The organism is Enterobacter sp. BNK-13 (assembly GCF_048685015.1).
Lineage (GTDB): Bacteria > Pseudomonadota > Gammaproteobacteria > Enterobacterales > Enterobacteriaceae > Enterobacter > Enterobacter quasiroggenkampii.
Genome location: NZ_JBLQTP010000001.1, coordinates 2,497,781 through 2,554,845, shown reverse-complemented (window position 1 = coordinate 2,554,845; position 57,065 = coordinate 2,497,781). Strand labels below are relative to the sequence as shown.

56 protein-coding genes (1 of these 56 cut by a window edge) are annotated in these 57,065 nt (G+C 56.2%); 41 read left to right on the top strand and 15 right to left on the bottom strand.

What is annotated here, in order from left to right:
* Positions 1 to 108 precede the first annotated feature (108 nt).
* Positions 109 to 450: a hypothetical protein gene (locus ACMGGQ_RS12355; protein WP_045908177.1), complete on the top strand. Its 342-nt coding sequence runs from the start codon at positions 109 to 111 to the stop codon at positions 448 to 450.
* Positions 451 to 486: 36 nt separating this feature from the next.
* Here ACMGGQ_RS12355 and ftnA read toward each other — a convergent pair whose 3' ends face one another.
* Both ftnA and yecR read right to left on the bottom strand, forming a co-directional pair.
* Positions 487 to 984, bottom strand: a complete 498-nt coding sequence (ftnA, locus tag ACMGGQ_RS12350) for a non-heme ferritin (protein WP_014884366.1) — start codon at positions 982 to 984, stop codon at positions 487 to 489.
* Positions 985 to 1,186: 202 nt separating this feature from the next.
* Positions 1,187 to 1,525 carry a YecR family lipoprotein gene (gene yecR, locus ACMGGQ_RS12345; protein ID WP_045908178.1) on the bottom strand — a complete coding sequence of 113 codons (339 nt, stop codon included), beginning with the start codon at positions 1,523 to 1,525 and terminating at the stop codon, positions 1,187 to 1,189.
* A gap of 234 nt (positions 1,526 to 1,759) precedes the next feature.
* Here yecR and azuC point away from each other — a divergent pair, with 234 nt between their 5' ends.
* On the top strand, positions 1,760 to 1,843 hold the full coding sequence (gene azuC, locus ACMGGQ_RS12340) for a stress response protein AzuC (protein WP_014884364.1): 84 nt from the start codon (positions 1,760 to 1,762) through the stop codon (positions 1,841 to 1,843).
* A 109-nt stretch (positions 1,844 to 1,952) separates the two neighbouring features.
* Entirely contained in the window at positions 1,953 to 2,204 is a 252-nt protein-coding gene (locus ACMGGQ_RS12335; RefSeq protein ID WP_008500405.1) for a DUF2766 family protein, read from the top strand.
* Between the two features lie 42 nt (positions 2,205 to 2,246).
* Here the strand turns inward: ACMGGQ_RS12335 and ACMGGQ_RS12330 are convergent, their stop codons facing one another.
* Entirely contained in the window at positions 2,247 to 3,590 is a 1,344-nt protein-coding gene (locus tag ACMGGQ_RS12330) for an anaerobic C4-dicarboxylate transporter (protein ID WP_420290088.1), read from the bottom strand.
* 156 nt (positions 3,591 to 3,746) lie between these two features.
* Positions 3,747 to 4,250 carry a non-heme ferritin-like protein gene (locus tag ACMGGQ_RS12325; protein ID WP_045908180.1) on the bottom strand — a complete coding sequence of 168 codons (504 nt, stop codon included), beginning with the start codon at positions 4,248 to 4,250 and terminating at the stop codon, positions 3,747 to 3,749.
* Between the two features lie 788 nt (positions 4,251 to 5,038).
* Here ACMGGQ_RS12325 and araF point away from each other — a divergent pair.
* From araF to otsA, 5 genes are all read left to right on the top strand, one after another.
* Positions 5,039 to 6,028 carry an arabinose ABC transporter substrate-binding protein AraF gene (gene araF / locus ACMGGQ_RS12320; RefSeq protein ID WP_008500409.1) on the top strand — a complete coding sequence of 330 codons (990 nt, stop codon included), beginning with the start codon at positions 5,039 to 5,041 and terminating at the stop codon, positions 6,026 to 6,028.
* A gap of 71 nt (positions 6,029 to 6,099) precedes the next feature.
* Positions 6,100 to 7,614, top strand: a complete 1,515-nt coding sequence (araG, locus tag ACMGGQ_RS12315) for an L-arabinose ABC transporter ATP-binding protein AraG (RefSeq protein ID WP_045908182.1) — start codon at positions 6,100 to 6,102, stop codon at positions 7,612 to 7,614.
* 11 nt (positions 7,615 to 7,625) lie between these two features.
* Positions 7,626 to 8,615 carry an L-arabinose ABC transporter permease AraH gene (gene araH, locus ACMGGQ_RS12310; RefSeq protein ID WP_175430159.1) on the top strand — a complete coding sequence of 330 codons (990 nt, stop codon included), beginning with the start codon at positions 7,626 to 7,628 and terminating at the stop codon, positions 8,613 to 8,615.
* Between the two features lie 176 nt (positions 8,616 to 8,791).
* On the top strand, positions 8,792 to 9,595 hold the full coding sequence (gene otsB, locus ACMGGQ_RS12305) for a trehalose-phosphatase (RefSeq protein ID WP_045908184.1): 804 nt from the start codon (positions 8,792 to 8,794) through the stop codon (positions 9,593 to 9,595).
* Entirely contained in the window at positions 9,570 to 10,994 is a 1,425-nt protein-coding gene (otsA, locus tag ACMGGQ_RS12300; RefSeq protein WP_021240457.1) for an alpha,alpha-trehalose-phosphate synthase, read from the top strand. Before otsB ends, otsA begins: the two co-directional genes overlap by 26 nt.
* Before the next feature lie 15 nt (positions 10,995 to 11,009).
* On the opposite strand, the gene uspC is transcribed toward otsA, so the two are convergent.
* Complete coding sequence (gene uspC / locus ACMGGQ_RS12295) at positions 11,010 to 11,438, bottom strand: universal stress protein UspC (protein ID WP_045908186.1); 429 nt, start codon at positions 11,436 to 11,438, stop codon at positions 11,010 to 11,012.
* 795 nt (positions 11,439 to 12,233) lie between these two features.
* On the opposite strand from uspC, the gene flhD reads away from it, so the two are divergent.
* From flhD to cheW, 6 genes are all read left to right on the top strand, one after another.
* Entirely contained in the window at positions 12,234 to 12,584 is a 351-nt protein-coding gene (gene flhD, locus ACMGGQ_RS12290; RefSeq protein WP_008500415.1) for a flagellar transcriptional regulator FlhD, read from the top strand.
* Between the two features lie 2 nt (positions 12,585 to 12,586).
* On the top strand, positions 12,587 to 13,165 hold the full coding sequence (flhC, locus tag ACMGGQ_RS12285) for a flagellar transcriptional regulator FlhC (protein ID WP_008500416.1): 579 nt from the start codon (positions 12,587 to 12,589) through the stop codon (positions 13,163 to 13,165).
* Positions 13,166 to 13,288: 123 nt separating this feature from the next.
* Positions 13,289 to 14,176, top strand: a complete 888-nt coding sequence (gene motA, locus ACMGGQ_RS12280; protein ID WP_008500417.1) for a flagellar motor stator protein MotA — start codon at positions 13,289 to 13,291, stop codon at positions 14,174 to 14,176.
* On the top strand, positions 14,173 to 15,102 hold the full coding sequence (motB, locus tag ACMGGQ_RS12275) for a flagellar motor protein MotB (protein ID WP_032658606.1): 930 nt from the start codon (positions 14,173 to 14,175) through the stop codon (positions 15,100 to 15,102). Before motA ends, motB begins: the two co-directional genes overlap by 4 nt.
* 4 nt (positions 15,103 to 15,106) lie before the next feature.
* Positions 15,107 to 17,143, top strand: a complete 2,037-nt coding sequence (gene cheA, locus ACMGGQ_RS12270) for a chemotaxis protein CheA (RefSeq protein ID WP_420290087.1) — start codon at positions 15,107 to 15,109, stop codon at positions 17,141 to 17,143.
* Positions 17,144 to 17,162: 19 nt separating this feature from the next.
* Positions 17,163 to 17,666 carry a chemotaxis protein CheW gene (cheW, locus tag ACMGGQ_RS12265; RefSeq protein WP_008500420.1) on the top strand — a complete coding sequence of 168 codons (504 nt, stop codon included), beginning with the start codon at positions 17,163 to 17,165 and terminating at the stop codon, positions 17,664 to 17,666.
* A gap of 96 nt (positions 17,667 to 17,762) precedes the next feature.
* Here the strand turns inward: cheW and ACMGGQ_RS12260 are convergent, their stop codons facing one another.
* Positions 17,763 to 19,028: a dicarboxylate/amino acid:cation symporter gene (locus ACMGGQ_RS12260; RefSeq protein WP_111964836.1), complete on the bottom strand. Its 1,266-nt coding sequence runs from the start codon at positions 19,026 to 19,028 to the stop codon at positions 17,763 to 17,765.
* Positions 19,029 to 19,458: 430 nt separating this feature from the next.
* Here ACMGGQ_RS12260 and ACMGGQ_RS12255 point away from each other — a divergent pair, with 430 nt between their 5' ends.
* The 16 genes from ACMGGQ_RS12255 to ACMGGQ_RS12180 all read left to right on the top strand — a co-directional run bounded on the left by ACMGGQ_RS12255 (position 19,459) and on the right by ACMGGQ_RS12180 (position 37,828).
* The gene (locus tag ACMGGQ_RS12255; RefSeq protein WP_008500422.1) at positions 19,459 to 20,031 is read left to right on the top strand and encodes a spore coat U domain-containing protein; all 573 of its coding nucleotides are present in this window, start codon (positions 19,459 to 19,461) and stop codon (positions 20,029 to 20,031) included.
* A 12-nt stretch (positions 20,032 to 20,043) separates the two neighbouring features.
* Positions 20,044 to 20,592 carry a spore coat U domain-containing protein gene (locus ACMGGQ_RS12250; protein ID WP_045908190.1) on the top strand — a complete coding sequence of 183 codons (549 nt, stop codon included), beginning with the start codon at positions 20,044 to 20,046 and terminating at the stop codon, positions 20,590 to 20,592.
* Positions 20,593 to 20,608: 16 nt separating this feature from the next.
* Positions 20,609 to 21,367, top strand: a complete 759-nt coding sequence (locus ACMGGQ_RS12245) for a molecular chaperone (protein ID WP_420290086.1) — start codon at positions 20,609 to 20,611, stop codon at positions 21,365 to 21,367.
* Positions 21,343 to 23,727, top strand: coding sequence for a fimbria/pilus outer membrane usher protein (locus ACMGGQ_RS12240; RefSeq protein WP_420290085.1), 2,385 nt, complete (start codon positions 21,343 to 21,345; stop codon positions 23,725 to 23,727). Before ACMGGQ_RS12245 ends, ACMGGQ_RS12240 begins: the two co-directional genes overlap by 25 nt.
* On the top strand, positions 23,724 to 24,686 hold the full coding sequence (locus tag ACMGGQ_RS12235) for a spore coat U domain-containing protein (protein ID WP_420290084.1): 963 nt from the start codon (positions 23,724 to 23,726) through the stop codon (positions 24,684 to 24,686). Before ACMGGQ_RS12240 ends, ACMGGQ_RS12235 begins: the two co-directional genes overlap by 4 nt.
* An 84-nt stretch (positions 24,687 to 24,770) precedes the next feature.
* Positions 24,771 to 26,438, top strand: coding sequence for a methyl-accepting chemotaxis protein II (gene tar / locus ACMGGQ_RS12230; RefSeq protein WP_420290083.1), 1,668 nt, complete (start codon positions 24,771 to 24,773; stop codon positions 26,436 to 26,438).
* Between the two features lie 44 nt (positions 26,439 to 26,482).
* Positions 26,483 to 28,084, top strand: a complete 1,602-nt coding sequence (tap, locus tag ACMGGQ_RS12225) for a methyl-accepting chemotaxis protein IV (protein ID WP_262781471.1) — start codon at positions 26,483 to 26,485, stop codon at positions 28,082 to 28,084.
* A 19-nt stretch (positions 28,085 to 28,103) separates the two neighbouring features.
* A complete protein-coding gene (cheR, locus tag ACMGGQ_RS12220) occupies positions 28,104 to 28,970 on the top strand; it encodes a protein-glutamate O-methyltransferase CheR (RefSeq protein ID WP_008500429.1) in 867 nt (288 codons plus the stop codon).
* Positions 28,967 to 30,016 (top strand): protein-glutamate methylesterase/protein-glutamine glutaminase, encoded by a 1,050-nt coding sequence (locus ACMGGQ_RS12215; RefSeq protein ID WP_008500430.1) that lies wholly within the window; start codon positions 28,967 to 28,969, stop codon positions 30,014 to 30,016. The genes cheR and ACMGGQ_RS12215 overlap by 4 nt, the downstream gene beginning before the upstream one ends.
* Before the next feature lie 17 nt (positions 30,017 to 30,033).
* Positions 30,034 to 30,423 (top strand): chemotaxis response regulator CheY, encoded by a 390-nt coding sequence (cheY, locus tag ACMGGQ_RS12210; protein ID WP_008500431.1) that lies wholly within the window; start codon positions 30,034 to 30,036, stop codon positions 30,421 to 30,423.
* 10 nt (positions 30,424 to 30,433) lie between these two features.
* The gene (cheZ, locus tag ACMGGQ_RS12205; protein WP_008500432.1) at positions 30,434 to 31,078 is read left to right on the top strand and encodes a protein phosphatase CheZ; all 645 of its coding nucleotides are present in this window, start codon (positions 30,434 to 30,436) and stop codon (positions 31,076 to 31,078) included.
* A 148-nt stretch (positions 31,079 to 31,226) separates the two neighbouring features.
* Positions 31,227 to 32,375 (top strand): flagellar biosynthesis protein FlhB, encoded by a 1,149-nt coding sequence (flhB, locus tag ACMGGQ_RS12200; RefSeq protein WP_021240449.1) that lies wholly within the window; start codon positions 31,227 to 31,229, stop codon positions 32,373 to 32,375.
* On the top strand, positions 32,368 to 34,446 hold the full coding sequence (gene flhA, locus ACMGGQ_RS12195) for a flagellar biosynthesis protein FlhA (protein ID WP_045908197.1): 2,079 nt from the start codon (positions 32,368 to 32,370) through the stop codon (positions 34,444 to 34,446). Before flhB ends, flhA begins: the two co-directional genes overlap by 8 nt.
* Positions 34,446 to 34,838, top strand: coding sequence for a flagellar protein FlhE (gene flhE, locus ACMGGQ_RS12190; protein ID WP_048029418.1), 393 nt, complete (start codon positions 34,446 to 34,448; stop codon positions 34,836 to 34,838). The genes flhA and flhE overlap by 1 nt, the downstream gene beginning before the upstream one ends.
* Before the next feature lie 262 nt (positions 34,839 to 35,100).
* Entirely contained in the window at positions 35,101 to 36,684 is a 1,584-nt protein-coding gene (locus tag ACMGGQ_RS12185) for an MFS transporter (RefSeq protein WP_045908199.1), read from the top strand.
* A 4-nt stretch (positions 36,685 to 36,688) separates the two neighbouring features.
* A complete protein-coding gene (locus ACMGGQ_RS12180; protein ID WP_420290082.1) occupies positions 36,689 to 37,828 on the top strand; it encodes a glycoside hydrolase family 88/105 protein in 1,140 nt (379 codons plus the stop codon).
* Positions 37,829 to 37,903: 75 nt separating this feature from the next.
* Here the strand turns inward: ACMGGQ_RS12180 and argS are convergent, their stop codons facing one another.
* A complete protein-coding gene (argS, locus tag ACMGGQ_RS12175) occupies positions 37,904 to 39,637 on the bottom strand; it encodes an arginine--tRNA ligase (protein WP_008500436.1) in 1,734 nt (577 codons plus the stop codon).
* Positions 39,638 to 39,876: 239 nt separating this feature from the next.
* Between argS and ACMGGQ_RS12170 the strand changes: the two genes are divergently transcribed.
* Positions 39,877 to 40,446, top strand: coding sequence for a VOC family protein (locus ACMGGQ_RS12170; RefSeq protein ID WP_069718983.1), 570 nt, complete (start codon positions 39,877 to 39,879; stop codon positions 40,444 to 40,446).
* A gap of 69 nt (positions 40,447 to 40,515) precedes the next feature.
* Positions 40,516 to 41,259, top strand: a complete 744-nt coding sequence (gene cutC / locus ACMGGQ_RS12165) for a copper homeostasis protein CutC (RefSeq protein ID WP_420290081.1) — start codon at positions 40,516 to 40,518, stop codon at positions 41,257 to 41,259.
* Positions 41,260 to 41,521: 262 nt separating this feature from the next.
* Here the strand turns inward: cutC and cmoB are convergent, their stop codons facing one another.
* The 5 genes from cmoB to ACMGGQ_RS12140 are packed head-to-tail and all read right to left on the bottom strand — an operon-like array spanning position 41,522 to position 45,102.
* On the bottom strand, positions 41,522 to 42,493 hold the full coding sequence (cmoB, locus tag ACMGGQ_RS12160; protein WP_045908203.1) for a tRNA 5-methoxyuridine(34)/uridine 5-oxyacetic acid(34) synthase CmoB: 972 nt from the start codon (positions 42,491 to 42,493) through the stop codon (positions 41,522 to 41,524).
* Positions 42,490 to 43,233: a carboxy-S-adenosyl-L-methionine synthase CmoA gene (gene cmoA / locus ACMGGQ_RS12155; RefSeq protein ID WP_045908204.1), complete on the bottom strand. Its 744-nt coding sequence runs from the start codon at positions 43,231 to 43,233 to the stop codon at positions 42,490 to 42,492. Before cmoA ends, cmoB begins: the two co-directional genes overlap by 4 nt.
* Before the next feature lie 40 nt (positions 43,234 to 43,273).
* Positions 43,274 to 43,669: an MAPEG family protein gene (locus ACMGGQ_RS12150; RefSeq protein ID WP_021240443.1), complete on the bottom strand. Its 396-nt coding sequence runs from the start codon at positions 43,667 to 43,669 to the stop codon at positions 43,274 to 43,276.
* 51 nt (positions 43,670 to 43,720) lie between these two features.
* Complete coding sequence (locus tag ACMGGQ_RS12145; protein WP_262810788.1) at positions 43,721 to 44,539, bottom strand: DUF72 domain-containing protein; 819 nt, start codon at positions 44,537 to 44,539, stop codon at positions 43,721 to 43,723.
* Positions 44,536 to 45,102: a hydrolase gene (locus tag ACMGGQ_RS12140; RefSeq protein ID WP_048029423.1), complete on the bottom strand. Its 567-nt coding sequence runs from the start codon at positions 45,100 to 45,102 to the stop codon at positions 44,536 to 44,538. Before ACMGGQ_RS12140 ends, ACMGGQ_RS12145 begins: the two co-directional genes overlap by 4 nt.
* Positions 45,103 to 45,365: 263 nt before the next feature.
* On the opposite strand from ACMGGQ_RS12140, the gene aspS reads away from it, so the two are divergent.
* The 6 genes from aspS to ruvB all read left to right on the top strand — a co-directional run bounded on the left by aspS (position 45,366) and on the right by ruvB (position 50,621).
* Complete coding sequence (gene aspS, locus ACMGGQ_RS12135) at positions 45,366 to 47,138, top strand: aspartate--tRNA ligase (RefSeq protein ID WP_032675040.1); 1,773 nt, start codon at positions 45,366 to 45,368, stop codon at positions 47,136 to 47,138.
* Between the two features lies 1 nt (position 47,139).
* Entirely contained in the window at positions 47,140 to 47,583 is a 444-nt protein-coding gene (gene nudB, locus ACMGGQ_RS12130) for a dihydroneopterin triphosphate diphosphatase (protein WP_008500446.1), read from the top strand.
* Between the two features lie 27 nt (positions 47,584 to 47,610).
* Positions 47,611 to 48,351 (top strand): YebC/PmpR family DNA-binding transcriptional regulator, encoded by a 741-nt coding sequence (locus tag ACMGGQ_RS12125; RefSeq protein WP_008500447.1) that lies wholly within the window; start codon positions 47,611 to 47,613, stop codon positions 48,349 to 48,351.
* A 34-nt stretch (positions 48,352 to 48,385) separates the two neighbouring features.
* Positions 48,386 to 48,907, top strand: coding sequence for a crossover junction endodeoxyribonuclease RuvC (gene ruvC / locus ACMGGQ_RS12120; protein WP_003859749.1), 522 nt, complete (start codon positions 48,386 to 48,388; stop codon positions 48,905 to 48,907).
* An 80-nt stretch (positions 48,908 to 48,987) separates the two neighbouring features.
* Positions 48,988 to 49,602 (top strand): Holliday junction branch migration protein RuvA, encoded by a 615-nt coding sequence (gene ruvA, locus ACMGGQ_RS12115; RefSeq protein WP_023617042.1) that lies wholly within the window; start codon positions 48,988 to 48,990, stop codon positions 49,600 to 49,602.
* A gap of 8 nt (positions 49,603 to 49,610) precedes the next feature.
* Complete coding sequence (gene ruvB / locus ACMGGQ_RS12110; RefSeq protein ID WP_008500449.1) at positions 49,611 to 50,621, top strand: Holliday junction branch migration DNA helicase RuvB; 1,011 nt, start codon at positions 49,611 to 49,613, stop codon at positions 50,619 to 50,621.
* A 52-nt stretch (positions 50,622 to 50,673) separates the two neighbouring features.
* Here the strand turns inward: ruvB and znuB are convergent, their stop codons facing one another.
* Both znuB and znuC read right to left on the bottom strand, forming a co-directional pair.
* Positions 50,674 to 51,459: a zinc ABC transporter permease subunit ZnuB gene (znuB, locus tag ACMGGQ_RS12105; RefSeq protein WP_048029424.1), complete on the bottom strand. Its 786-nt coding sequence runs from the start codon at positions 51,457 to 51,459 to the stop codon at positions 50,674 to 50,676.
* Positions 51,456 to 52,211: a zinc ABC transporter ATP-binding protein ZnuC gene (znuC, locus tag ACMGGQ_RS12100; RefSeq protein ID WP_048029425.1), complete on the bottom strand. Its 756-nt coding sequence runs from the start codon at positions 52,209 to 52,211 to the stop codon at positions 51,456 to 51,458. Before znuC ends, znuB begins: the two co-directional genes overlap by 4 nt.
* A gap of 77 nt (positions 52,212 to 52,288) precedes the next feature.
* Here znuC and znuA point away from each other — a divergent pair, with 77 nt between their 5' ends.
* From znuA to lpxM, 3 genes are all read left to right on the top strand, one after another.
* A complete protein-coding gene (gene znuA, locus ACMGGQ_RS12095) occupies positions 52,289 to 53,233 on the top strand; it encodes a zinc ABC transporter substrate-binding protein ZnuA (protein WP_045908280.1) in 945 nt (314 codons plus the stop codon).
* 15 nt (positions 53,234 to 53,248) lie between these two features.
* A complete protein-coding gene (gene mepM / locus ACMGGQ_RS12090) occupies positions 53,249 to 54,568 on the top strand; it encodes a murein DD-endopeptidase MepM (RefSeq protein ID WP_048029426.1) in 1,320 nt (439 codons plus the stop codon).
* Positions 54,569 to 54,689: 121 nt separating this feature from the next.
* The gene (gene lpxM / locus ACMGGQ_RS12085; protein WP_111966403.1) at positions 54,690 to 55,661 is read left to right on the top strand and encodes a lauroyl-Kdo(2)-lipid IV(A) myristoyltransferase; all 972 of its coding nucleotides are present in this window, start codon (positions 54,690 to 54,692) and stop codon (positions 55,659 to 55,661) included.
* Between the two features lie 45 nt (positions 55,662 to 55,706).
* On the opposite strand, the gene pyk is transcribed toward lpxM, so the two are convergent.
* Positions 55,707 to 57,065: the 3' portion of a pyruvate kinase gene (pyk, locus tag ACMGGQ_RS12080; protein WP_008500455.1), read on the bottom strand. 84 nt of this gene lie beyond the right edge of the window; 1,359 of the gene's 1,443 nt are visible here — the last part of the coding sequence; its start codon lies beyond the right edge, outside the window — the gene reads right to left on this strand; the stop codon is at positions 55,707 to 55,709.

The following is a 57,065-nucleotide window of genomic DNA, read 5'->3' as shown; positions in this document are numbered from 1 at the left end:
CTCCGATCCTTTTTGGCCTATGCCTACCTCATAAGGGCAATACTGCTGCACGACATTCCGGCGTAACGTAAACAATAAATATAAATTATCAAATAAAGTGAGGGTGTTATGGCGGGGGAGAATCCTTTTACCGCGGCATGGAGCCGGGGAGGCAACCTGTTGTGCCATGGCCACTGGATAATCAGCTGGCAGAACCAGCCCCTGAATCTTCCCGAGTCCCGTCGCGAAAAGGATATGGGCACCTGGGGGATCTATTCGGTTATTGATCCTGAAGATGAGACCTTTGCACAAGGCTTACAGGAAGATGAGTGGATTATCGAGAATGTCGACTGGTTGACGGATTTGTTCTACGAGAAGGGGATTCCGCTGGAGACGTCCAGCTACCGCTATTTTTACCAGGCCGTGAATCCCCACGACTGGCGCTGCACCAGCTGTGCCGGGTGTATGTAAATTAACGCGGTACCGGAAACCGGCACCGCGCTGAAATTAATTCTGCGTATCAAGCGTGGAAAGTTCTTTATCAATAAAGTAAAGACCTTCACCGGATTTACCCACCAGCGATAATTTATCCAGCACGGATTTAAACAGCTTCTCTTCTTCATGCTGTTCGGCTACATACCACTGCAGGAAATTAAAGGTTGGATAATCCTGGCTGGTCATCGCAGCATGAACCAGTTCGTTAATTTTCTGCGTGATCAGCTGCTCGTGCTCGTAGGTGGCGCGGAACAGTTCATCAAGAGAATTATATTCAGCAAAAGGGGAAGCCACGGTTTCAATGCGCGGCAGGCTGCCGGTATCCGTCAGATAATCAAACAGACGCTGCATATGGGTCATCTCTTCCTGCGCGTGACGACGCAGAAACGCGGCCGCGCCTTCGAAACTGTGGTAGCTGCACCAGGCGCTCATCTGCTGGTAGAGCAGGGACGAAAACAGCTCAAGGTTCATTTGTGCGTTGAGCTTGTCGATCATTTCAGTTTTCAGCATGGTGACGCTCCGGGTTATTATTTCTGGTTCACAATGAGCGACACTATAATTTGTTATTTAATTATTTGCAAAACGTAAAATCTTTATTTTATTTATTAAAAATACGAATGGGAATAAAACGCATTGGCGATTTATTATTTATTAATGAGAATTGTTTTTGTTCGTAATGAAATAAACTGCCAGCACAGGCTGGCAGTCTGGATTAATACCACGGATTATTTGACTTAGGGTTAACGGCGTAACCCAGGCATTTATACTGGATAGTTACGCTCTCGTTCAGACACAACGAACCGCTAATGAGGGTGCAGGTTTTGATGGGCTGACCATAGGCCGAGGCAGTGGCATACCCCATATTTTGACAGGCTTTTACCGCCGTGCCGTTGTTCACATACTCATCGGAATACGCATTTTGCAGCGCTGCCTGGCCGTAATCGAGGCGGACGATGCCGTTTGGCGCGTCGAGGCTGCTGACTTCAGCCTGGCGGTTAATACTGCACCCCGCGAGCAGCAGGAGTGTGCCGGCTACAATGACTCTTTTCATGGTTCGCTCTGAGTGGATGGAAATACGTTATCGTACCCGCAGATGCCCGCCGCAATGGCTGGAATAGCCGGACAATCTGCCCTCACTCTTCGCAACGGGTCAGAGGTGAACGCCATCAGGCCACTGGCTGATTAAATTGTGATGTTTGTCACAAAAGTATTGATTTTTGTGATGGCGGTCATATTATAAGCAGGTTGACGATAAAGTTGTATAACAAGTTAATGGAGCATCATCGTGAAACTGCGCAAAATCCTGAAAAGTATGTGGGCCAATTACTGCCGCACCTTCAAAGACGTGCCGCCGGGCGCCATGTTCTGATAAAAAAACCTGCTTCGGCGGGTTTTTTTGTACCTGCAGGCGATGAAGGGAAGATGTCAGGGGGCGTGTTTTGGTACTATGGCGGCCTTTCAATAAGGAGAAAACCCACATGTCACAAAACCTGAGCGCCGATCAGGAACTGGTCTCTGACGTTGTCGCCTGCCAGCTGGTTATCAAACAAATCCTCGATGTCCTGGACGTGATTGCGCCGGTTGAAGTGCGCGAGAAGATGTCTACGCAGCTGAAAAACATCGACTTCGCCAGCCATCCTGCTGCCGCTGACCCGGTAACGCTGCGTGCGATCCAGAAAGCCATCGCGCTGATCGAGCTGCGATTCACGCCGCAGGGTGAATCTCACTAAAGCAGGGAAATGGGCGACGGCATGTGTCGCCCTTTAATGTTGTCAGAAGAACGTCTGAACCAGCAGGTAGCTCGCCGCACAGGCGCAGCTCACCCCAATCAGCCCTGGCAAAATGAAGCTGTGGTTGATAATAAATTTCCCGATGCGGGTCGTGCCTGACCGGTCAAAGCCGATGCAGGCCAAATCGCTGGGATAGGTCGGCAGGACAAAATAACCGTATGACGCCGGGAAAAAGGCGATCAGCATTTTCGGATCGATGCCCAGCATCAGCCCCATCGGCGCAACCGCCGTCAGCGCCGCCGCCTGGCTGTTCACCAGTTTTGACACCAGAAACAGAACAATGGCATACGTCCACGGGTGGCTTTTCACCACGCCCTCCAGCGCCAGCTTTAACTCGTCGAGATGCGCCTGGAAAAAAGTATCGCTCATCCACGCCACGCCAAAGACCGAGAAGATCGCGACCATACCGGCCTTGAACACCGCGCCGTTAGAAATCGCGGAGGCATTGACCTTACAGACCATCAGCATCACGGCACCCGCAATTAACATCATCATCTGGATGACAAGGTTCATCGACAGGGCCGTCATTTTACCTTTCAGTTCAAAGGCAGGACGCAGCTCAGGGAAGGCCCCCAGCAGAACGACCAGGGCAATACCGGCAAAGAAAATCCACGTGGACCAGTAGGCCTGTTTTGGGAAACGCTGATTCATTAACGTCTCCGTTCCGCCATAGATAAATTCACGTTGTTTAGGATCGTTCAGCTTTTCCTGGAACTCTATGTCGTCCGCCAAATCTTTCCCGCGGCGTAAACTCCACAGCGCAGCAATAGCCACGCCGAAAAGTGAAGCGGGAACCGACACGGCGAGAATTTCCAGAATTCCCCACCCGTGGCCGATCCCATGCTGGGCCGCCAGGATGGAGACCAGCGACACGACGGCAACGGAAACGGGGGAGGCCGTGATCGCCATCTGCGATGCCACCGATGCCACGGCCATGGGGCGCTCCGGGCGGATCCCTTTTTTCAACGCGATATCCGCAATGATGGGGAACATGGTGTAGACCACATGGCCGGTGCCGCACAGAAAGGTCAGCATCCAGGTGGTAAACGGAGCGAGCAGGGTGATGTGCTGCGGGTGTTTGCGCAGCAGGCGTTCCGCAAACTGCATCATGACGTTGAGGCCCCCCGCCGTTTGCAGGGTAGCGGCACAACCAATCACCGCGAGTATGGTCAGCATGACGTCAACCGGGGGTTTACCCGGCTGCAGACCAAAGACGAAACATAAAATAAAAAGACCAATACCGCTGATTAACCCAAGCCCCATCCCGCCGAAACGCGTACCCGTCAGCAGGCAGAGGAGAATGACAACAAACTCAATGGTGATCATGATGCTCCCTCGTCAATGATTATGTAATTAAATAAATCATCACACGTTGTGTGGTTAATCATTGGGAGCCAGATCTGATTTGTTAAATTTCAGCAAAAGCAGAAGGTTGGAGAGGGGAAGGGGACCTGCTCCCCGGGACGGAAGCAGGCCAAAAACTCAGTGGTGCTGCACCGCTACAATGTCGAGCAGGTGACGGTCGGTCTGCTCAGGACATAAACCTGCCTGCTGTGCATTATGGATCTCATCCGCCAGCGTCTTCAGCAGCAGGCCATCCTGCTGCTGCTCTTTGTCCATATCGCGTAAGAATCTGAGCGTCGTAATATCCTGCTGCGCTTTGGCTTCATCAGCCAGTTTGTTGAGGGTGCTGCAGCGTTGTTCATACTCTTCAAGCGTCTTCTGAAACAGTTCTTCCAGGCAGGAATAGCTTTCGTTGATCCCATCAAGGGCTTTAACGACAGGATTTGCCCCTGAGGCCTTCAGGAAGTTAAAGACCCGCATCATATGGGTGACGTTACTTTGCGCCTGAGAGCGAAAGAAGGTGGCAGACCCCGTGAGACTGTTCTCAGCGCACCAAGCACTTAAGTGCAGGTGCAGATTGGAGGCATAGAACTCAAGGTTCATCTGCGCGTTAAGTTTTTGCATCATCGTTTGGGTAGCCATACTCATATCCTTATTGACGGTGGGACGTGATGTCCGTTGCTTAACCTGAGCGTCAGGCAAATACGAAGAAAAAGAGCAGAAATACGTTTTCTGCAGTAAACGAAGTCGACCGAAATTCACTTCCTGTGTTCGATATAAATAAGCATACCCTTGTCTGTGGTCTAAGAAAACTCTTAAATAGGCTGTGTTTACCATACATTACAAACTTTAATATAGTACAGAAATACAATTAGCTCGCCATCAATTTCCCTCTCATTAATCCATTGATAATTAATGGCTTTTACCGAAGAGATATACTGTTACTCTTTTGGGGATATTAAGCCGGAATAATGCTCCGTAAAAGAATGAATTACGGATTAATTATTTCGAATATATGATGCATTAATGAAATTGCGCTAAATCAAATTCTACGAAGTAAATAACGCTCCGGACGTGCTGCGTTTTTGATGAAAAACATGCTGCAGCGTTCTGACGTCTGGGGTCCTCACGCCTGTTAAAAGGGATCAGGGATATCTTAGCTAATCTTATGGATAATCCTGCTCACCCTCGTTTCATTTGTCTGACAAATACTGCCTTTTTTATGTCATTTTTCGCTGAATTTATGTACGCAATTACTGTAATTCTGCGGTGTGATGGGGCTCTCTTATGGAGGATTAATTTCCCGCTAAAACTATCACCAGCAATAACGCTTATGACGAGGTAAGCGCTAATGCCTTGTTTTAAGTCCGATTAAATAAGAAGCACGCAAATATTCCCTACAGAAAAGAAAGCTAAAGCTGGAGTTTACCATGCACAAATTTACTAAAGCGCTGGCGGCCATCGGTCTGGCTGCTGTTATGTCACAATCCGCTATTGCTGAGAATTTAAAACTCGGTTTTTTGGTAAAACAGCCTGAAGAGCCCTGGTTCCAGACGGAGTGGAAATTCGCCGATAAGGCCGGGAAAGACTTAGGTTTTGAGGTGATTAAAATCGCCGTGCCTGACGGTGAGAAAACCCTGAACGCCATTGACAGCCTGGCAGCCAGCGGCGCGAAAGGTTTTGTGATCTGCACGCCGGATCCCAAGCTGGGCTCGGCCATCGCGGCCAAGGCCCGGGGCTATGACATGAAGGTCATCGCCGTTGACGATCAGTTCGTTAACGCCAAAGGCAAGCCGATGGACAGCGTCCCGCTGGTGATGATGGCGGCGACCAAAATCGGTGAGCGTCAGGGCCAGGAACTCTATAAAGAGATGCAAAAACGCGGCTGGGATGTCAAAGAGACCGCGGTGATGGCCATTACTGCGGATGAGCTGGACACGGCACGTCGTCGTACGACCGGGTCAATGGACGCGCTGAAAGCAGCCGGCTTCCCGGAAAAACAGATCTATAAAGTCCCAACCAAATCCAACGATATCCCGGGCGCATTCGACGCCGCGAACTCCATGCTGGTGCAGCATCCAGAAGTCAAACACTGGCTGGTGGTCGGCATGAACGACAACACCGTGCTGGGCGGGGTGCGCGCGACGGAAGGTCAGGGCTTCAAAGCACCTGACGTGATCGGGATTGGCATCAACGGCGTTGACGCCGTCAGCGAGCTGTCCAAAGCGCAGGCAACCGGCTTCTACGGCTCACTGCTGCCAAGCCCGGACGTTCACGGCTACAAATCCAGCGAGATGCTCTACAACTGGGTCACCAAAGGGGCTGAACCGCCGAAATTTACCGAAGTGACCGACGTGGTGCTGATCACCCGCGACAACTTCAAAGAGGAGCTGGCGAAAAAAGGACTGGGCGGGAAGTAATACGCGGTGATTGTGCCCCTCATCCTTCGTGAGGGGCCTGACGTACACACTACAGGAATCACGGAGACGTTATGCGACAGTCTGATCCGTATCTCTCTTTTCGCGGCATCGGGAAAACCTTCCCCGGTGTTAACGCGCTGACCGATATCAGCTTCGACTGCTATGCCGGCCAGGTTCATGCCCTGATGGGGGAAAACGGTGCGGGAAAATCCACGCTGCTGAAAATCCTCAGCGGCAACTACTCGCCCACGACCGGCACGCTGGCGATCCGCGGCGAAGAGGTCGCTTTTGCCGATACCACGGCGGCGCTCAATGCCGGGGTAGCCATTATCTATCAGGAGCTGCATCTCATCCCTGAGATGACCGTGGCGGAAAACATCTATCTAGGACAGCTCCCGCACAAAGGCGGCGTGGTGAATCGTTCGCTACTTAATTATGAAGCGGGGCTGCAGCTTAAACACCTGGGTCTGGACGTCGATCCCCAGACGCCGCTGAAATATCTCTCCATCGGCCAGTGGCAGATGGTTGAAATTGCCAAGGCGCTGGCGCGTAACGCCAGAATTATTGCCTTCGATGAACCCACCAGTTCGCTCTCAAAGCGGGAAATCGAAAATCTGTTCCGCGTGATCCGCGAATTGCGTCAGGAAGGCCGGACGATTCTGTACGTGTCGCACCGCATGGAAGAGATATTTGCCCTGAGCGATGCCATCACCGTGTTTAAAGATGGACGCTATGTGCGCACCTTTACCGACATGGCGCAGGTGAACCATGACCAATTGGTCCAGGCGATGGTCGGACGCGATCTGGGTGATATCTATCACTGGCAGCCGCGCCAGTACGGCCCTGAGCGTCTGCGCCTCGATAGCGTAAAAGCGCCGGGCGTCAGAACGCCGATTTCGTTATCCGTACGCAGCGGTGAAATTGTCGGCCTGTTTGGTCTGGTGGGCGCGGGGCGTAGCGAGTTGATGAAAGGTCTGTTCGGCGGTACCCGTATTACCGATGGGCAGGTCTCCATTGACGGCGAGCGGATCGATATTCAGAAACCAGCCCACGCGATCAGGGCGGGGATGATGCTCTGTCCGGAAGACCGGAAAGCGGAGGGCATTATTCCGGTGCACTCGGTGCGCGACAACATCAATATTTCCGCCCGGCGTAAGTTTATTCGCGCCGGTTGCCTGATAAACGATAGCTGGGAGTCGAGTAACGCCGACCACCATATTCGTTCACTGAATATCAAAACGCCGGGTCCGGAACAGCTGATCATGAATCTGTCAGGCGGAAACCAGCAGAAGGCCATTCTGGGCCGCTGGCTGTCAGAGGATATGAAGGTCATCTTACTGGATGAGCCGACGCGCGGTATCGACGTGGGGGCAAAACACGAGATTTATAACGTGATCTATGAGCTGGCAAAACGCGGCGTGGCGGTGCTTTTCGCCTCCAGCGATTTGCCTGAGGTGCTTGGCGTGGCCGACCGCATTGTGGTGATGCGTGAAGGCGAAATTGCCGGCGAATTACTTCATGAACAGGCGAATGAACAACAGGCGTTGAACCTCGCCATGCCTAAAGTTAGCCAGGCCGTCGCCTGAGTAAGGAGTTAATGATGTCCTCTGTTACTACATCCGGAGTGCCGAAGTCGAAGTCGGCGTTGAGCGTTGGGCGTATCTGGGATCAGTACGGCATGCTGGTGGTCTTTGCCGCACTGTTCGTCGCCTGCGCGATCTTTGTTCCCAATTTTGCCACCTTCATTAATATGAAGGGGCTGGGTCTCGCCATCTCCATGTCCGGGATGGTGGCCTGCGGGATGCTGTTCTGCCTGGCCTCCGGCGATTTTGACCTGTCGGTGGCGTCGGTGATTGCCTGCGCAGGCGTCACGACGGCCGTGGTGATCAACATGACGGAGAGCCTGTGGATTGGCGTCCTTGCCGGTCTGTTACTCGGCGTCATCAGCGGTCTGGTGAACGGTTTTGTCATCGCGCGCCTGAAGATTAACGCCCTGATCACGACGCTTGCGACAATGCAAATTGTCCGCGGGCTGGCCTATATCATCTCCGACGGTAAAGCGGTAGGGATTGAAGACGAACGCTTCTTCACGCTGGGGTACGCCAACTGGCTGGGTCTGCCTGCGCCTATCTGGTTGACGGTGGCCTGCCTGATCCTGTTCGGCTTCCTGCTTAACCGGACCACCTTTGGCCGTAATACGCTGGCGATTGGCGGTAATGAAGAGGCCGCCCGTCTGGCCGGGGTGCCGGTGGTGCGCACCAAGATTATTATCTTTGTGCTTTCAGGACTGGTTTCTGCCGCGGCGGGGATTATTCTGGCATCGCGTATGACCAGCGGCCAGCCAATGACCTCTATCGGTTATGAGCTGATCGTCATTTCGGCCTGCGTGCTAGGGGGCGTTTCCCTCAAGGGCGGCATCGGAAAAATCTCATATGTGGTGGCCGGTATCCTGATTTTAGGGACGGTAGAGAACGCCATGAACCTGCTGAATATTTCGCCGTTCTCGCAGTACGTGGTACGTGGTCTGATCCTGCTGGCAGCGGTGATTTTCGACCGTTACAAGCAAAAAGCGAAGCGTACCGTGTAACCGTTTTGCACCTCTTTTATTGCTCAACTTATAACCATAGTTGACCTCTTAACCGCCCCGCCAGTAAAACTGGCGGGGCGGTTGTCAAATGGCGAGCGACGTCACACTGTCTATACTTACATGGCTATGAAAGAGGTAAAGGTGTTTGCCTCTCGTCAACCGTAAGGAGGAAAAGGGTGGCTGACTTGTTAACCGCACCGCCTGTACTGCCCGGACACTATGCTTTCTTTTTTGATCTCGACGGCACGCTCGCCGGGATAAAACCGCACCCCGATCAGGTGTCTATTCCGGAGGCGGTGTTACAGGATTTGCATCAGCTCTCGCTCATGAATGAGGGAGCACTGGCATTGATATCAGGGCGCTCAATGGCCGAGCTGGATCTGCTCGCCAGTCCATACCACTTTCCGCTGGCCGGTGTACACGGAGCGGAGCGCCGCGACATCCATGATCAAACGCATATCGTTTCACTCCCCGACGCACTCACGCAAACGCTCCAGAAGCAGCTCTCTGCTGCACTGGCAGACCTGCCTGGCACCGAGCTGGAAGCCAAAGGCATGGCCTTTGCCCTGCATTATCGCCAGGCGCCGCAGCATGAAGCTGCCGTGCTTGCGCTTGCTCAGACGGTTGCGGATGAACATCCACAGCTGGCGCTGCAGCCGGGCAAATGCGTGGTGGAGTTAAAGCCTAAGGGGATTAATAAAGGCGCAGCCATCGCCGCATTTATGGCGGAGGCACCTTTTAAGGGCCGGACGCCTGTTTTCTTTGGGGATGACCTGACCGACGAGGCCGGGTTCCGTGTGGTTAATCAGGCCGGAGGGATCGCCGTTAAGGTAGGGCCTGGTGACACTGTCGCCGAATGGCGGCTGGCGGATGTCGCCAGCGTCTGGCAGTGGGTATCTGATATCGCTAACCAGCAACAACAACAAATAGCGCAAAACAAAGGGGGAAACCATTATGGGTCGCTTAGTCGTCGTCTCTAACCGAATCGCACCGCCTGATGATAAAAAAGCCAGTGCGGGTGGCCTGGCGGTAGGGGTGTTAGGTGCCTTGAAAGCCGCTGGCGGGCTGTGGTTTGGCTGGAGCGGAGAAATCAGTGAAGAAGAGAAACCGCTCAAAAAAGTGACGCGCGGGAACATCACGTGGGCGTCGTTTGCACTGAAAGAGAAAGACTACGACGAGTATTACTCGCAGTTCTCGAATGCCGTCCTGTGGCCGGCGTTTCACTATCGTCTTGACCTGGTCAAATTCCAGCGTGAATCCTTCGAAGGCTACGCGCGCGTGAATGCGCTGCTGGCGGATAAACTGCTGCCTTTAATAGAAGAAGACGATATTTTATGGATCCACGATTATCACCTGCTGCCGTTCGCCAGAGAGCTGCGAAAGAGGGGAGTGAATAACCGGATTGGCTTCTTCCTGCACATTCCGTTCCCGACGCCGGAAATTTTTACCGCGCTGCCGCCGCATGAAGAGCTGCTGGAGGCGCTGTGTGACTACGATTTGCTGGGCTTCCAGACGGAAAATGACCGACTGGCATTCCTTGACTCCGTGTCAGGGAAAGCGCGTCTGGTGACCAAAGGCGGGAAAACCCATACGGCGTGGGGAAAAACGTTCCACACCGAAGTGTATCCAATAGGGATTGAACCTGACGAAATCGCGGAGCAGGCCTCTGGCCCGCTGCCGCCAAAGCTGGCGCAGCTTAAGAATGAACTCAAGCACGTGAAAAATATCTTCTCAGTCGAGCGTCTTGATTATTCCAAAGGGCTGCCGGAGCGCTTCCTGGCATATGAAACGCTGCTGGATAAATATCCGGAGCATCACGGTAAAATCCGTTATACCCAGATTGCGCCGACGTCGCGCGGTGAGGTCCAGGCCTATCAGGACATTCGCCATCAGCTGGAGACAGAAGCAGGGCGGATTAATGGCCGCTACGGGCAACTGGGCTGGACGCCGCTGTTTTATCTGAACCAGCACTTTGACCGTAAGATCCTGATGAAGGTCTTCCGCTACGCGGACGTCGGCCTGGTGACGCCGCTGCGCGATGGGATGAACCTGGTTGCGAAAGAATACGTGGCGGCGCAGGACCCCGCCGATCCGGGTGTGCTGGTGCTCTCCCAGTTTGCCGGGGCCGCAAATGAGCTCACGTCGGCGCTGATCGTGAACCCTTACGATCGCGATGACGTGGCTAACGCCCTGAACCGCGCGCTGACCATGCCGCTCACGGAGCGTATTTCCCGCCATGCTGAAATGATGGAGACGATCCGGAAAAACGATATTAACCACTGGCAGGCGCGTTTTATTCAGGATCTCCGCGATATCGCCCCACAAAGCCATGAAGGCGATTTACAAAAAAAGATCGCAACCTTCCCTAAACTTGCCTGATATTTCCCTGGGGGGTTAACGCCCCCCAAGCGGTACTAACAGCACATCAACCTGGCTTGACGCGACAATAGATTTCGCCGCGCAGGCTGCGCGCGATAAAAAGCTGTGGTTATGATTCCCGCATATCACTAAATCAATATTCTGTTTACGACACATATCGAGAATATGGGCATTAAGTTCTCCTGTCGCAATAACGGTCTCAAAGACGGGATAATCTGCCTTTTCTACCAGCTCGCGCAGGAATTGCTGCGTTTCCTCCTGAAGTACCTCACGAATATCCTCCAGCATAGGGGCAGCCAGCTGGTTATACATCTCCGGTTCGGCCGCAAGCGTGATGAGGCTGATGCGGGCATTGTGGGGTCTGGCAATGGACACCGCCCGGGCGACGAGTTGATGGCTTTCTGGGGAAACAGCAACAGAAACAAGTAGATGGGAGTAACTCATGGCGCACTCCTTGGGTGTCTGACTGACAGCGTTTGATCACCTTTACCGCGAATTTCCGGGTTCTGCAAGGGCTGATTACGACATTAGTGTGAAGCTTATCATAATTATTCATTAATTATTCTTATAAGAAGAATAACTGAAAAATGGGCCTAAATGAAAAAAATTAACAACTTAACGTAAATCACACAAATTTATGCCTTGACTGTTGAATCGTTCTTACGCGTTACAAAATCATTTCGAATGATCACGGACTGAAACATCTTTTTTAGGCTCCCTGCATAACTCTATGTTTTTTCACGGTAAGAAAAATGTTTCCCGAAGGGGTGTTTGATGTAAATGTTTCCGCGCCACGCTCCCCGATGGAAAAGCACATTGCATGCCAGTTCTGATCCCCCTTCTGCATGAGTATTCGTCAATTAAGAATACAAAACAGTGCTGATTGGTCAATAAGTGAACAAATTACAAGTCATACTGATGGATTTATGGGTCATATTCACTTAAATTGTGTGACGTGGATCACATTTTTTTTAAATTTGAGGATGGCTGGATTGTATGTGTCAAAACTGACGAGTAGAGTTTGCGTCGAATTAGGAAAAATCTTAGTTATTTGTAAGAAATGATAAAACATGTAAGAGACGCATTCGCGTTTCCTCTCTTACGCGTTTCGATGAATACAAACCTAAATTCAACTATGCATTTAGCCTTTTCTTTATTATACCGGGTGATTTCCCGGCGACATCACGGGGTGCGGTCTTTCCGCATAAAAATAATAGTTGGTTATTCGGGATGGGAACAATGCATACATCCGAGTTGCTAAAACATATCTATGACATCAATTTGTCGTATTTACTGCTCGCGCAGCGTTTGATTAGTCAGGACAAGGCGTCCGCGATGTTTCGTCTGGGTATTAACGAAGAAATGGCAACCATGCTGGGCGGCTTAACCCTCCCGCAGATGGTTAAACTGGCTGAAACGAATCAACTGGTTTGCCAGTTCCGTTTCGATGATTCACAGACAATAACGCGTCTGACGCAGGAGTCCCGTGTAGACGATCTTCAACAGATCCATACCGGTATTCTTCTTTCCACTCGCTTGCTTAACGAAATCAGCCAGCCTGATGACGTAGCCCGTAAGAAAAGGGCCTAGCAATGAGCGAGAAAAGCATTGTTCAGGAAGCGCGTGACATACAGTTAGCCATGGAGCTGATTACACTGGGTGCTCGTTTACAAATGCTGGAAAGCGAGACGCAGTTGAGCCGTGGCCGTCTGATCAAACTGTACAAAGAGTTACGTGGTAGTCCCCCGCCGAAAGGCATGCTGCCGTTTTCTACCGACTGGTTTATGACGTGGGAGCAGAATATTCACGCTTCCATGTTCTGTAATGCCTGGCAGTATCTTCTCAAAACCGGTTTGTGTAGCGGCGTTGACGCCGTGATCAAAGCCTACAAACTTTACCTTGAACAATGCCCACAGCAGGAAGAAGGCCCTCTGCTGGCGCTGACCCGCGCATGGACGCTGGTGCGTTTTGTTGAGAGCGGAATGCTTGAGCTGTCGCGCTGCAACTGCTGCAACGGCAATTTTATTACCCATGCTCATCAGCCTGCAGGCAGCTTCGCCTGTAGTTTATGTCAGCCTCCATCCCGCGCAGTAAAAAGACGTAAACTTTCCCGGGATGCTGCCGATATTATTCCACAACTGCTGGATGAACAGATCGAACAAGCTGTTTAACCCGAACGTGTGGGAAAGATTCCAGCAGCGGTAAGCGATTACCGCTGCTTTTTTTTACCCCGTAAACGGTCAACGCTGCGAGCTGGACGTCCTTGCCATAGTCACTAGCGGAAGGATGATGTCGTGCTTATCTTATTAGGTTACCTGGTAGTTCTCGGTACAGTTTTCGGCGGTTACATGATGACCGGCGGGCACCTTGGAGCACTCTATCAACCGGCTGAACTTATTATCATCGGCGGCGCAGGGGTAGGGGCTTTTATCGTTGGTAACAACGGTAAATCGATCAAGGGCACGCTGAAAGCAATTCCATTGCTGTTCCGTCGCTCGAAATACACCAAAAGCATGTATATGGATCTGCTGGCACTGCTCTATCGCCTGATGGCGAAGTCGCGTCAGCAGGGCATGTTCTCGCTTGAGCGGGATATTGAAAACCCGAAAGAGAGCGAAATTTTTGCCAGCTATCCGCGCATTCTTGCTGATGCCATGATGCTGGATTTTATCGTCGACTATCTGCGACTGATCATCAGCGGCAACATGAATACCTTCGAAATCGAAGCGCTGATGGATGAAGAAATTGAAACCCATGAAAGCGAATCTGAAGTACCGGCCAACAGCCTGGCGCTGGTCGGCGACTCGCTTCCGGCATTCGGTATCGTTGCCGCGGTCATGGGGGTGGTTCACGCGCTGGCCTCAGCAGACCGTCCGGCAGCGGAGCTCGGTGCGCTGATTGCCCATGCGATGGTGGGTACCTTCCTCGGTATTTTGCTGGCGTATGGTTTTATCTCTCCGCTGGCCAGCGTACTGCGCCAGAAGAGCGCGGAAACCACCAAAATGATGCAGTGCGTGAAGATCACGCTGCTCTCTAACCTCAACGGTTATGCGCCACCGATCGCGGTTGAGTTTGGCCGTAAAACGCTTTACTCCAGCGAGCGTCCGTCGTTTATCGAGCTTGAAGAACACGTGCGTGCGGTGAAAAACCCAAACCAACAGACGACAACTGAGGACGCATGAAAAACCAGTCCCATCCGATCGTCATCGTAAAAAAACGCAAGCACAAGGGCGGTGGGCATGGCGCGCACGGCTCGTGGAAAATCGCGTACGCCGATTTTATGACCGCAATGATGGCGTTCTTTCTGGTGATGTGGCTGATCTCCATCTCCAGCCCAAAAGAACTGATCCAGATTGCCGAGTATTTCCGCACGCCGCTGGCAACGGCGGTGGCTGGCGGACCGCGTATCTCTAACAGCGAAAGCCCGATCCCGGGCGGCGGCGATGATTACACCCAGCAGAAGGGTGAGGTGAAAAAAGAGCCGAACATCGACGAGCTGAAGAGAAAGATGGAACAGGCGCGCCTGAAGAAACTGCGTGGCGATCTCGACCAGCTGATTGAAGCGGATCCGAAGCTGCGCGCGCTGCGACCGCATCTGAAGATTGATCTGGTGCAGGAAGGGCTGCGTATCCAGATTATCGACAGCCAGAACCGCCCGATGTTTAAAACCGGGAGTGCGGAAGTTGAACCTTACATGCGCGATATTCTCCGCGCCATTGCACCGGTGCTGAACGGCATTCCTAACCGAATCAGCCTGTCAGGACACACGGACGATTTCCCGTACGCCAGCGGGGAGAAGGGATACAGCAACTGGGAACTTTCTGCCGATCGTGCCAACGCCTCGCGTCGCGAGCTGGTGGTAGGTGGGCTTGATGATGGCAAGGTACTGCGCGTAGTCGGCATGGCCGCAACCATGCGCGTTTCCGACCGCGGGCCGGATGATGCCATCAACCGTCGTATCAGTCTTTTAGTGCTGAACCAGCAGGCGGAGCAGGCCATCCTGCATGAAAACGCCGAAAGTCAGAATGAGTCACTGGACGATTTAAAACAGCCTGGGGCCGTTCCTTCGGCTGCCGTTCCAACATCGCCACCAGCCAATCCGAGGTGATAGCGTGAGCATGGATATTAGCGATTTTTACCAGACATTCTTTGATGAAGCCGACGAATTGTTGGCTGATATGGAGCAACACTTGCTCGATTTGGTGCCCGAAGCACCGGATTCCGAGCAGCTCAATGCCATCTTCCGTGCGGCGCATTCCATTAAAGGCGGAGCCGGAACGTTTGGATTTACCATCCTGCAGGAAACGACCCATTTAATGGAAAACCTGCTTGATGAAGCACGACGCGGTGAGATGCAGCTCAATACCGACATTATCAACCTGTTTTTGGAAACCAAAGATATTATGCAGGAACAGCTCGACGCCTATAAAAGTTCGGCAGAGCCTGATGCCGCCAGCTTTGAATACATCTGCAATGCGCTGCGCCAGCTCGCGCTGGAAGCAAAAGGTGAGGTTGCCGCAGCCGTGGTTCCTGCCGCAAAACTGAGCGTTGTGGATACGGTTGCCGCGCAGGCGTCTGCCCCTGCTGACGCACCGGCAGGCAAACTGCGCGTTGTGCTGTCTCGCCTGAAAGAGAATGAAGTTAACCTGCTGGAAGAAGAGCTGGGTAACCTGGCGAAATTAAGCAACGTGGTAAAAGGCAAAGACAGCCTGGCCGCGACGCTTGATGACGGTATTGGCCAGGACGATATCGTGGCGGTGCTGTGCTTTGTGATTGAAGCCGATCAAATCGCCTTCGAAACCGAAACTGTCGCGGTTGACGCCCCTGTGGCTGCGGAAGAGGTGGCTGTTGTCGCCCAGACCGCCGCACCGGCTGTGGCCCCTGCGGCCCCGGCGCTGAAGGCGGTGCCAAAAGAAGCTGCTGCACCGGGCCGTGGTGAAAAACCTGCCGCGCGCTCCAGCGAGTCGACCAGCATCCGTGTCGCCGTTGAGAAGGTTGACCAGCTGATTAACCTGGTGGGCGAACTGGTGATCACCCAGTCGATGCTGGCGCAGCGTTCAAACGAACTCGACCCGGTCACCCACGGGGATTTGATTACCAGCATGGGCCAGCTACAGCGTAACGCCCGCGACCTGCAGGAATCGGTCATGTCCATCCGTATGATGCCGATGGAATATGTCTTCAGCCGCTTCCCGCGTCTGGTCCGCGACCTTGCCAGCAAGCTGAACAAGCAGATTGAACTAACCCTGATGGGCAGCTCAACCGAACTGGATAAGAGCCTGATCGAGCGCATCATTGACCCGTTAACGCACCTGGTGCGTAACAGCCTCGACCACGGTATCGAACTGCCGGAAAACCGCATTGCCGCCGGGAAATCGCCGGTCGGCAACCTGATTCTCTCTGCGGAACACCAGGGCGGGAACATTTGTATCGAAGTGACCGATGACGGCGCCGGTCTGAACCGCGAGCGCATCCTGGCAAAAGCGATTTCGCAGGGGATGGCGGTCAATGAAAACATGACTGACGAAGAAGTGGGCATGCTGATCTTCGCGCCGGGCTTCTCTACCGCAGAGCAGGTGACCGACGTCTCCGGGCGCGGCGTGGGCATGGACGTGGTGAAACGTAACATCCAGGAGATGGGCGGCCACGTTGAAATCCAGTCTAAACAGGGTTCCGGCACCACCATTCGCATCCTGCTGCCGCTGACGCTGGCGATCCTCGACGGCATGTCCGTCAAGGTGGCGGACGAAGTCTTTATCCTGCCGCTGAACGCGGTGATGGAATCCCTGCAGCCGCGTGAGGAAGATCTGCATCCGCTGGCGGGCGGCGAGCGCGTGCTCGAGGTTCGCGGTGAGTACCTGCCGCTGGTGGAACTGTGGAAAGTGTTCGAAGTGGACGGGGCGAAGACCGAGGCCACGCAGGGTATCGTGGTGATCCTGCAAAGCGCGGGCCGCCGCTATGCGCTGCTGGTCGATCAGCTGATTGGCCAGCACCAGGTGGTGGTGAAGAACCTCGAAAGCAACTACCGCAAAGTGCCGGGTATTTCTGCCGCCACCATTTTGGGTGATGGTAGCGTGGCGCTGATCGTCGACGTGTCGGCGCTTCAGGGATTAAATCGTGAACAACGTGTGGCGTACACAGCCGCCTGATTAAGTAGAAGGTAATAACATGACCGGTATGAGTAATGTAACGAAACTGGCGGGCGAGCCATCAGGACAGGAATTTCTGGTATTCACTTTAGGCGATGAAGAGTACGGCATCGATATCCTGAAAGTGCAGGAAATCCGTGGTTACGACCAGGTTACCCGCATCGCTAACACGCCTGCGTTTATTAAAGGTGTCACCAACCTGCGTGGCGTCATTGTGCCCATCGTGGACCTGCGCGTGAAGTTCAGCCAGGGCGACGTTGACTACAACGACAACACCGTGGTGATCGTCCTGAACCTGGGGCAGCGCGTGGTGGGTATCGTGGTGGATGGCGTGTCTGACGTGCTTTCCCTGACCTCTGACCAGATTCGTCCTGCGCCGGAGTTTGCGGTCACGCTGTCGACCGAATACCTGACCGGTCTGGGCGCGCTCGGCGAGCGTATGCTGATTCTGGTGAACATTGAGAAGCTGCTGAACAGCGATGAGATGGCGCTGCTGGATATCGCCGCGAGTCACGTAGCCTAAAACAAAGCCGGGTGGCGCTGACGCTTACCCGGCCTACGTGTTCGAGCCATTTGTAGGCCGGGTAAGGCGAAGCCGCCACCCGGCTTTTTCATGCCATTACGCTTCCTGCTTTACCAGCTCAGCTTCAGCGTCCGCTTCCCGCGCACCTTCATTCTGCGACAGCATCGCGGTCGCAATACCATTCCCCAACACGTTAATCGCGGAACGGCCCATATCCAGGAAGTGGTCGATCCCCATCAGCAGCAAAATACCGGCGACCGGGATGTTGAAGCTTGGGATCGTCGCGGCCAGCACCACCAGCGAGGAGCGCGGTACGCCCGCAATCCCTTTTGAGGCCAGCATCAGGGTCAGCATCAGCACCGTCACTTCAGAGAAGCTCAGGTGAATGTTGTACGCCTGAGCGATAAACATTGAGGCGAAAGAGCAGTACACCATCGACCCCACCAGGTTGAAGGAGTAGCCAATCGGCAGCACGAAAGAGGCGATGTTGCGCGAGCAGCCAAAACGCTCCAGCTGCTCCAGCGTTTTAGGGTAGGCTGCTTCAGAACTGCTGGTGGTAAACGCCACCAGAACTGGATCTTTCAGCATGCTGACCAGGCGGAACACCTCTTTTTTCAGCACCATGTAACCCACGGCCAGCAGCACCATGCAGGTGAGAAGAATGGCAACATAGTAGCCGCCAATAAAGGAGGCATAGTTCAACAGAATGCCCAGACCCTGCGTGGCGATAACGGATGAGATTGCCGCGAAAATGGCCAGCGGCGCAACGTACATCACATAACCCGTGACCTTCAGCATGATATGGGAAACCACGTCCAGCGCAGCCACCAGTGGGGCATTGAATTTCTGCCCCAGCGACGCGCCGCCAATGCCGAAGAACATGGAGAACACCACAATCTGCAGGATCTCATTGTTCGACATCGCCCCCGCGATGCTGGTTGGAATGGTGTGTGACAGGAACGCTTTCAGCGTCATGCCCCCAACGGCCAGACCGGTATCCACCGCCTCGGTCGGGATGGTCAGGTTCAGCCCGCTTCCCGGATGCTCCAGCGTGACGATAAACAGGCCGACCAGAATAGAGAGCACGGATGAGCTGATAAACCATACCATCGCTTTGCCGCCCACGCGGCCAATGGTAGAGGTTTCGCCCAGCTTCATAATGCCGACGGTGAGCGTACTGAACACCAGTGGGGCAATGACCATTTTGATCAGTCGGAGGAAAATATCGGTCAGAAGGGTAATATTATCCGACCAGGCTTTGATGGCATCCGCAGATGCATATTCATGAATTGCTGCCCCTGAAAGAATACCCGCCAGCATGAATATCACGATGAAGAGTGTGAGTTTGTTTGCACTTGCCACGAAAAAAGACCCTCTATGCGCTTCAGATGTAGCCCGCGGCGATACATATAAATTTTTTATTACGACGCGGGAAATTATTCGGCACATAAATTGACGCAAAGCGTAGGGGGATACAACTCCTTTTTAAGTTTTATTAATTTTGTTGTTATTGCCATGACGATATATTGTGATCTGCATCACACTTTAATGGATATATTCTCAGAAAATAAATTAAAAAAGCGGAAAAAATGATTTTAACTGCATGTTATTTAAGGAAATAAGAAGTCAATAAGACAAAGTGCTTATGCGTTAAGGGGCAGGTGGTCGAAGCGATATCCGTAAACTAAATTCTCAATAACCCCCCTCAGAGGAACATTAAGCGGGGCTAACATCTTGAACGAAATAAATAAAATGTGGCAAGGGAACGGAGACGTCTTCTGGAGGGTGGTAAATGAAAAGAAAACTCCTTTTGATCTGCGCAGGCACCTTACTGACTGCGACAACGGTCCATCAGGCGCTGGCCGTGACCAGTAGCGGCACCATCGGCGCGACGCTGACACTCACGAACGGCTGTCTGATAAATGGATCGCCCACGCAAAACGGCATTAACTTCGGGACACTGGATTTCGGCACCCATCCCGCAACGTTTTCCACTCTGACCACCCAGCTCACCGGCGCCAGCGGCGGAAACACCTTCACCATTCAATGTACCACCGCCAGCTATACGGTGGCGATCACCGGCAACACCAACTCCACCGCTCCCGGTACCGTTGTTGGCACCCCAGGAACACCTGCCCGCTATCTGGTTAACACCGCCAACGCGGCACAGGGCGTGGCGTACAGCCTGTACAGTGATAGCGGGTTTAACAGCGTGATTGCCAATAACACCGCGTTGCCGATCGCCTCTACGGCAGGAGGGGTGGACAGTTACACCCTCTACGGACGTATTACCGGCGGCGGTAACAGCGTGACGGTCGTACCCGGAACCTACACAGACACGATTAACGTCAGCGTCACCTATTAGTCCTGCACCGCCATGAAGGCAACTCTCACAGGTCTGCGCATATGCGCAGAGGGACACGTGCAGCCTTTTTTCGCGCTGATCGTCGGATTGCTGATGACGCCCGCGGCGAATGCGGTGACATCACAGTCCTTTAAAGTCAGCGCGACCATCGTCCCGGGATGTGTGGTGACCACCGGCAGCGGAGGGCTTCTCGGGACGCTGGATTTTGGCACCCATAACGGCGTCGAGAGCGCACCGGTCAGCACCAGTTTTGTGCCAAACGGGGCCTTGTCTATCGCCTGCACGCCAGGCGTGGCGCTGAGCATGAGCATTAATGGCGGCCAGAATTATTCAACCGTTCGCCGCATGAAACGCTCGAACGGCGCCGACGTGGTGGGATATCGGCTTTACAGCAGCAGCTCGCTGGCCGCGAACAGCGAGATTGGCGTCAACCAGGCGATACCGGTGACCTATAGCAACAGCAATAACATCGCGCTGCCGCTTTTTGGCGTGGCGCTACTGACCGGATTTAGCCCGGCAGGAACGTATTCCGATCAGCTCACCGTGACCTTGTCATGGTAATAAAGGGAGAGTGTTGATGAAGCCAATTTTCAGACCTGTTTGTCTGGCGGGCGCGTTGGGAATGGCTGTGGCAACCGGTCAGGCGCAGGCGGCAGCCACCATTCTGCTCTGGCCGATCGACCCGTGGCTTGCGGCAGACGCCAACGCCACGGAACTGTGGATCCAGAACCAGGGAAACAGCGCCACAACGATGCAGGTGCGCATTGTGCGCTGGAAACAGGAGGACGGACACGAGCGCTACACCGCACAGCAGGATGTGGTCGCCAGCCCGCCCATCGTCACGATTGGCACAGGCAGCAAGCAGCTTATCCGCCTTATTAAGCAGGCGCCCGTTCCCGCGGGCATCGAACAAGCCTACCGCATTATCGTGGATGAAATTCCTCAGCCTGATGCCAAAGCAGAACCCACCATCGGCCTCAAATTGCAGATGCGTTACTCCATTCCGCTGTTTGTGTATGGTCAGGGGATCCCGACCATTAAAGAGGGGGCGCATCACGCCCTGGTGGAGACCCGAAACCTGAGCTGGCGGGTGACGCGAACGGATGGGCAGCCGGCACTGGAGGTCCGGAATCGGGGGGATGTCCATGTCAGGCTGAGCCAGGTGGCGCTGGAGCAGGGAGGACAGAAACGCACGGTTGCGGAGGGATTGCTGGGTTACGTACTTCCCGGTAGCACCCGCAGCTGGCCGGTACCCGCGGGCGTTCGTCAGCCGGAGCGGATGAGCGCGCAGATTAATGCCAGGGACGTACAATGGCAGTCGACGCCCGTCAACTGAAGCCGGCGATGATGATACTGCTTTGCGTCAGTTCGGCGACCTGGGCTGAGCCCGGCGATGACAGCCTGCCTCCGCCGCCCCAGGCACAGGCGATACATGATGAAGCGGTCTTCCAGCTTGCCCTCGTGCTCAACCACTACGACACCGGTCTGGTCGTGCCTGTGACGCAGCGTAAAGGCGCTTTCTTTATCTCCAGCGCCGACCTGCTGCGTGCGGGGTTGCCACCGGAACATGTTCCTGCCGGCGAGGTAAATCTCTCTTCGCTTTCACAGGTGAGGGTCGAGTACGACAGCGCAGCGCAGCGCCTGCTGCTGACCGTTCCCCGCGACTGGGTCGCGTCCCGCGTGACGCCGTTCAGCGCGCAAGCGACGCAGGCCAAACCGCACTTCGGGCGCGGCGCGCTGCTCAATTACGATCTTTACACCAACCACACGGAGCACATCGGCGGACAGGCGTCTCTCTGGCATGAGTTCCGCTACTTTAACGAGAACGGTTCGTTTTCCTCCACCGGCTATGCCCGCGAAAATTTCACCGGCAACGAGGGTCAGCAGGAGGGGTATGTCCGCTATGACACAACCCTGCTGTTCACCAATGAGGATGACGCGATGAGCTGGAGCGTCGGGGACGTGATCAGCGATGCCCTGAGCTGGAGTTCCAGCGTGCGGATGGGGGGGATCAGCGTCGGGCGGGATTTCTCCCTTCGGCCTGACCTGGTGACGTGGCCGCTGCCCGAGTTCGCCGGGGAAGCGGCGGTACCCACCTCGGTCGATCTTTTTATCAACGGGTATCGCTCCGGCTCAACCCAGCTTCAGCCGGGCCCCTTCACCCTGACCAATCTGCCCTATATCAACGGCGCCGGGGATGCGGTGCTGGTCACGACGGATGCGCTGGGGCGACAGGTCAGCACCACGCTGCCGTTTTACGTCACCAGCGACTTGCTTAAAAAAGGGCTGAGCGACGGCGCCGTGACGCTGGGCAGCCTGCGGCGTAATTACGGTATCAGGAATTTTGACTACGGCTCCGCGGCAGGCAGCGGCTCGTATCGCTACGGGGTGACGGACTGGCTGACCGTGGAAGGGCATGCGGAAGGGGCGCAGGAGCTGGCGCTGGGCGGGGCAGGGACGGTGATAAAACTCGGCCAGTTTGGCGTGGTGAATACCGCTTACTCGCAGAGCCGCATGCGCGGGGATACGGGCGGGCAAATAAACTGGGGTTACCAGTACAGCACCAGCGAGTTTAGCATCGCCACTCAGCACACGCGCCGTGACCGCGGTTTTGGCAATCTGGCCCTTTACGACCAGCCGACGGTGTATGACGAGAACAATAAACCCATCGCCAGCTTCAGCCGCAATACGGACCAGTATTCTCTGACCTTCAATCTGGGACAGTACGGCAACATCGGCGCGGCCTGGATCGGCGTGGAAAGTTTTGACAGTCAAAAAACCGAGCTGCTTAATCTCTCATGGAGCCGCAATTTGTGGGGCGCGAGCAGTATTTACCTCGCCGGAAGCCGGGACCAGCAGCGGGGAGACTGGACGGTCGCGCTGTCGCTGCAGGTGCCGCTGGGGGCACGCGACAGCGCCGCGTTCACCGTTGAAAACACCCCGGATGCCGGCAGTACCCAGCGCATCAACTATAACCACGCCATGCCGTCTGACGGCGGCTTTAGCTGGAACATGGCCTGGGCCAACCAGTCAAAATCCAGTGATTATCAACAGGGCACGCTGGGCTGGCGTAATAACAATATTGAACTGCAGGGCGGCGGCTACGGCGAAAGGGACATGATGACCTGGTGGGGCGAGGCGATGGGCGCGATTGTTCTGATGGACGGCGAGCTGTTTGCCGCGAATAAGATCAACGATGCGTTTGTCGTCATCAGTACCGACGGTCATCCGGATGTGCCCGTCAGCTATGAAAATCAGCCCGTCGGTAAAACGAATAACAACGGTTACCTGCTGGTCAGCGGGGTGTCGGCGTATTATCCGGCTAGTTACCGCATTGATACCCTGAACCTGCCGGCGGATACCCGTCTGAAAGAGACCGAGCGGCGGATCGCGATCCGGCGTCACAGCGGCTATCTGGTTGATTTCCCAATGGAGCAGGAGCGGGTGGCAAGCGTCATTCTGCACGATGTACGCGGCCAGGCGCTGCCGGTGGGAAGCCAGGTCCGACGCGCTTCGCGCAGCAATGCGGTGGTGGGGTATGACGGCATCGCCTGGCTGGAAAATCTTAGTGATGTTAACCCGTTGGAGGTGATCGCGCCTGATGGAAAACGCTGCAGGGCTACCCTGACCGTGGGAGCCAACCCGGAGCACAAGCTGCAAACCTACGGTCCGCTGGTGTGCCGGGAGGCGCCATGAAGCGCCTGCTGCTGTTTATACTGCTGCTGTTTTCCGGCGGCGGCTGGGCGGCGTGTACCGTCAGTACGGTCAACGCCTCGTTTGGCAGCGTCACGTCGTTTGCGCTCAGCGGAACCGGGGAGGTGGAAACCACCGGCACGCTGGTGGTGGCCTGCGATGCCATACTGAATCTGTTGACCAACGACTCGGTGACGCTGACCTATACCGCGGCATCGGTCTCGGGCAGCAGTCGGGCCACCATGAAACGCACGGACAACGCGGCCATCACGGACGTGATCCCCACCCGGCTGTGCGGACTCGCGGGCTGCGCGAGCAGCAGCGAGGTACAGATAAGCAAATCGTATACCTGGAGCGGGAATACGCTACTGGGGTTGCTGGGGTCAAAGCAGTACAACATCCCGCTCTATTTCCGTACCGTCGCCGGACAGAACGTTTCTGCCGGGCCGTATCAGGTGCAGTTAACCTTCAGCGTTAACTACAGCGTCTGCTCCGTGGGCGCGCTCGGTATTTGCACAATCAATCAGACGGGCACGGCGACGACCACCATTCTCCTTAACCTGACCGTGACCAACGACTGCAGCGCCATGACCACGCCGGACGTCAACTTCAACAGCGCGCCGCTGGTGCAAAGTTTCCCTACCGTCTCGCAGGCGATTGCCGTCACCTGTACCAAAGGCAGCACGTATACCATCGGCATTAACAACGGTGCTAACGCGCTGAATAACGTGCGCCGGATGGTAAGCGGCAGTAACTACCTGAGTTATGACATCTATAAAGAAGCCACGGGTAACCGCTGGGGCGGCAGCGGCAGCGAACGCTGGACCAGCGCGACGTCGTCGCAGGTCAGTACCGATGGTCTCCTGCGTACCTACAACTACACCGCGAAAGTGCTGACCAATCAGGCCACGCCACCCGCCGGAACCTACACCGATACGCTGATTGTCGACGTGGCTTTCTAACCCCGCGCTTTTCCCTTTCGCAAATGTAAAGTTCCTGTTGGCTGTGCCGATAACACCGTTAATAAATCTATGAGAAGGTGTTGTATGTTGAACCGTATCCGCGTTGTCACAATGCTCATGATGGTGCTGGTCATTTTCGCACTTCTTCAGCTCATCTCCGGCGGGCTTTTTTTCTCGTCATTAAAACAGAACCAGGACAGCTTTGCGGCCTCGAACGATCTCCGCCTGCAGCAGAGTGAGCTCACCTCAACGTGGGATCTGATGCTGCAAACGCGTATCAACCTGAGCCGCTCGTCCGCGCGCATGATGATGGATCCCAACAATCAGCAGAGCAGCGCGAAAACCGATCTGTTGAAAAATGCCCGTGCCACCCTCGCTGACGCCGCAAAACATTACGACGCCTTCAAAAAGATTACCCCGCAGCCTGCGATGGAGCAGGTGAGCCAGAACATTGACGAAAAATACAACGCCTATCATGCCGGTCTGGCAGAGCTGATTCAGTTCCTTGAGAGCGGCAACATGGACGCCTATTTCGCGCAGCCGACGCAGGGGATGCAAAACGCCCTCGGCGCGGCGCTGGGGGAGTACGCGAAGGTCAGTGGCGATCTGTATCACTCCGCGTTTGCTGAAAGCCAGAATGACTACCGCTTTGCGAAATGGCAGATGGCGGTGTTGGCGCTGGCGCTGGTCATTGTGCTGATCGCGGTCTGGTACGGCATTCGCCATATCCTGCTGAACCCTCTCGGTCGCGTCATTGCCCACATTCGTGACATTGCCGGCGGTGACCTGACCAAAACGCTGACCGTGTCCGGGCGTAATGAGATCACCGAGCTGGCAAACAGCGTTGACCATATGCAGCGTTCTCTTATCGATACCGTCGCCAACGTGCGTAGCGGCACGGATGCCATCTATACCGGCACCAGCGAAATTGCGATGGGCAATAACGACCTTTCTTCGCGCACCGAACAGCAGGCGTCCGCCCTGGAAGAGACGGCGGCCAGCATGGAGCAGCTCACCGCGACCGTGAAGCAGAACGCCGATAACGCCCGCCAGGCGTCTCTGTTGGCGGAAAGCGCCTCCGAGACGGCACAGCGTGGCGGCCGCGTGGTGGATGGTGTGGTGAAAACCATGCACGACATCGCCGAGAGCTCGAAGAAAATCGCCGACATCATCAGCGTCATCGACGGCATTGCCTTCCAGACCAACATTCTGGCGCTGAACGCCGCCGTGGAAGCGGCGCGTGCGGGCGAGCAGGGACGCGGGTTTGCCGTGGTGGCCGGGGAAGTGCGCAACCTGGCCAGCCGCAGCGCCAATGCGGCAAAAGAGATCAAGTCGCTGATAGAAGATTCCGTCTCCCGCGTGGATACCGGCTCCGTGCTGGTGGAAAGCGCCGGGGAGACCATGAATGACATCGTGAATGCTGTCACCCGCGTGACGGACATCATGGGTGAAATCGCCTCTGCGTCTGATGAGCAGAGTCGTGGTATCGACCAGGTTGCTCTGGCGGTATCGGAAATGGATCGCGTGACACAGCAAAACGCCGCGCTGGTGCAGGAGTCCGCTGCGGCGGCCGCTGCGCTGGAAGACCAGGCAAGCCGTCTGAAGATGGCCGTCTCGGCGTTTCGTCTCGCTTCACTCGCTGGAAACACGGTTACCCCGCAGGCGACGTACCGTGCGCCAGCCGCTGAACCGGCTGCAAACCGTACGCGTACCGCGACGACCGGACAAGATGAAAACTGGGAAACATTTTGACTGACAATTAAACCGCGGCTGCTTGCCGCTTGATGGGAGCGTGGATGTTAAATCGTATTCGTATCTCGACCACACTGTTTTTGATTCTGATCCTTTGCGGTGTGTTGCAGGTTGGCAGTAACGGGTTGTCTTTTTGGGCGTTTCGCGATGGCTATCAGAATTTGCAGGACGTTGAGGCGAGTAATCAGCAGCGCTCCGCACTGGCACAAACCCGTGCCGTGCTGTTGCAGGCAAGCACTGCGCTGAACAAGGCGGGAACCTTAACCGCGCTAAGTTATCCGCCGGATGACATTAAGGCGCTGATGGCCACCGCGCGCGACAGCCTGAAACAGGCTGACGCACAGTTTAAGGCCTTTACGGCACAGGCCACCGGTAGCGAGAAAGAGAAAGCGCTGAAGGCCGCCATGAAGACCCATTTTGAACAGTGGTACAGCGATCTGGACCATCAGGCGACGTGGCTTGAGAACAACCAGCTGTCGGACTTTATGACCGCGCCGGTTCAGGCCTCGCAGGCCGCGTTTGACGGCAGCTTTAACGCGTGGCAGCAGGATATTAACCAGTCTGTCCAGCGTGCCGGTGAACAGAGCCGCCAAAGCTATCACATGTCGGGCGTCATCTTTGCCGTGGTGGTGATTCTGGCAGGGTTGCTGACCGGTGCCGCGCTGCTCTGGTCGCGCAGAATGATTGTGCAGCCGCTGGCCATTATTAGCAGCCACTTCGACAGTATTGCGAAAGGCGACCTGGCGCGTCCGGTGGCGGTGTTCGGCAAGAACGAAATTTCGGCGATTTTTGCCAGCCTGAAGGCGATGCAGGGATCGCTGCGGGAAACGGTATCCGACGTGCGTCAGGGCAGTTATGCCATGCACACCGGGATCTCAGAGATTGCGGCGGGTAACAACGATCTCTCGTCCCGCACCGAGCAGCAGGCGGCCTCGCTGGCGCAGACGGCAGCCAGTATGGAGCAACTGACCGCGACGGTAAGCCAGAACGCCGATAACGCGCGTCAGGCGTCTGACCTGTCAAAACAGGCGGCGATGACGGCGAAGAAGGGTGGCGACCAGGCGTCCCACGTCGCCAGCACCATGCAGGAGATCGCCACCAGTTCACAGAAAATTGGTGACATCATCAGCGTGATTGACGGTATCGCGTTCCAGACCAACATTCTGGCGCTGAATGCCGCAGTAGAAGCCGCGCGTGCCGGGGAGCAGGGGCGCGGGTTTGCGGTGGTGGCGGGTGAAGTGCGTAACCTGGCGAGCCGCAGCGCCAACGCGGCGAAAGAAATTAAGGTGCTGATCGAAGAGTCAGTTTCACGCGTTCAGCAGGGCTCAACGCTTGTGGATACCGCGGCGAAAACCATGCACGAAATCGTCACCTCCGTGACGCGGGTGAACGACATCATGGGCGAGATTGCCTCGGCGTCGGATGAACAGCGTCGCGGCATTGAGCAGGTTGCCCAGGCGGTGAGCCAGATGGATCAGGTGACGCAACAGAACGCCTCGTTAGTTGAGGAAGCGGCAGCGGCAACCGATCAGCTGGCCAGCCAGGCGGATCGTCTGACCGGGCTGGTCGCGGTATTTAATGTGAAAGAGCACGTTGAAGCAGTAACAGAAGTCGGGCGGTCGCAGGCCGTGCCAGTTGTATCCTGAATGTAATTAAGAAGGCGCTATGACATCACCAATGCCCCCTGGGCAAACGTCATTATTGTTGCAGATGACACAGCGCCTCGCGCTGTCCGACGCGCATTTTCGTCGGATATGTCAGTTAATCTACCAGCGTGCGGGGATCGTGCTTGCGGATCATAAGCGGGACATGGTCTACAACCGTCTGGTGCGGCGCTTGCGTACGCTGGGGCTGGATGATTTTGGCCGCTATCTGAGCATGCTCGAGGCGAACCAGAACAGCGCAGAGTGGCAGGCTTTTATTAACTCGTTAACCACCAACCTGACGGCGTTTTTCCGCGAGGCTCACCACTTCCCGGTTCTGGCCGAGCATGCGCGCCGTCGCACCGGGGAGTATCGCGTCTGGAGTGCGGCCGCCTCGACGGGTGAAGAGCCTTACTCGCTGGCGATCACCCTTGCCGATACGCTGGGGATGGCGCCCGGGCGCTGGAAGGTCTACGCCAGCGATATCGATACCGAAGTGCTGGAGAAGGCGCGTAACGGCGTTTATCGCCAGGATGAACTGAAAACGCTGTCGCCGCAGCAGCTGCAGCGTTATTTCATGCGCGGGACGGGCCCGCATGAAGGCCTGGTACGCGTACGCCAGGAGCTGGCGAACTGCGTCGAATTCGCGCCCGTTAACCTGCTGGATAAGCAGTACAACGTGCCGGGGCCTTTCGACGCCATTTTTTGCCGTAACGTCATGATCTATTTTGATAAAACGACGCAACAGGACATTTTGCGTCGGTTTGTTCCGTTGCTCAAGCCTGACGGTTTACTGTTTGCCGGGCACTCGGAAAACTTCAGCAACCTCGTGCGTGAGTTTAGCCTGCGTGGGCAAACGGTATATGCGCTGAGTAAGGAAAAAGCATGAGTAAAATCAGGGTATTGTCTGTCGATGATTCAGCGCTGATGCGTCAGATCATGACTGAAATTATCAATAGCCACAGCGACATGGAGATGGTGGCAACCGCGCCTGATCCGCTGGTAGCGCGGGATTTAATTAAAAAATATAACCCCGACGTGCTAACGCTGGATGTCGAGATGCCGCGCATGGATGGCATAGATTTCCTCGAAAAATTAATGCGGCTGCGGCCCATGCCGGTGGTGATGGTCTCCTCCCTGACCGGGAAAGGATCGGAAATCACCCTGCGTGCGCTGGAGCTGGGGGCGGTGGATTTTGTCACCAAGCCGCAGCTCGGCATCCGTGAAGGGATGCTGGCGTACAGCGAGATGATCGCCGAGAAGATCCGCACCGCGTCGCGGGCGAAGCTTGCCGCCCACACGCCGATGGCCGCGCCGGCGACCCTGAAGGCCGGTCCTTTACTCAGCTCGGAAAAACTGCTGGTCATTGGGGCGTCAACCGGAGGAACAGAGGCAATTCGTCATGTACTCCAGCCATTGCCGCTCTCAAGTCCGGGTATTCTGATCACTCAGCATATGCCGCCAGGCTTTACCCGTTCGTTCGCAGAACGCCTGAACAAGCTGTGCCAGATCAGCGTGAAAGAGGCGGAAGACGGCGAGCGCGTGCTCCCGGGGCATGCCTATATCGCGCCGGGCGACAAGCATATGGAGCTGGCGCGCAGCGGCGCTAACTATCAAATCAAAATTCATGACGGACCGCCGGTCAACCGGCACCGTCCGTCGGTGGATGTGCTGTTTCATTCGGTGGCGAAACATGCGGGGCGCAACGCCGTGGGGGTGATCCTGACGGGGATGGGCAACGACGGTGCCGCCGGAATGCTTGCAATGCACCAGGCTGGCGCCTGGACGATTGCGCAGAATGAAGCAAGTTGTGTGGTGTTCGGCATGCCGCGCGAGGCCATCAATATGGGTGGCGTGAGCGAAGTGGTCGATCTTAGCCAGGTAAGCCAGCAGATGCTGGCGAAAATCAGTGCCGGACAGGCAATACGTATTTGACTCAGGAGTATTATTTTATGGCGGATAAAGAGCTTAAGTTTTTGGTTGTGGATGACTTTTCCACCATGCGTCGCATTGTGCGCAACCTGCTGAAAGAGCTGGGCTTCAACAACGTTGAAGAAGCAGAAGACGGCGTTGATGCGCTGAACAAACTGCAGGCTGGCGGGTTTGGTTTTGTGATCTCCGACTGGAACATGCCAAACATGGACGGTCTGGAACTGTTAAAAACCATTCGTGCTGATGCGGGAATGGCGTCCATGCCGGTTCTGATGGTCACGGCAGAAGCGAAGAAAGAGAACATCATTGCCGCTGCACAGGCGGGCGCAAGCGGCTATGTGGTGAAGCCATTCACCGCGGCGACCCTGGAAGAGAAGCTCGGTAAGATCTTCGAGAAACTCGGCATGTGAGGTGTTGGTTATGATGCAACCTGCTATGAAACCCGTTGAAGAACACTCGCCGAGCGACATCATCGTCCGCATCGGCAGCCTGACGCGCATGCTGCGTGACAGCCTGCGTGAGCTGGGTCTGGATCAGGCGATTGCGGAAGCGGCGGAAGCGATTCCTGATGCCCGCGATCGTCTGGACTACGTCGTGCAGATGACCGCTCAGGCCGCTGAACGTGCGCTGAACAGCGTTGAAGCGTCACAGCCGCACCAGGATGCGATGGAAAAGGGAGCGAAAGCGCTGACCAAACGCTGGGACGAGTGGTTTGAGAACCCTATCGAGCTGGCGGATGCCCGCGAGCTGGTGACCGATACCCGCCAGTTCCTGGGGGATGTGCCGGGTCACACCAGCTTCACCAATGCCCAGCTGCTGGACATCATGATGGCGCAGGATTTCCAGGACCTGACCGGTCAGGTTATCAAGCGCATGATGGATGTGATCCAGGAGATTGAGCGCCAGCTGCTGATGGTGCTGCTGGAGAACATCCCGGAACCGGCAGCCCGTCCAAAACGCGAGAACGAAAGCCTGCTCAATGGTCCACAGCTCGACGCCAGCAAGGCGGGCGTGGTGGCAAGCCAGGATCAGGTAGACGACCTGCTGGACAGCCTCGGCTTCTGATGGTCCATTGCGCCTCAGGGGATGGATGCCCCCTGAGGCGGTTTGCGACAAAATCACCGAAAAGAGCCCGAATAAACGGGCTTTTCCCGCCATTGGATTTCCGCTGCGCTGGCATGATACCCGTGACGTAATGGGCTGAGCGTGCACAGTGGCAGAAGAGAACGACGACAAAACGGAAGCCCCCACACCCCACCGACTAGAAAAGGCGCGTGAGGAAGGGCAAATCCCCCGATCCCGAGAATTGACCTCCCTGCTGATCCTTATCGTAGGCGTGTGCATTATCTGGTGGGGCGGGGAGTCGCTCGCCCGCAAGCTGGCGGGCATGCTGTCAACCGGCTTACGTTTTGACCACAGTATGGTCAACGATCCGAATCTGATCCTCAGCCAGATTATCCAGCTGATTAAAGGGGCCATGGTTGCGCTGCTGCCCCTTATCACCGGGGTTGTGCTGGTCGCGCTGGTCTCGCCGGTGATGCTCGGCGGTCTGGTCTTCAGCGCCAAATCGCTGCAGCCGAAATTTTCCAAACTGAACCCGCTGCCGGGCATTGCGAAAATGTTCTCTGCGCAGACCGGGGCCGAGCTGCTCAAAGCCATTCTCAAATCGGTGCTGATGGGCAGCTCCGCGGGGTTTTACCTCTGGTACCACTGGCCGGAAATGATGCGTCTCATCAGCGAATCGCCTCTCACCGCGATGAGCAATGCCCTGAATCTGGTCGGACTCTGCGCGCTGCTGGTGGTGCTCAGCATTATCCCGATGGTGGGTTTTGACGTGATCTTCCAGCTCTATACCCACTTCAAGAAACTGCGGATGTCACGTCAGGATATCCGTGACGAATATAAGCAGATGGAAGGTGACCCGCACGTGAAGGGGCGTATCCGCCAGATGCAACGTGCCGCCGCCCGTCGCCGCATGATGGACGATGTGCCCAAGGCCGACGTCATCGTCACCAACCCGACACACTACTCCGTTGCGCTGCGCTATGACGAAAACAAAATGAGCGCGCCGAAAGTGGTGGCAAAAGGGGCGGGGCTGATCGCTTTGCGTATCCGGGAAATTGGTACCGAACACCGCGTGCCGATCCTGGAAGCGCCTCCGCTGGCGCGTGCCCTGTACCGCCATGCGGATATTGGACAACAGATCCCGGGACAACTCTACGCCGCCGTGGCGGAAGTGCTGGCCTGGGTGTGGCAATTGAAGCGCTGGCGTCTGGCCGGCGGTCAACGGCCTGTGAAACCTGAGAACCTTCCGGTGCCTGCCGCGCTGGATTTTATGAACGAGAAGGACACTGATGGCTAATCTGGTGGCAATGTTGCGCCTGCCCGGCAACCTGAAATCGACCCAATGGCAGATCCTGGCCGGGCCGATTCTGATCCTGCTAATTCTGTCGATGATGGTACTGCCGCTCCCGGCGTTCATCCTCGACCTGCTTTTCACTTTCAATATCGCGCTGTCCATCATGGTGCTGCTGGTGGCGATGTTCACCCAGCGTACCCTGGAGTTCGCCGCGTTCCCGACCATCCTGCTGTTTACCACCTTGCTGCGACTGGCGCTGAACGTGGCGTCCACGCGTATCATCCTGATGGAAGGTCACACCGGGGCGGCAGCGGCAGGTAAAGTGGTGGAAGCGTTCGGCCACTTCCTGGTGGGCGGTAATTTCGCTATCGGTATCGTGGTGTTTGTCATCCTCGTGATCATCAACTTTATGGTCATCACCAAAGGTGCAGGGCGTATTGCGGAAGTGGGCGCGCGCTTTGTGCTGGACGGGATGCCGGGCAAGCAGATGGCGATCGACGCCGACCTGAACGCCGGTCTTATCGCCGAAGATGAAGCCAAAAAGCGCCGTGCGGAAGTGACGCAGGAGGCGGACTTCTACGGCTCCATGGACGGTGCGAGTAAGTTTGTCCGCGGTGACGCCATCGCGGGCATTCTGATCATGGTGATTAACGTGGTCGGCGGCCTGCTGGTGGGCGTGTTGCAGCATGGGATGGACATGGGCCACGCGGCGGAAAGCTATACGCTGCTGACCATCGGTGACGGTCTGGTCGCGCAGATCCCGGCGCTGGTGATTTCCACTGCGGCGGGTGTCATCGTGACCCGCGTGAGCACCGATCAGGACGTTGGCGAGCAGATGGTGGGCCAGCTGTTCAGTAACCCGCGCGTGATGCTGCTGGCCGCGGCGGTTCTCGGGTTGCTCGGTCTGGTGCCGGGTATGCCAAACCTCGTTTTCCTGCTGTTTACGGCGGCGCTGCTGGGCCTTGCCTGGTGGATGCGTGGCCGTGAAACCAAACCGGCAGCGGAACCTGTGCCGGTCAAAATGCCGGAGAATAACCAGGCCGTTGAAGCGACCTGGAACGACGTTCAGCTCGAAGATTCCCTGGGAATGGAAGTCGGGTATCGCCTGATCCCGATGGTCGATTTCCAGCAGGACGGCGAGCTGCTCGGTCGTATCCGCAGTATCCGTAAAAAATTCGCCCAGGACATGGGCTTCCTGCCGCCGGTCGTTCACATCCGCGACAATATGGACCTGCCACCCGCGCGCTACCGCATCCTGATGAAAGGCGTTGAAATCGGCAGCGGTGATGCCTATCCGGGCCGCTGGCTGGCGATTAACCCCGGCACCGCCGCAGGCACGCTGCCGGGCGAGCAAACTATCGACCCGGCCTTTGGTCTGGCCGCGATCTGGATTGAAAGCGCGCTGAAAGAGCAGGCGCAGATCCAGGGTTATACGGTTGTTGAAGCCAGTACCGTGGTGGCGACCCATCTTAATCACCTGATTGGGCAATTCTCGGCGGAGCTGTTTGGCCGTCAGGAAGCGCAGCAGCTGCTGGACCGCGTCACGCAGGAGATGCCGAAGCTGACGGAAGATCTGGTCCCGGGCGTGCTGACCTTAACCACGCTGCATAAGGTGCTGCAAAACCTGCTCGACGAGAAGGTGCCGATCCGCGATATGCGCACCATTCTGGAAACCCTTGCCGAGCACGCGCCGATACAAAGCGATCCGCACGAGCTGACGGCGGTGGTGCGCGTGGCGCTGGGACGGGCAATCACCCAGCAGTGGTTCCCGGGAACCGGGGAAGTGCAGGTGATCGGCCTCGATACGCCGCTTGAGCGTCTGCTGCTGCAAGCTCTGCAAGGCGGGGGCGGCCTGGAGCCGGGCCTGGCGGACCGTCTGCTGGCGCAAACCCAGGAGGCGCTGGCGCGTCAGGAGATGCTGGGGGCGCCGCCGGTGCTGCTGGTGAACCACGCGCTGCGTCCGCTGCTGTCGCGCTTCCTGCGTCGCAGCCTGAACCAGCTGGTCGTGCTGTCGAATCTGGAGCTGTCGGATAACCGTCATATCCGCATGACCGCGACGATTGGAGGAAAATAATGCGTAAGTGGCTTTGGATAGTGCTCTTCCCGCTGGCAGCGCAGGCTGCCGGGGGAGGTACCTGGCAGGCGAGCAGCATGGGGGTGACCCTCAGCAACCGCGGTGTTGCCATGTCGTCTAACCCGCTGTCGCCTTCGGAAGAGGTTTCCGGTCAGATGGGCCTTGTGGTCTGGAACTACCGGCTGATTGGCCCTACGCCAGCGGGCTTGCGGGTGCGCCTCTGCTCTCAGACGCGCTGTACCGAAATCGACGGCGAAAATGGAACAACGCAGGCGTTCAACGGCGTGCCAGCTATTGAGCCTTTGCGTTTCATCTGGGAAGTGCCGGGCGGAGGACGTTTGATCCCGGCGCTGAAGGTACAGAGCAATTCTGTCATCGTGAACTACCGCTAACACCCTGCCTTTTCACCAGCCATCAGGCAATTTTGATGGCTGGCTCTCAAAACTGACCTCGCCTTTTGATCAAAAAGAAACACTGTTTTATAAATCAGTGACGCGCGTAACCATACTCTTTGTATTTTTGCCATTCCCCCTCTTTGCAATGGCAGAAACAGAAAGGTATCAACAAGCCGATGCAATTACTGTAGCCGTATTAAAGCTCCCGGACGAGGCTTGCTTGCAGGGAGTCTCCCAAAACTGATTAGGGTTGACGGCAATGAAAACACGTAAAATTGGACTCGCGAATTATCTTGCGTACGGATCAGGTGATTTCCTTGGGGCGGGTACCACCGCCCTGACGGCGGCCTGGCTTTTATATTTTTATACCACCTTCTGCGGACTCTCACCGATCGAAGCAACGTTCATCTTTGCCGCGGCAAGGGTGCTGGACGCCGTAGTTAGCCCGTTAATGGGCTTTTTAACCGATAACTTTGGTACGACCTGGCTCGGTAAGCGCTTTGGCCGTCGTAAATTCTTTATCCTGCTGGGTATTCCGTGCGTGTTCAGCTACTCGCTGATGTGGGTTGGGGACATGAGCTTCTGGTATTACCTGCTGACCTATCTGGTGTTTGATATTGTCTACACCATGATTCTGGTGCCGTACGAAACGCTGGTGCCGGAAATGACTGACGACTTTAAACAGAAAACGAAGTTCTCCGGGGCGCGCATCTCTATGGCGCAGATGTCCGCCATTCTGGCCTCCTTCCTGCCGGGGATCCTGTTGACCCACTTCGGCAAAGACAACGCGGTTTCCTTCTTCTACGCAAGCCTGGTCTTCTCTGTGCTCTGCGCGCTGATGCTGACCTTCGTCTGGTGCTTCACCTGGGAGCGCCCCCGCGAAGAGTGGTCTGAAGCGGCGCTGCGTGCTGAAGAAGAGAAGAAGAAACTGACGCTGGGGCAGAGCCTCAACCGGTTGATCGTTGAGTTAAGCTCCACGCTGCGTATCAAAATTTTCCGTCAGCATCTGGGCATGTACCTCGGTGGCTATATCGCGCAGGACGTGTTTAACGCGGTATTCACCTACTACGTGGTGTTCGTGCTGATGCAGGAAGCGTCAATGGCGTCCAGTCTGCTGGGCACGATGGCTATCTTCCAGTTCATTGCGGTTATCGCCATGATCCCGCTGTGTATCCGCTTCGGGCCTGCACCGTCCTACCGCATGGTTGTGGTGCTGTTTGGCCTGGCGTCTCTCTCATACGCCGTACTCTATTATGCTGGCCTGAGCGACGTCTACGCTCTGCTGTTGCTGATCTCTGCGGTAGCAGGGCTGGGTCGTGGCGGTATCAACTACGTGCCATGGAATACCTACACCTACATCGCTGACGTGGATGAAGTGATCACCGGCCAGCGCCGCGAAGGGATTTTCGCGGGCATCATGACCCTCACCCGCAAGGCGTCGCAGGCCGGTGCGGTGATGCTGGTGGGCATCGTGATGCAGATGTCCGGCTTTGTCAGTGGTCAGAAAGTGCAGCCTGCGGAAGTAAGCCACACCATTTTGATGATCCTGAGCGTGGGCACCATCCTGGTGCTGTTCTGCGGCTTCCTTGTTTCCCTGCGCTTCAAACTCAATTTGCAAACCCACAGCACGCTGCGCGAGGAGACCGCGAAAATGCGTGAGAGTGGTCATGCGATGCCTGAGTCAGCGACGCCACACGCCCGCGCCACCGTCGAGATGCTGGCCGGTATGCCTTATGAGTCACTGTGGGGCAATAACAACATCGGTTATCTGAATCGCAATAAGCCAGCGGCACCTTCTCTCAAGGATCGCGCGGTACTGAATTCGACATACAACAGAGGTTAAGATCATGAAAGTTTGGCCTGTCAAACATAGCCCGTTATTACGTCAGCCAGAACGCTTTATCGCCCGGGACGAGCTGAAATCGCTGATTCAAAAGGTGACGCATAATCTGGTCAATATCCGCGACAAAACGGGGGAATTTTTGCTGCGGCTGGACGACGGGCGCGTGATCGACACCAAAGGCTGGGCCGGATGGGAGTGGACGCACGGCGTCGGCCTGTATGGTATCTGGCAGTATTACTGCCAGACCGGCGAGGAAGGTATGCGCGACATCATCGACAGCTGGTTTGCCGACCGCTTTGCGGAAGGCGCAACCACCAAAAACGTGAATACCATGTCGCCGTTCCTGACGCTCGCTTATCGTTACGAAGAGACCCAAAATCAGGCCTGGCTGCCGTGGCTGGAAAGCTGGGCGGAATGGGCGATGGCGGAGATGCCGCGCACTGAACACGGCGGGATGCAGCACATCACCCTGGCGGAAGAGAACCATCAGCAGATGTGGGACGACACGCTAATGATGACGGTGCTGCCGCTGGCGAAAATCGGCAAGCTGCTCAACAAACCGGAGTACGTTGAAGAGGCGGTGTATCAGTTCCTGCTGCACGTGCAGAATCTGATGGACCGGGAGACCGGGCTGTGGTTCCACGGCTGGAGCTATGACGGTAATCATAACTTTGCCCGTGCCCGCTGGGCGCGCGGCAACAGCTGGCTCACCATCGTGATCCCGGACTTCCTCGAACTGGTGGATCTGCCGGAAAACAACGCCGTGCGCCGCTACCTGGTGCAGGTATTGAACGCGCAGATTGCCGCGCTGGCGAAGTGTCAGGACGGGAGTGGTTTGTGGCACACGCTGCTTGACGATCCACATTCTTATCTTGAGGCGTCCGCCACGGCAGGGTTTGCCTACGGCATTCTGAAAGCCGTGCGCAAGCGCTATGTTGGCGCGGAGTATGCTGAGGTGGCAGAAAAAGCGATTCGCGGTATCGTCAAGAATATCTCGCCGGAAGGCGAGCTGTTGCAAACGTCGTTCGGCACGGGCATGGGGAGCGATCTTGAGTTTTATCGTCAGATCCCGCTGACCTCAATGCCGTATGGGCAGGCGATGGCGATACTGTGTCTGACGGAGTATTTGCGGAAATACTTCTGAACCTGTGAATATTCCCGGTGGCGCTGCGTTTACCGGGCTACAAAACAAAACCCGGCTTGCGCCGGGTTTTTTGCATTACATACGTTCTACGGTTTCGATACCCAGGGTATCCAGACCCAGCTTCAGGGTCTTCGCCGTCAGTTGCGCCAGCTTCAGGCGGCTGTTGCGGACCGATTCATTCTCCGCGGAGAGAATAGGGCAGTGCTCGTAGAAGCCGGAGAACAGACCCGCGAGATCGTACAGGTAAGCGCACATCACGTGCGGCGTGCCGTCACGTGCGACCACGGTCAGCGTCTCTTCGAACTGCAGCAGACGCGCTGCCAGCTGTGCTTCACGATCTTCCGTGATGGTCACGGTGGCATTCGCCAGCACGCTTTCGTCGATATTGGCTTTACGGAAGACCGACAGCACCCGGGTATAGGCGTACTGCATGTATGGCGCCGTGTTGCCTTCAAACGCCAGCATGTTATCCCAGTCGAAGATATAGTCGGTGGTACGGTTTTTGGACAGGTCAGCGTATTTCACCGCACCGATACCCACGGCGTTGGCCAGTTTTTCCAGCTCGTCGGCCGGCATGTCCGGATTCTTCTCGGCCACCAGACGACGGGCGCGTTCCAGCGCTTCGTCCAGCAGGTCGGACAGCTTCACGGTCCCGCCCGCACGGGTTTTGAACGGCTTGCCGTCTTTGCCCAGCATCATGCCGAACATATGGTGTTCCAGCGGAACGCTGTCCGGCACGTAACCGGCTTTACGCACGATCGTCCACGCCTGCATCAGGTGCTGGTGCTGACGGGAGTCGATGTAGTACAGCACGCGGTCGGCATGCAGCGTTTCGTAACGGTATTTCGCACAGGCGATGTCGGTCGTGGTGTAGAGATAGCCGCCATCCTTTTTCTGGATGATCACGCCCATCGGTTCGCCTTCCTTGTTTTTGTACTCATCAAGGAACACAACCGTTGCGCCTTCGCTCTCAACCGCCAGGTTTTTCGCTTTCAGGTCAGCCACAATGCCGGGCAGCATTGGGTTATACAGGCTTTCACCCATCACGTCGTCACGGGTCAGGGTGACGTTCAGACGGTTATAGGTCAGCTGGTTCTGAGACATAGTGATGTCAACCAGCTTGCGCCACATCTCGAGGAAGTATTGATCGCCGCCCTGCAGTTTTACCACGTAGCTGCGCGCGCGCTCGGCAAAGGCTTCGTCTTCGTCGTAGTGTTTTTTGGCTTCACGATAGAACCCTTCCAGGTCCGCCAGCGCCATTTCGCCCGCGTTTTCCTGCTGCTGTTTTTCCAGGTAAGCAATCAGCATCCCGAACTGGGTACCCCAGTCGCCCACGTGGTTCGCGCGGATCACCTTGTGACCGAGGAACTCGAGCGTACGCACCGCGGCATCACCGATGATGGTGGAGCGCAGGTGGCCAACGTGCATCTCTTTCGCCACGTTCGGGGCAGAGTAGTCGATCACGACGGTCTGCGCTTCCGGCTGGGAAACACCCAGACGGTCAGATTTCAGCGCCGCGTCAACGTGGCTTGCCAGGAAGGCAGGCTCAAGGAAGATGTTGATAAAGCCCGGGCCGGCGATTTCGGTTTTGCTGGCAATGCCGGCGAGATCCAGATGCGTCAGTACCTGCTCAGCGAGCTGTCGCGGCGGCATGCCCAGTTTTTTAGCCACTGCCATCACGCCATTAGCCTGATAGTCGCCAAACTGTACTTTTGCTGACTGACGAACCTGCGGTTCGCAATCCGCAGGCGCGCCTGCGGCAATCAGTGCCTGACTGACTTTTTCGGAGAGAAGAGCCTGAATATTCACCTGGATACCTTACTTTTTTGATGCGGGCTCACAACCACCCGCGCCAGTTAGAGAATTTAGGGCGGGAGTATACTGCAAATGCCTTCTGCCGTCAGCATCGCGGGGCCTGAAGATTGCTCAGAATCCAGGCTAAGAAGGTGTGCATAAACATGCAATCATAAAAAGCCGGATTCTGCGGTTGGTCAAAACAGGGCAACAGAGTAAATTAGCGGCTTTGCGACACGAAAAGAGAGTGACTTATGGCGAACTGGCAATCCATTGACGAACTGCATGATATTTCCGCAGATTTACCGCGTTTCACCCAGGCGTTCACAGAACTTGCCACCCGTCTGGGTCTGGATATTGCGCCGCTTGAGGCCGATCACATCTCTTTGCGCTGCCATCAGAATGCCACCGCAGAGCGCTGGCGTCGTGGGTTCGAACAGTGCGGCGAGTTACTGTCCGAGAACATCATTAACGGTCGGCCTATTTGCCTGTTCAGGCTGCGTGAGCCGGTGAACGTGGCCCACTGGCAATTCACCGTGGTTGAACTGCCGTGGCCGGGCGAGAAGCGCTATCCGCACGAAGGGTGGGAGCACATTGAGATTGTCCTGCCGGGCGAGCCGGAGACATTGAACGCGCGTGCGCTGGCCCTGTTAGCTGACGAAGGCTTAAGCCAGCCAGGGATTTTTGTGAAGACCAGTTCACCCAAAGGTGAGCGCGAGCGATTACCGAATCCGACGCTGGCCGTCACGGACGGGAAGGTCACGGTGAAGTTTCATCCCTGGACCATTGAGCAGATCGTTGCCAGTGAAGCGCAAGAGATGTGAGTTCCCGCCGGGACTGAAAGCGGACGGCATGTCATGATGGCTCGTTTGGTGGGAGTAAAGGAGGATTAAATGGCGCTGCTGGAGATTTGCTGTTACAGCGTGGAGTGCGCCGTCACCGCGCAAAAACACGGGGCTGACCGCATTGAACTGTGTGCGGCACCCAAAGAGGGCGGGCTGACGCCTTCTTACGGTGTGCTGAGGGCCGCCCGTCAGGCCGTCACCATTCCCGTTCACCCGATTATTCGTCCGCGCGGCGGTGATTTTTGTTACACGGCGGGCGAGTTCGGTGCCATGCTTGAAGACATCGCCCTCGTTCGCGACCTGGGGTTCCCGGGGCTGGTCACCGGCCTGCTGGATGAAGACGGTAATATCGACCTCCCGCGCATGCGTCAGGTCATGAGCGCCGCGAAGGGGCTGGCCGTCACGTTTCATCGCGCATTTGATATGTGTAAAGACCCGCTTCAGGCCTTTGAATCGCTTGGAGAACTTGGCGTGGCACGCGTTCTGACCTCGGGTCAACAGGCGTCCGCAGAAAAAGGAATGCAATTAATTACGGAACTAAACGCACATTCCCGCGTTCCAATAATAATGGCGGGTGCGGGAGTCCGTGCCAGCAATCTGGAACTGTTTTTAAACGCCGGGGTAAAAGAGCTGCACAGCTCGGCAGGCAAATGGATGCCGTCACCCATGCGTTATCGCAATACAGGATTGTCTATGTCGACGGATGCTGAAGCGGATGAGTATTCACGCTACGGTGTCGAGGGAGAGTCGGTTGCGGAAATGAAGTCGCTGATTGAGCGCCATCACGTGTAGCAACGTACCGATTTTTACCGCGCATCATGTCGCCCAATATGATGCTTGCTTGTACCAGGCCCCTGCAAATTACACAGGGGCCTTTTTTTCTCCTTCATATTTCAAGCCGCAGCCGCGTTGGCCGCCTCGCTCACCCCGGTCACTTACTGATGTAAGCTCCCGGGGATTCGCTGCGTTGCCGCCTTGCTGCAACTTGAACTATTTTGGAGAAAACGTGCGACGCGTAGGCTGGGTAAGGCGCAGCCGCCATCCGGCTAACAGGTTACGGCTTTGTCGCTATCAGCACCGCACGCATCGGCGCCGGATAGCCTTCAATGGTTTTGCTGTGATCGGTCGGGTCGAGGAACTGCTCCAGCGATTCGGTGATCATCCAGTCGGTGCGACGCTGCTCTTCGATTGAGGTCACGCTGACATCGGCAATCCGCACGTCCACAAACCCGCATTTCTCCAGCCAGTTCTTCAGCGCCAGCGCGGAAGGGATGAAGTAAACGTTGCGCATCTGCGCGTAGCGATCGCCCGGCACCAGAACGGCATGTTCATCCCCTTCGATGACCAGCGTTTCCAGCACCAGCTCGCCGCCGCTGACCAGTTGATCTTTCAATTGCCACAGGTGCTCCAGCGGGGAACGACGGTGGTACAGCACGCCCATGGAGAACACGGTATCAAACGCTTTCAGAGCGGGCAGTTGCTCAATACCCAGCGGCAGCAGGTGGGCGCGCTGGTCGTTACCCAGCAGCTTACGTACCGCTTCAAACTGGCACAGGAACAGCTGCATCGGGTCAATACCCACCGCCAGATGCGCGCCCGCGCCAATCATGCGCCACATGTGGTAACCGCTGCCGCAGCCCACGTCCAGAATGGTGCGCCCGGTCAGGTCAGAAAGGTGGGGCAGAACGCGATCCCATTTCCAGTCTGAGCGCCATTCGGTATTGATGTTCACGCCGTACAGCGAGAACGGCCCTTTGCGCCACGGCATCAGGTTGCGCATCAGCGTTTCGATGCGGTTGATCTGCCCTGGCGGAAGCGGTTCTTCACTCTCAGCGGTGACGCTGTGCAGGAGATCCAGACGATGCGGGGTCAGCTCGGGCAGAAACTCCACCGCATTCGCCCACTGCTTTAACAGGCCGTGCTGCTGATCGCGCTGCCAGGCGGCAATCTGCGCAGGCAGCGTCTCCAGCCAGTGTGAGAGCTGATTTTTGGCAATCAGCTGATAGAAGTTACTGAACTCGATCATGCCGGTTTCCCCGCTTTCAGCGCCACCAGCGAACCAAAGTTGAAGCACTGGAACCACAGTTCGCTATGCTCAAATCCGGCCTGACGCAGGCGCGCCTTGTGGGTTTCTACGGAGTCCGTCAGCATCACGTTTTCGAGCATGCTGCGCTTCTGGCTGATCTCCAGCTCGCTGTAGCCGTTCGCACGCTTGAAATCGTGGTGCATATTGAACAGCAGCTCGCCAACCTCGGCATCTTCAAAACTGAATTTCTCTGAGAGCACCAGCGCGCCGCCAGGATTCAGCCCCTGATAAATTTTGTCCAGCAGCAACTGGCGGTCTTCCGGCACCAGGAACTGCAGCGTGAAATTCAGCACGACCATGGACGCGTTAGTGATCTCAATCTCGCGGATATCGCCTTCCACCACGTCCACTGGCACAGGGGCTTTGTAGGCGTCAATATGACGACGGCAGCGTTCAACCATCGCCGGGGAGTTATCGACGGCTATGATTCGGCAGCCTTCGTGGTGAACGTTACGACGAACCGACAGCGTTGCCGCGCCGAGCGAGCAGCCCAGGTCATAGACCTGCGTGCCGGGTTGAACGAAGCGCTCAGCCAGCATGCCGATCATAGAGATAATATTGGAATAACCGGGAACAGAGCGCTGGATCATATCCGGGAAGACTTCGGCTACCCGTTCATCGAAGGTCCAGTCGCCCAGGCTGGCGATAGGCGCGGAAAAAAGCGTGTCGCGATCTGACATAACGTAAAAATCCGGGAAAAATAAAGTGGCGTATTGTGCGCTAATGGAGGGAGAAAACCAACTCCCACGGCATATACCACAGGTTAGCCAGCACCATCAGCAAAAGTGAACACCAGGTCGCACTCATGCCGGAACGACGCCAGCGGATTAAGCGGTGGTGAAAACCGTAATAGTGCATCAGGCGGCCAGCGATAAGCAGCAGGCCACAGATGTGCACCATCCAGGTTTCTGCGCCATTCATCTCCATAAACAGCAGCAGGATTAAGGCCGCGGGGATGTATTCGACCGCATTGCCGTGAATGCGGATTGCGCTTTGCAGTTCGGAAAATCCGCCGTCACCGTAGGAGACGCGGTAGAGCGTTCTGAGGCGCACAACATCAAATGAAAATTTAATCAGCAGTAATGCACCTAACACCGCATACAGCGCGCTGACCATACAAACTCCCTGTTTTTGGCAGATGGCACTTCACTATGATAGGGGGTGATATCAGAAAAGAGAAGATTGTTGTGGGATGGAAGGGGCGCTGCCCACGGACGGCACCGCAGTCTGCAAGGCCTGCCACAGAGCATCGACCAGTTCGGGAGCCTGGGCAATATCCGGCGTGTGCAAAAAGAGATACGGCGTGGTGGTGTGTTCCCACGAGGCCAGTTTTTCCAGCCAGACGGCGAACAGCGCCTGGTTTTGCTGCATGTTATCGCTGCCGATAAACCTGACCATGGGGTTCTGCGCGGTCACCACAGCATGAACGGGCACTTTTGGCTTTTTACGCTGCGCCTCAATGATGGCCTCACTGTGCGGTATCGCGCTGTGCACCGGACGGCTATCGAGGATCACCCGGTTAACGGAACGCTCGAGAAGGCCGCGGTTGAGCGCTTTTTCTGCTTCGCCCTTCCCAAAGAAGTCCTGGTGTCGAACTTCCACGCCGTAGGTAAACTCCCGGGGCAGGGCGTCCAGAAACGTCCACAGTGCGGGCAGGTCGCGCGGGCCAAAGACGGCCGGAAGCTGCAGCCAGTACTGGCCAATGCGGTTTGCCAGAGGCGCCATCCGGGCAAAGAATTCGTCGGTCAACTCACCGCAGTTTCGCAGCGCGGCCTGGTGAGAAATGGTCGCCGGAAACTTGAAGCAGAAGCGGAAGTCGTCGGTCGTTTGTTCCCGCCAGCGCGCAACAATCTCGGCTTTCGGGAGCGCATAGAGGGTAGTGTTACCCTCGACGCAGTTGAAGTGTCGGGCATACTCTTCAAGGCTGGTGATGCCAAGGCGCACCCATTTCGGGTGCGACCACTGGGGTAAACCGACATACATCATAGCGCGCTGACAATCTCATCCGTGCTGCGCACGCGGCCGATGCGCGGGAAGATGTGGGTCATGCTGCCCTGGTGCTGTTCCGCGGAGGCCGCGCTGCAGGCATCTTCGGCGATCACCAGATTAAAGCCGAGCTCCCACGCGTTGCGGGCAGTCGATTCCACGCCGATGTTGGTGGAAATACCGCACAGGATAATGGTGTCAATGCCGCGACGGCGGAGCTGCAGCTCAAGATCGGTGCCGTAAAATGCGCCCCACTGGCGTTTGGTGACTTCGATGTCGCTGTCGCGTTTGCCAAGCGAGACCGGGTACGTCCACCAGTTTTCCGGCAGGGCTCGCGCGGGTGCCTGCGCATCAACGGGCTGTTTTAACGCTTCGGCGTAATCCGCAGACCAGCCGACGCGCACCATGACAACCGGGGCACCGCTGGCGCGGCATTTTTCCGCCAGGCGGGCGGTGCGGCTGACTACATCGTCCGCGGTATGCGGGCCACCGGCGAAGGGCAAAATGCCTTCCTGTAAATCAATGACTACAAGCGCGGTTTTTCTGGCATCAAGGGTTAACATCGTTACTCCCGTTAAATTAATCACTTCCAGACACCATACGACGTGATGGCCTGTTATTGGTCGCATAATTTTGTTAATTTTTGTGAGAATGCGCAATAAGAGTGCAGCAAACGACCGCCTGGCCGTGGTTCGCTCTTATCGTCCGGCGGAATTTCCAGTATAATAGCCGCCTTTTTTCATCCAGTTGTGACATACAGAAAGCTGCGACATAGTAGCCTGCATACCAGGCGACATTTAGCCTGCGGCTAATTAAGGGATATCTCATGCGTACAGAATATTGCGGGCAGCTGCGTCAGTCCCACGTCGGACAGCAGGTCACCCTGTGTGGTTGGGTCAATCGTCGTCGTGATCTTGGTAGCCTTATCTTCATCGATATGCGCGACCGCGAAGGTATCGTTCAGGTGTTCTTCGATCCGGATCGCGCAGATGCGTTGAAGCTGGCCTCTGAGCTGCGTAATGAGTTCTGCATTCAGGTCACCGGCACCGTACGTGCGCGTGACGAGAAAAACGTTAACGCCGACATGGCGACGGGTGCCATTGAAGTGCTGGCGTCCGATCTGACGATCATCAACCGTGCTGAAGCGCTGCCGCTGGACTCCAACCACGTCAACACCGAAGAAGCGCGTCTGAAATACCGCTACCTGGATCTGCGTCGCCCGGAAATGGCTCAGCGCCTGAAAACCCGTGCGAAAATCACCAGCCTGGTGCGTCGCTTTATGGATGACCACGGTTTCCTCGATATCGAAACCCCGATGCTGACCAAAGCCACGCCGGAAGGCGCGCGCGATTACCTGGTGCCATCCCGTGTTCATAAAGGCAAATTCTACGCGCTGCCGCAGTCTCCACAGCTGTTCAAACAGCTGCTGATGATGTCCGGATTCGATCGCTACTATCAGATCGTGAAATGCTTCCGCGACGAAGACCTGCGTGCTGACCGCCAGCCTGAATTTACCCAGATCGATGTGGAAACCTCCTTCATGACCGCCGAGCAGGTGCGTGAAGTGATGGAAGCTCTGGTGCGTAGCCTGTGGAATGACGTGAAAGGCGTTGAGCTGGGCGATTTCCCAATCATGACCTTCGCGGAAGCCGAGCGTCGCTATGGCTCTGACAAACCAGACCTGCGTAACCCAATGGAGCTGGTAGACGTAGCTGATCTGGTTAAAAACGTGGAGTTCGCGGTATTCGCGGGCCCGGCTAACGACGCCAAAGGCCGCGTAGCAGCGCTGCGTGTACCGGGCGGAGCGGCTCTGAGCCGTAAGCAGATCGACGACTACGGTAACTTCATCAAGATCTACGGCGCGAAAGGTCTGGCCTATATTAAAGTGACCGAGCGTGCGAAAGGTCTGGAAGGTATCACCAGCCCGGTCGCGAAATTCCTGAACGCAGACATCGTTGAAGCGATCCTGGAGCGCACCGGCGCGCAGGACGGCGACATGATCTTCTTCGGTGCAGACAACAAGAAAGTCGTTGCGGATGCGATGGGCGCGCTGCGTCTGAAGCTCGGCAAAGACCTGAACCTGACCGACGAGAGCAAATGGGCGCCGCTGTGGGTTATCGACTTCCCAATGTTTGAAGACGACGGTGAGGGCGGCCTGACCGCGATGCACCACCCGTTCACTTCGCCTAAAGAGATGACGGCGGCAGAGCTGAAAGCGGCACCGGAAGAGGCGGTCGCCAACGCCTACGATATGGTCATTAACGGCTACGAAGTGGGCGGCGGTTCCGTGCGTATTCACAGCGGTGAAATGCAGCAAACCGTGTTCGGCATCCTGGGCATCAACGAGCAGGAGCAGCGTGAGAAATTCGGCTTCCTGCTGGACGCGCTGAAATACGGTACGCCTCCGCACGCGGGTCTGGCTTTCGGTCTTGACCGTCTGACCATGCTGCTGACCGGCACCGATAACATCCGTGATGTGATCGCCTTCCCGAAAACCACTGCCGCCGCGTGTCTGATGACCGAAGCGCCAAGCTTTGCCAACCCGGCCGCACTGGCTGAGCTGGGCATTGAGGTGGTGAAGAAGGAAGAGAAAAACTGATATGACATATAAGCTCCCCGTTTCGGTTCTGGTGGTCATTTATGCAGAAGACACGAAGCGGGTGCTGATGTTGCAGCGGCGCGATGACCCTGAATTCTGGCAGTCGGTTACCGGCAGTCTGGAAGAGGGGGAAACCGCGCCGCAGGCCGCCGCGCGTGAAGTAAAGGAAGAGGTCGCCATTGACGTTGCCCGCGAGCAACTGACCCTGAAGGACTGTCAGCGCACGGTGGAGTTTGAAATTTTTAGCCATTTACGTCATCGCTACGCGCCGGGTACCGAGCGCAATACGGAATCGTGGTTCTGTCTCGCGCTCCCCCATGAACGGGAGATCGTGTTTACCGAACACCTGACCTACCGCTGGGTGAATGCGGCGGATGCCGCCGCACTGACCAAGTCGTGGAGCAACCGGCAGGCGATTGAAGAATTTGTAATTAACGCAGCCTGAAAAGGCGCGATTTTTGGAGAACTTTTTATGGCAGGTCATAGTAAGTGGGCCAACACCAAACACCGCAAAGCGGCACAGGATGCCAAGCGCGGTAAGATCTTTACCAAAATCATTCGCGAGCTGGTGACGGCAGCGCGTCTGGGCGGCGGTGACCCGGCTTCTAACCCGCGTCTGCGCGCGGCGGTGGATAAAGCGCTGTCCAACAACATGACGCGTGACACCCTGAACCGTGCTATCGCACGTGGCGTGGGCGGCGATGAAGACGCGAACATGGAAACCATCATCTATGAAGGTTACGGTCCTGGCGGTACGGCGGTAATGGTTGAGTGCCTGTCCGACAACCGTAACCGTACCGTTGCGGAAGTGCGCCACGCATTCACCAAAACCGGTGGCAACCTGGGCACTGACGGTTCCGTTGCATACCTGTTCAGCAAAAAAGGCGTCATCTCTTTCGAGAAAGGCGACGAAGATGCGATCATGGAAGCTGCGCTGGAAGCCGGTGCGGAAGACGTGGTGACCTTTGACGACGGTGCTATCGACGTTTACACCGCGTGGGAAGAGATGGGTGCCGTGCGCGATGCGCTGGAAGCGGCTGGCCTGAAAGCGGACAACGCGGAAGTCTCCATGATCCCGTCCACCAAAGCGGACATGGATGCGGAAACTGCACCAAAACTGCTGCGTCTGATCGACATGCTCGAAGACTGCGACGACGTACAGGAAGTGTACCACAACGGTGAAATCTCTGATGAGGTTGCAGCGACTCTCTGATGAGAGCGTGTAGATCCGTTACAGGAGACGCGTGATGTCGATTATTCTCGGGATTGACCCAGGCTCACGCGTCACCGGGTATGGCGTTATCCGTCAGGTGGGACGCCAGTTAACCTACCTCGGCAGCGGCTGTATTCGCACCAAAGTGGACGATCTGCCGTCGCGCCTGAAGCTCATTTATGCGGGCGTGTCGGAGATCATCACCCAGTTTCAGCCGGACTATTTCGCCATCGAGCAAGTCTTTATGGCGAAAAACGCCGATTCGGCGCTAAAGCTCGGCCAGGCGCGCGGAGTGGCCATCGTGGCTGCGGTAAACCAGGATTTGCCGGTATTTGAATACGCGGCACGTCAGGTCAAGCAGACGGTGGTGGGCATCGGTAGCGCGGAGAAAAGTCAGGTGCAGCACATGGTGCGTACCCTGCTGAAGCTCCCTGCAAACCCGCAGGCTGACGCCGCGGATGCGCTGGCGATTGCAATTACCCACTGTCACGTCAGCCAGAACGCGATGCAAATGAGCGAGTCGCGGCTCAATCTGGCGCGAGGCAGGTTACGATAATGACAAATCAGGCTGGATGTTTATCCAGCCTTTTTTTATTATGTCGGCAGTTAATTTCTTCCAGAACGCAGGAGCGTCACGTGATAGGCAGACTCAGAGGCATCATCATTGAAAAACAACCCCCGTTAGTGCTGCTGGAAGTGGGTGGCGTGGGCTATGAAGTCCATATGCCGATGACCTGCTTCTACGAGCTGCCGGACGCGGGCAAAGAGGCGATTGTCTTTACTCAGTTTGTGGTGCGTGAAGATGCTCAGCTGCTGTACGGCTTCAACAACAAACAGGAACGCACGCTGTTCCGCGAGCTGATTAAAACCAACGGCGTCGGGCCAAAGTTGGCGCTGGCGATCTTATCCGGCATGTCCGCGCCACAGTTTGTGAATGCCGTTGAGCGTGAAGATCCTGCTGCGTTGATTAAGCTTCCGGGCATCGGCAAGAAAACCGCAGAGCGCCTGATTGTCGAGATGAAAGACCGCTTCAAAGGCCTGCATGGCGATCTCTTCACGCCGGCGGCCGATCTGGTGCTGACCTCCCCAGGCGCGCCTGCGACGGATGATGACGCCGAGCAGGAAGCGGTTGCCGCGCTGGTGGCGCTAGGCTATAAACCTCAGGAGGCCAGCCGCATGGTAAGTAAAATTGCCAAACCGGATGCCAGCAGTGAAACCCTGATTCGTGAAGCGCTGCGCGCTGCATTGTGAGGTAAAGGATGATTGAAGCAGACCGCCTGGTTTCGGCAGGCACTGTTCAGGCAGAGGATGTGGTGGATCGCGCGATTCGCCCAAAACTGCTTGATGAGTACATTGGCCAGCCGCAGGTTCGTTCCCAGATGGAGATTTTTATCCAGGCGGCAAAGCTGCGCGGCGATGCGCTCGATCACCTGCTGATTTTTGGCCCTCCGGGGTTGGGCAAAACCACGCTGGCGAATATCGTCGCTAATGAAATGGGCGTTAACCTGCGCACCACCTCCGGTCCGGTGCTGGAGAAGGCGGGCGATTTGGCGGCCATGCTGACCAACCTCGAACCGCATGACGTGCTGTTTATCGATGAGATCCACCGTCTGTCACCGGTGGTGGAAGAAGTGCTCTATCCGGCGATGGAAGATTATCAGCTGGATATCATGATTGGTGAAGGTCCGGCTGCGCGTTCCATCAAAATCGATCTGCCGCCGTTTACTCTGATTGGCGCAACGACGCGAGCCGGGTCGTTGACCTCTCCACTGCGCGACCGTTTCGGGATCGTGCAGCGTCTGGAGTTTTACCAGGTGGCCGACCTCCAGCACATCGTTGGCCGCAGCGCCCGCTATATGGGGCTGGAGATGAGCGAAGAGGGGGCGTTTGAAGTGGCGAAACGGTCCCGTGGTACGCCGCGTATCGCCAACCGCCTGCTGCGCCGCGTGCGTGACTTTGCTGAGGTGAAGCACAACGGTTCGATCTCCGCAGAGATCGCCGCGCAGGCGCTGGATATGCTTAACGTCGATGCCGAAGGTTTTGACTACATGGACCGCAAGCTGCTGCTGGCGGTGCTGGACAAGTTCTTTGGTGGCCCGGTCGGGCTGGATAACCTGGCGGCGGCAATCGGGGAAGAGCGTGAGACGATTGAAGATGTGCTGGAGCCGTATCTGATCCAGCAGGGCTTCCTGCAGCGCACACCGCGTGGACGTATGGCGACGGTGCGGGCGTGGAATCATTTCGGCATTACGCCACCGGCAATGCCGTAAGCAGCGATAATTTGTAGCCCCGGTAAGCGAAGCGCCACCGGGGACATGTCCACTACTGCGCGGTCTTCTTCATCATACTGAAGATAAACAGCACCGCCGCACTCAGCACCACGGACGGCCCGGCAGGCGTGTCATAGAACGCCGAGAAGGTGAGTCCACCCGTTACCGCAATCATTCCGACAATCACGGCCACACCGGCCATCTGCTCCGGCGTACGGGCAAAACGACGCGCCGTAGCCGCAGGGATGATCAGCAGTGACGTAATAATCAGCGCGCCGACAAACTTCATTGCTACGCCTATGGTTAACGCCGTTACCAGCATCAGCAGCAGCTTAACGCGCTGCAGCTTCACGCCGTCGACAAACGCCAGGTCCGGGCTGACGGTCATGGCCAGCAGGTTACGCCACTGCCAGAGCAGAATGCCGAGCACCACCACAACGCCAATCGCGATAGCGATGAGATCGTCTGGCGTGACGGCCAGCAGGTCACCGAACAGGTAAGCCATCAGATCCACGCGGATATTCGACATCAGGCTGACCACCACCAGGCCCAGCGACAGGGCACTGTGCGCCATGATGCCAAGCAGGGTATCGATGGCGAGGTGAGGGCGCTTTTCCAGCCAGACCAGACCGGCCGCCAGCAGCAGCGTGACCACAATCACCGCGTAGAACGGGTTGACGTTCAGCAGCAGGCCAAAAGCCACGCCCAGCAGGGACGCGTGCGCCAGGGTATCACCGAAGTAAGACATTCTGCGCCACACCACAAACGAGCCGAGCGGGCCCGCGGCGCAGGCAAGCATAATCCCGGCCAGCCAGCCGGGCAGTAACAGTTCAATCATGAGTGTCCATTTCCCCGACGCAGAACGATTCGTCCCTGCAAATCATGGCGATGATTATGATGATGGCGATAGATGCCGAGCTGTTCAGCGCCGCGAGGGCCGAACATGGAAATAAATTCCGGATGCATGGAGACCACTTCAGGCGTGCCGGAGCAGCAGATATGGTGGTTAAGACACAGCACTTCGTCAGTCTTTGCCATCACCAGATGCAGGTCGTGGGATACCATCAGCACCGCGCAGTTCAGTTCCCGGCGCAGCTGGTCAATGAGGTCGTATAGCGCGACCTGGCCGTTGACGTCTACGCCCTGCGTCGGCTCATCCAGTACCAGCAGCTGCGGGCTGCTGAGCAACGCGCGGGCAAGTAAAACGCGCTGCGTTTCTCCGCCGGACAGTTTTTGCAGCGGCGCATCGACAAGATGGCCCGCCTGCACGCGCTTCAGCGCCGGGAGAATATCGGCTTTACGCGTGCCGGGACGCAGGCGCAGGAAACGGCTCACCGTCAGCGGCAGCGTGGCGTCGAGGTGCAGTTTTTGCGGCACATAGCCGATGCGCAATTTTTCCTCGCGCGTGATCACGCCTTCATCGGGTGCGACCAGACCCAGCACCACCCGCACCAGAGTGGATTTGCCTGCGCCATTGGGGCCGAGCAGCGTCAGAATTTTGCCGGGCTTCAGATCGAGCGACACGTCAGAGAGGACGCGGCGCTGGCCAAATGAGACCGAAATATTTTCAAGGGAAACCAATGTCGTCATGTCATTTTAAGCTTGAAGAAGTCAACGAATGTTATAATATCACATTCCACGCATTCACTACGATGATTAGTCGCATTATGTTACATAAAAATACGCTTCTTTTCGCAGCATTATCCGCTGCCCTTTGGGGTACAACCGCACAAGATGTTAACGCTGCGGTTGTCGCTTCGCTTAAACCACTCGGGTTCATCGCGTCAGCCATTGCTGACGGGGTAACAGAAACCCAGGTTCTGCTCCCGGATGGTGCATCGGAGCATGATTATTCCCTGCGCCCTTCCGATGTAAAACGCTTACAAAACGCGGACTTAGTTGTCTGGATCGGTCCGGAAATGGAAGCGTTTATGCAGAAGTCAGCAAAACAGGTGGCGGGTGAAAAACAGGTCGCGATTGCCGACCTCCCCGGCGTGAAACCGTTACTCATGAAAGGGGCGGATGACGACGGCGACGAACATGACCATCATGCTGCCGACGGTGAAAAAGGTGATGGAGATCACCATCACGGCGAGTACAACATGCATCTTTGGTTATCCCCAGAGATAGCGCGGCTTTCAGCGGTTGCAATCCATGACAAATTAGTGGAACTTATGCCGCAAAGTCGAGCCAAACTAGACGCCAACCTGAAAGATTTTGAGGCACAATTAGCCGCAACCGATAAGCAGGTTGGTAATGAGCTCGCACCGTTGAAAGGAAAAGGGTATTTCGTTTTTCATGACGCCTACGGCTATTACGAAAAACACTACGGTTTGACCCCGCTGGGTCATTTTACCGTCAACCCTGAAATTCAACCTGGTGCGCAGCGTTTACATGAAATCAGAACACAGCTGGTTGAGCAAAAAGCGACATGCGTTTTTGCTGAGCCACAGTTCAGGCCAGCGGTCGTAGAAGCCGTGGCCAGGGGGACATCCGTGCGCATGGGGACCCTTGACCCGCTAGGAACGAATATCCAGTTGAGCAAAGCGAGCTATTCGCAGTTCCTCAGCCAACTGGCGAACCAGTATGCGAGCTGCCTGAAAGGAGATTAACGAGGAAGTGAATACGTGCAACAGATAGCCCGCTCTGTCGCCCTGGCATTTAACAATCTGCCTCGACCCCACCGCGTCATGCTGGGGTCGCTTACAGTACTCACCTTAGCGGTCGCCGTCTGGCGGCCCTATGTTTACCACCCGAGTTCTGCCCCTATTATCAAAACCATCGAGCTTGAAAAGAGCGAAATCCGTTCTTTGCTGCCTGAAGCCAGTGAGCCTATCGACCAGTCGGCTCAGGAAGATGAAGCAATTCCACAGGATGAACTGGACGATAAAACCGAGAACGAAGCGGGTATTCACGAATATGTTGTTTCTACCGGGGACACGCTGAGCAGCGTGCTGAACCAGTACGGCATCGACATGGGGAATATCAGCCAGCTGGCGGCGGCAGATAAAGATCTTCGCAACCTGAAAATTGGGCAACAGCTCTCCTGGACGTTAACGGCCGATGGCGATCTGCAGCGTCTGACCTGGGAAATGTCCCGCCGCGAAACCCGCACCTACGATCGCACGGCAACGGGCTTTAAAATGACCAGCGAAATGCAGAAGGGCGACTGGGTTAACAGCGTTCTGAAAGGCACCGTGGGGGCAAGCTTTGTTTCCAGCGCGCGTGATGCAGGGTTGACCAGCGCTGAAATCAGTTCGGTGATCAAAGCCATGCAGTGGCAGATGGATTTCCGCAAACTGAAGAAGGGCGATGAGTTCTCCGTTCTGATGTCCCGCGAAATGCTGGACGGCAAGCGCGAGCAAAGCCAGCTGCTGGGCGTGCGTCTGCGCTCCGAGGGCAAAGATTACTACGCGATCCGTGCCGAAGACGGTAAGTTCTACGACCGCAGCGGCACGGGCCTTGCAAAAGGCTTCCTGCGCTTCCCGACGGCTAAACAGTTCCGCGTCTCCTCCAACTTTAACCCGCGTCGTCTGAACCCGGTAACCGGGCGTGTCGCACCGCACCGTGGCGTTGACTTTGCCATGCCGCAGGGCACACCGGTTCTGGCGGTAGGGGATGGTGAAGTGGTGGTGGCCAAACGTAGCGGTGCAGCCGGGTATTACGTCGCGGTACGTCATGGCCGTACGTATACGACCCGCTACATGCACCTGCGTAAGCTGCTGGTTAAACCGGGCCAGAAGGTGAAACGTGGCGATCGTATTGCGATCTCTGGTAATACCGGACGCTCTACCGGCCCGCACCTGCACTATGAAGTGTGGATTAACCAACAGGCAGTGAACCCGCTGACGGCGAAACTGCCGCGCACCGAAGGCCTGACAGGTAAAGATCGTACTGATTATCTGGCGCAGGTGAAAGAGGTGTTGCCGCAGCTGAGCTTAGACTAAGCCCTCTGTTTTTGTTAAAAAAGCCGGCGCACACTGACGCCGGCTTTTTCTTTTGTGCGCGGACGACTGCCTCGCTACACTATCTGAATAATTTTTTGCGTCATCAGACCCTGGATCCAGCATGGAAACCCAAAAAAACAATATTGAATACATTCCTGAGTTTGAAAAATCCTTTCGTCATCCGCGCAACTGGGGCGCCTGGCTTGGCGTTTATGCCTTTGCGGGGATAGCGATGCTGCCGGCTTCCGTCCGCGATCCTGTCCTGGGTAAAATTGGCCGTCTGGCCGGGCGTTTTGGCAAGAGTGCCCGCCGTCGCGCGCAGATCAACCTCTATTACTGTTTTCCGGAAAAGAGTGACGCCGAGCGCGAGGCAATCATTGATGAGATGTATACCACCGCACCACAGGCCATGGCGATGATGGCGGAGCTGGCGCTGAAAGGGCCCGATAAAATTGTCGATCGCGTTGACTGGAAAGGGCTGGAAATCATCGAGGAGATGCGTCGTAATGACGAGAAAGTCATTTTCCTTGTCCCACACGGCTGGGGCGTTGATATTCCGGCGATGCTGATGGCCTCTCAGGGCCAGAAGATGGCGGCAATGTTCCACAATCAGGGCAATAAGATCTTCGATTTTGTCTGGAATACGGTGCGTCGTCGTTTTGGCGGACGCCTGCATGCTCGTAACGATGGCATTAAGCCCTTCATTCAGTCGGTACGTCAGGGGTACTGGGGCTACTATCTGCCGGATCAGGACCACGGCCCCGAGCACAGCGAGTTTGTCGATTTCTTTGCGACTTATAAAGCGACGCTCCCCGCGATTGGTCGCCTGATGAAAGTTTGTCGTGCCCGGGTGATCCCGCTGTTCCCGGTCTATGACGGCAAAACGCATCGTCTGAGCATTGAGGTTCGTCCGCCGATGGACGATCTGCTCACCGCCGATGACCACACCATTGCGCGTCGGATGAACGAAGAGGTGGAGATTCTGGTGGGACCGCATGCCGAACAGTACACCTGGATTTTGAAGCTGCTTAAAACGCGCAAACCGGGCGAAACAGAGCCGTATAAACGCAAAGATCTGTATCCAACGAAATAAAAAAAGCCCTCTCCATCTGGAGAGGGCTTTTTAACAGAGACGTTATTACTCGACGGTCATAACGCGGGTGGTGTTGGTTGAGCCGATGGTGCTCATCACATCGCCCTGGGTCACAATGACGATATCACCGGACACCAGATAGCCTTTGTCGCGCAGCAGGTTTACGGCATCGTGCGCGGCGGCCACGCCGTCATTGGTGCTGTCGAAGTGAACCGGCGTCACGCCGCGGTAGAGCGCCGTCAGGTTCAGCGTACGTTCGTGACGGGACATGGCGAAGATTGGCAGACCCGAGCTGATACGCGAGGTCATCAGCGCGGTGCGGCCAGATTCGGTCATGGTGATGATCGCGGTAACGCCCTTAAGATGGTTTGCCGCATACATTGCCGACATCGCAATCGCTTCTTCCACGTTGTCGAACTGCACGTCCAGACGGTGTTTAGAGACGTTGATGCTAGGGATCTTTTCAGCGCCCAGGCAGACGCGCGCCATGGCGGCCACGGTTTCTGCCGGATACTGGCCCGCTGCGGTTTCTGCGGAGAGCATCACCGCATCGGTTCCGTCCAGCACGGCGTTTGCCACGTCCATGACTTCGGCACGGGTTGGCATCGGGTTAGTGATCATCGATTCCATCATCTGAGTCGCGGTGATCACCGCGCGGTTCAGCTGACGTGCGCGACGAATCAGGGCTTTCTGAATACCGACCAGCTCAGGGTCGCCGATTTCCACACCCAGGTCGCCGCGCGCAACCATCACCACGTCAGACGCGAGGATCACGTCGTCCATGGCATCCTGATCGCAAACGGCTTCCGCACGCTCAACTTTGGCGACGATTTTGGCATCGCAGCCTGCATCGCGTGCCAGGCGACGCGCATAGTTCAGATCTTCGCCGCAGCGCGGGAAGGAGACAGCCAGGTAATCAACGCCGATCAGCGCAGCCGTCACGATGTCCGCTTTGTCTTTATCGGTGAGCGCCTCTGCAGAGAGGCCGCCGCCCAGTTTGTTGATGCCTTTATTGTTGGAGAGCGGGCCGCCGACGGTAACTTCGGTGAACACTTTCATGCCCTGAACTTCCAGCACTTTCAGCTGTACGCGGCCGTCATCAAGCAGCAGGATATCGCCAGGTACGACGTCAGCCGGGAGGCCTTTATAGTCGATACCGACTTTTTCTTTATCGCCTTCGCCTTTGCCCAGGTTGGCATCCAGCAGAAATTTGTCGCCGATATTGAGGAAAACTTTCCCCTCTTTAAAGGTGGAGACACGAATTTTTGGACCCTGCAAATCGCCGAGGATAGCAACGTGGCGGCCCAGTTTTGCTGCGATTTCACGCACTTTATCGGCACGTAATTTATGGTCTTCTGGCGTACCGTGAGAGAAGTTCATACGCACCACGTTGGCACCGGCGGC

Bases quoted from the DNA above. Each gene is read 5' to 3' on its own strand.
- cmoA (WP_045908204.1), bottom strand. From the start codon at position 43,233: ATGTCAGATCGCGACACGCTTTTTTCCGCGCCTATCGCCAGCCTGGGC.
- ACMGGQ_RS12335 (WP_008500405.1), top strand. From the start codon at position 1,953: ATGTCACAAAACCTGAGCGCCGATCAGGAACTGGTCTCTGACGTTGTC.
- ACMGGQ_RS12215 (WP_008500430.1), top strand. From the start codon at position 28,967: ATGAGTAAAATCAGGGTATTGTCTGTCGATGATTCAGCGCTGATGCGT.
- ACMGGQ_RS12255 (WP_008500422.1), top strand. From the start codon at position 19,459: ATGAAAAGAAAACTCCTTTTGATCTGCGCAGGCACCTTACTGACTGCG.
- araF (WP_008500409.1), top strand. From the start codon at position 5,039: ATGCACAAATTTACTAAAGCGCTGGCGGCCATCGGTCTGGCTGCTGTT.
- tap (WP_262781471.1), top strand. From the start codon at position 26,483: ATGTTAAATCGTATTCGTATCTCGACCACACTGTTTTTGATTCTGATC.
- ruvC (WP_003859749.1), top strand. From the start codon at position 48,386: ATGTCGATTATTCTCGGGATTGACCCAGGCTCACGCGTCACCGGGTAT.
- cheZ (WP_008500432.1), top strand. From the start codon at position 30,434: ATGATGCAACCTGCTATGAAACCCGTTGAAGAACACTCGCCGAGCGAC.
- cheY (WP_008500431.1), top strand. From the start codon at position 30,034: ATGGCGGATAAAGAGCTTAAGTTTTTGGTTGTGGATGACTTTTCCACC.
- ruvB (WP_008500449.1), top strand. From the start codon at position 49,611: ATGATTGAAGCAGACCGCCTGGTTTCGGCAGGCACTGTTCAGGCAGAG.
- flhA (WP_045908197.1), top strand. From the start codon at position 32,368: ATGGCTAATCTGGTGGCAATGTTGCGCCTGCCCGGCAACCTGAAATCG.
- motB (WP_032658606.1), top strand. From the start codon at position 14,173: ATGAAAAACCAGTCCCATCCGATCGTCATCGTAAAAAAACGCAAGCAC.
- araH (WP_175430159.1), top strand. From the start codon at position 7,626: ATGATGTCCTCTGTTACTACATCCGGAGTGCCGAAGTCGAAGTCGGCG.
- cheW (WP_008500420.1), top strand. From the start codon at position 17,163: ATGACCGGTATGAGTAATGTAACGAAACTGGCGGGCGAGCCATCAGGA.
- aspS (WP_032675040.1), top strand. From the start codon at position 45,366: ATGCGTACAGAATATTGCGGGCAGCTGCGTCAGTCCCACGTCGGACAG.
- ACMGGQ_RS12170 (WP_069718983.1), top strand. From the start codon at position 39,877: ATGGCGAACTGGCAATCCATTGACGAACTGCATGATATTTCCGCAGAT.
- znuC (WP_048029425.1), bottom strand. From the start codon at position 52,211: ATGACGACATTGGTTTCCCTTGAAAATATTTCGGTCTCATTTGGCCAG.
- flhE (WP_048029418.1), top strand. From the start codon at position 34,446: ATGCGTAAGTGGCTTTGGATAGTGCTCTTCCCGCTGGCAGCGCAGGCT.
- flhD (WP_008500415.1), top strand. From the start codon at position 12,234: ATGCATACATCCGAGTTGCTAAAACATATCTATGACATCAATTTGTCG.
- ACMGGQ_RS12150 (WP_021240443.1), bottom strand. From the start codon at position 43,669: ATGGTCAGCGCGCTGTATGCGGTGTTAGGTGCATTACTGCTGATTAAA.
- ACMGGQ_RS12325 (WP_045908180.1), bottom strand. From the start codon at position 4,250: ATGGCTACCCAAACGATGATGCAAAAACTTAACGCGCAGATGAACCTT.
- ACMGGQ_RS12240 (WP_420290085.1), top strand. From the start codon at position 21,343: ATGGCAGTCGACGCCCGTCAACTGAAGCCGGCGATGATGATACTGCTT.
- ACMGGQ_RS12180 (WP_420290082.1), top strand. From the start codon at position 36,689: ATGAAAGTTTGGCCTGTCAAACATAGCCCGTTATTACGTCAGCCAGAA.
- ACMGGQ_RS12330 (WP_420290088.1), bottom strand. From the start codon at position 3,590: ATGATCACCATTGAGTTTGTTGTCATTCTCCTCTGCCTGCTGACGGGT.
- yecR (WP_045908178.1), bottom strand. From the start codon at position 1,525: ATGAAAAGAGTCATTGTAGCCGGCACACTCCTGCTGCTCGCGGGGTGC.
- flhC (WP_008500416.1), top strand. From the start codon at position 12,587: ATGAGCGAGAAAAGCATTGTTCAGGAAGCGCGTGACATACAGTTAGCC.
- ACMGGQ_RS12355 (WP_045908177.1), top strand. From the start codon at position 109: ATGGCGGGGGAGAATCCTTTTACCGCGGCATGGAGCCGGGGAGGCAAC.
- ftnA (WP_014884366.1), bottom strand. From the start codon at position 984: ATGCTGAAAACTGAAATGATCGACAAGCTCAACGCACAAATGAACCTT.
- lpxM (WP_111966403.1), top strand. From the start codon at position 54,690: ATGGAAACCCAAAAAAACAATATTGAATACATTCCTGAGTTTGAAAAA.
- znuA (WP_045908280.1), top strand. From the start codon at position 52,289: ATGTTACATAAAAATACGCTTCTTTTCGCAGCATTATCCGCTGCCCTT.
- ACMGGQ_RS12125 (WP_008500447.1), top strand. From the start codon at position 47,611: ATGGCAGGTCATAGTAAGTGGGCCAACACCAAACACCGCAAAGCGGCA.
- uspC (WP_045908186.1), bottom strand. From the start codon at position 11,438: ATGAGTTACTCCCATCTACTTGTTTCTGTTGCTGTTTCCCCAGAAAGC.
- ACMGGQ_RS12185 (WP_045908199.1), top strand. From the start codon at position 35,101: ATGAAAACACGTAAAATTGGACTCGCGAATTATCTTGCGTACGGATCA.
- ACMGGQ_RS12250 (WP_045908190.1), top strand. From the start codon at position 20,044: ATGAAGGCAACTCTCACAGGTCTGCGCATATGCGCAGAGGGACACGTG.
- araG (WP_045908182.1), top strand. From the start codon at position 6,100: ATGCGACAGTCTGATCCGTATCTCTCTTTTCGCGGCATCGGGAAAACC.
- cheR (WP_008500429.1), top strand. From the start codon at position 28,104: ATGACATCACCAATGCCCCCTGGGCAAACGTCATTATTGTTGCAGATG.
- ACMGGQ_RS12235 (WP_420290084.1), top strand. From the start codon at position 23,724: ATGAAGCGCCTGCTGCTGTTTATACTGCTGCTGTTTTCCGGCGGCGGC.
- nudB (WP_008500446.1), top strand. From the start codon at position 47,140: ATGACATATAAGCTCCCCGTTTCGGTTCTGGTGGTCATTTATGCAGAA.
- ACMGGQ_RS12145 (WP_262810788.1), bottom strand. From the start codon at position 44,539: ATGATGTATGTCGGTTTACCCCAGTGGTCGCACCCGAAATGGGTGCGC.
- cutC (WP_420290081.1), top strand. From the start codon at position 40,516: ATGGCGCTGCTGGAGATTTGCTGTTACAGCGTGGAGTGCGCCGTCACC.
- ACMGGQ_RS12245 (WP_420290086.1), top strand. From the start codon at position 20,609: ATGAAGCCAATTTTCAGACCTGTTTGTCTGGCGGGCGCGTTGGGAATG.
- cmoB (WP_045908203.1), bottom strand. From the start codon at position 42,493: ATGATCGAGTTCAGTAACTTCTATCAGCTGATTGCCAAAAATCAGCTC.
- otsA (WP_021240457.1), top strand. From the start codon at position 9,570: ATGGGTCGCTTAGTCGTCGTCTCTAACCGAATCGCACCGCCTGATGAT.
- tar (WP_420290083.1), top strand. From the start codon at position 24,771: ATGTTGAACCGTATCCGCGTTGTCACAATGCTCATGATGGTGCTGGTC.
- ACMGGQ_RS12140 (WP_048029423.1), bottom strand. From the start codon at position 45,102: ATGTTAACCCTTGATGCCAGAAAAACCGCGCTTGTAGTCATTGATTTA.
- znuB (WP_048029424.1), bottom strand. From the start codon at position 51,459: ATGATTGAACTGTTACTGCCCGGCTGGCTGGCCGGGATTATGCTTGCC.